Below are 46869 nucleotides of genomic sequence, written 5' to 3'. Positions count from 1 at the left end.
TAACCGTGGATATTGCGGTTGTTGGTTGACGCTGTGTGAAGTGGATATAATTTAGACCTGAAAAGAATTACTTCTTCCGTTTTTAGTGGTGAGTGATGAAGATCACTTGCTGCGTGACAAGTTACGCTTGGCAGCCATAGCGCGTTGGACCCACGCCTTCCCATTTCGAACAGGACCGTGAAACGACGTAGCGCCGATGATAGTGAGCATTGCGCTTGTGAAAGTAGGACACTGCCGGGCACCCCACAGGAAGCCCCTGATCTGACGATCAGGGGCTTTTTACGTTTGGGGAAGAGAAAACACCGAGCCAAAAATTCCGAGTGGAAGACCGCAAACCCTCCACAAACACTTCCTGCCATTCAGACTGCTGTCATTGCGCGCCTGATACACATCCCCCTGTCAACTGACTCATGCGAGTGCGACCAGGGCCTGACGCGCCCAGGCGGCGAAGGCCTCGGGGGCGAGGAGTGGGGATGGGGCTTCGCTATTCAGTAAGGGATCTCCTGCGGGAGTTGCCGGATCTCCATGGTGGCGGTGCCGGTGTCGTCCACGCTTTGCAGTAGCACCGGGAAGCCCCACAGGTTGGTGAAATGCTGTAGCGTCTGCTGGCTGCCGTTACCCAGCGGGCGACGCAGGTGTTGCTGGTGGCGAAGCATCAGGCTTCTGTCGCCTCTGATATCGACTGACCACACCTGAATATTTGGCTCATTTTCCGATAGATTATATTGGCTTGCCAGTGTCTTGCGGATGTAGCGGTAGCCGCTTTCATCATGAATGGCGCTGACCTCGATCTTGTCGGACTGATCATCATCCAGAATGCTGAACATGCGGAAGTCTCGCATCAGTTTGGGCGACAGGAACTGGCCGATAAAACTCTCGTCCTTGAAGTTGCGCATAGCAAAGTTGAGGGTTTTGACCCAGTCGCTGCCTGCGAAGTCAGGGAACCAGTATTTGTCTTCGTCAGTGGGGTGTTCGCATATTCTGCGGATGTCGGTGTACATGGCAAACCCGAGTGCATACGGGTTAATGCCGGAGTACCATTTGCTGGTGACTGGCGGTTGGTAGACCACGTTGGTGTGTGACTGCAGGAACTCCATCATGAAGGAGTCTTCAAGGCGTCCTTGATCATAGAGGGTATTGAGCAGGGTGTAATGCCAGAAGGTGGCCCAACCTTCGTTCATGACCTGTGTCTGGCGCTGGGGGTAGAAGTACTGTGCCAGCTTGCGGACGATGCGAATGATTTCACGCTGCCATGATTGTAGCAGCGGGGCATTCTTTTCCAGGAAGTAGAGCAGGTTCTCTTGCGGCTCGGAAGGGAAACGTGCGGCTTCTTGCGCTTGTGCTTGTGCCGCCTGCCGGGGCAGGGTTCGCCACAGGTCATTAACCTGGGTTTGCAGGTACATTTCACGGTCTGCCTGGCGCGAGGCTTCTTGCGCTAATGAGAGCTTCTGCGGCCGTTTATAGCGGTCTACTCCATAGTTCATCAGTGAGTGGCAGGCATCCAGCAGGTATTCGACAGCATCAATACCATGGCGCTGTTCGCACTCGGAAATATAGTTTTTGGCATACACCAGATAGTCGATGATGGATGAGGCATCGGTCCAGGTCTTGAACAGATAGTTGTTTTTAAAGAATGAGTTATGGCCATAGGCGGCATGGGCAATCACCAGGGCCTGCATGGTCATGGTGTTTTCTTCCATGAGGTAGGCGATGCAGGGATTGGAGTTGATCACGATTTCGTAAGCCAGCCCCATCTGACCGCGCTTGTAGGATTTTTCCGTACTCAGGAAATGTTTGCCGAATGACCAGTGGTGGTAGTTGACGGGCATGCCGACGGATGCGTAGGCATCCATCATCTGTTCGGATGTAATGATCTCAAGCTGGATGGGGTAGGTATCCAGTTTGAAGTCTTTGGCGACCTGCCGGATGGCAAGGTGGTAGTCTTCGATCAGCTCGAAAGTCCAGTCGGAAGGTGCCGGGAGTTTTTGGGTGTCCATACTCACCTCCATGATCAAGCATGCTTTTTCTGAAATAGTTTCCTGAACACCGGATAAATGTCGGCGGGCTCACGGATTTTTTGCATGGCAAAGAAGGCGTGCTTTTCTGTCAGTTTGACGTATTCGTGCCAGAGATTTTGTTCTGGTCCATCCGTGATTTCGATATAGGCAAAGTACTGTACGAGCGGCAGGATTTTTTCATCCAGCAGTTGCCGGCAGGCTGGGGAGTCATTGTCCCAGTTGTCGCCATCTGAGGCTTGGGCGGCATAGATATTCCATTCTGCCTGGGAATAGCGCTCTTCCATGATCTGCTGCATCAGTTTCAGGGCGCTGGATACGACTGTGCCGCCGGTTTCTCTGGAATGGAAGAAGTTTTCCTCGTCCACTTCGGTGGCCTGGGTGTGATGGCGGATAAACACCAGCTCGATCTTTTCGTACACCCGTTGCAGGAACAGGTAGAGCAGGATGAAGAACCGTTTGGCCATTTCCTTGCGGGATTCATCCATGGAACCAGACACGTCCATGATACAGAACATGACGGCTTTGCTGCTCGGTCTGGGTTGCATGGTGCGATTGCTGTAGCGCAGGTCGAGCGGGTCGAGAAATGGCAGGTGTGCCAGTTTCTTTTTGAGCAGGTGAATTTTCTGCTCGATACCTTTTTGTTCTGCTTCCATTAACGCGCATTCAGGGTTTTCCTGATCTTCCGCCAGTTGTGCTTCCAGCTCGTGGAGCTGGCTGCGCAATGGTCCGCCAAGCGTCAGGCGTCTGCCCATGGCTTGTTTGAGAGAGCGGATCACATGGATGTTGGTGGGGGTGCCGTCCGTGGCAAACCCGGCCCGTACCGGCTTCATCTCTTCCATGGAGGCCAGTTGGGTTTTCACCAGATTCGGAAGGGCCAGGTCATCAAACAGGAAGTTGAGGAACTCTTCCCGACTGAGCTGGAACTGGAATGCGTCTTCGCCTTCTCCTTCGTTGCTGGCTTTGTTGCCTGAGCCTTGACCGCTGCCACCTTGCGGGCGATTGAACTTGTCTCCTTTGATATATTCTTCGTTACCTGGGTGCACACGCTCCCAAACCCCTCCATGTCCATGCGTGAAGGTGGGTTCGGACAGGTCTTTGACCGGAATGGATACGTTTTCTCCGTTATCAATGTCAGTGATGCTGCGACCCTTGATGGCATCGTTGACGGCATCTTTAATCTGTTGGCGGTAACGTCGGAGAAAGCGCTCCCGGTTGACCGCACTGCGGTGTCTGCCATTCAGGCGTCTGTCTATCAGATAAGACATCCTGTTTCTCCTTGCCCATCAGTTGGAGGTTGGGCGGGTAGCCCAACCCCTGCTATTTCCTGGAACAGGCTGGTCGTTTGTTATCAGGATGATTTCCTTACACGAAGGTACCATTCGCACAGCAGGCGAACCTGTTTGGCGGTGTAGCCTTTGTCGACCATGCGGTTGACGAAGTTTTCGTGTTTGCGCTGATCTTCTGCACTGGCCTTGGCATTGAAGCTGATGACCGGCAGCAGGTCTTCGGTATTGGAGAACATTTTTTTCTCGATCACTACCCGGAGTTTTTCGTAACTGGTCCAGAGCGGATTTTTGCCGCCATTGCTGGCGCGTGCGCGCAGGACGAAATTGACGATCTCGTTACGGAAGTCTTTCGGATTGCTGATCCCTGCCGGTTTTTCAATTTTCTCCAGTTCGTTATTCAGGGCCGAGCGATCAAAACTTTCTCCGGTGTCCGGATCACGGTATTCCTGATCCTGAATCCAGAAGTCCGCAAAGGTGACGTAGCGGTCGAAAATGTTCTGGCCGTATTCGGAGTAGCTTTCCAGGTAAGCGGTCTGGATTTCTTTGCCGATGAACTCGACATACCTGGAGGCCAGATACTCTTTGATGAAGCTGATATAGCGTTGCTCGACTTCTGGCGGGAACTGTTCACGTTCGACGTTACGTTCCAGCACGTAGAGCAGGTGGACAGGGTTGGCCGCCACTTCGGTATGGTCATAGTTAAAGACTTTGGACAGCACCTTGAACGCCCAGCGGGTGGAGATGCCGGTCATGCCTTCATCGACACCGGCAAAGTCCCGATACTCTTGCAGGGATTTTGCACGTGGGTCGGTGTCCTTGAGGTTCTCACCATCGTACACCTGCATTTTGCTGTAGATGCTGGAGTTTTCTGGCTCTTTCAGCCGGGTCAGCACAGAAAACTGCGCCATCATTTGCAATGTGCCGGGGGCGCATGGTGCTTTGGCCAGGGATGAATTGCGGATGAGTTTTTCGTAGATCTTGGCTTCTTCCGAGACCCGCAGGCAATAAGGCACCTTGACGATATAGATCCGGTCGAGGAAGGCCTCGTTGTTTTTGTTGTTCTTGAACATTTTCCATTCTGACTCATTGGAGTGGGCCAGAATGATGCCGTCGAACGGAATGGCACCAAAGCCTTCCGTGCCTTTGAAGTTGCCTTCCTGTGTGGCGGTTAACAGTGGATGCAGCACCTTGATAGGGGCTTTGAACATCTCGACAAACTCCATCAGCCCTTGGTTGGACAGGCACAGCCCGCCAGAGTAACTGTAGGCGTCCGGATCGTCTTGCGAATAGTGTTCCAGCTTGCGGATGTCGACCTTGCCGACCAGAGAGGAAATGTCCTGGTTGTTTTCATCACCTGGTTCGGTTTTGGAAATACCGATCTGACGCAGTACGGACGGATAGCGTTTGACGACCCTGAACTGGCGGATATCGCCACCGAATTCTTGCAGCCGTTTGACCGCCCATGGCGAGAGGATCTTGTTCAGGTAGCGGCGTGGAATGCCATAGTCTTCTTCCAGAATGGCTGCATCTTCTTCTGCCTGGAAGAGCCCGAGGGGAGACTCATTGACCGGGCTGCCTTTGAGTGCATAGAAGGGGACTTGCTCCATCAGCTGTTTGAGCTTTTCCGCGATAGAGCTTTTACCCCCGCCGACTGGGCCTAGCAGGTAGAGGATTTGTTTGCGTTCTTCCAGGCCTTGTGCTGCATGCCGGAAGTAGGCAACCACTTGCTCGATGATGTCTTCAGCACCATAAAAGTCGGTGAAGGCAGGATAGAGTTTAACCAGACGGTTGGCAAACAGACGGGAGAGGCGATGGTCTTTGCGGGTATCGACCAGTTCAGGTTCGCCGATGGCTTTCAGCATGCGCTCGGCAGCCGTGGCGTACGCTAAAGGGTCTTGTTTGCACAGGGCGAGGTATTCCTCGAGGCTGTATTCTTCTTCCCGTGTCCGTTCAAACCGGCTGGAAAAACTGCTGAAGATGTCCATGGCGTTCTCCTCGTGTGAAACGTGAGTGCTTGTTACTTAGTCAAACATGTCTGGTTGAAATTCCCTTGTGGTCTGTTTTATTTCTTATTTGAGGTATAGCACAGGAATGCGCCTTTATCTTGCGTCTGTCAGATTAAATTTTGTGCCAATCCCGGCAGAATGCAAGGGGGTTGAATAATATACCCTATGGGGGTATATTGGAGTTGTCTTCAATTTGAAAGCAAACAGATGACTGAGCATGTTTCTCTACCGGTAGAAGGCATGACGTGTGCCGCCTGTGCGGGTCGCATAGAGCGTGTACTGAACAAAAAGTCAGGTGTTTCTGCCAATGTCAGCTATGCCAATGAGTCGGCTGAAGTGGATTTTGACCCCGGTGTCATCACCCTTGATCAGGTGGTGGAAGCGATACATAAATCTGGCTATGCAGTGCGTGCAGAGCATAAACAGTGGCAGGTGGATGGCCTGGACGAGCCGGCCGGTGAACAGCGGCTTCGCAACGGACTGGCATCGCTGACGTTATCGGATATCCAGATTAACCGTGCCGATTCGACCTTGTCGGTGGCGTATATTCCGGCGCTGGTGACAGAAGAACTGATCGAGCGCCAGTTAAAGAAAAACGGATTTGTGGCGACCCGGCTGCAAGCCCGGCAAACCGGGTTGCCTGCCCGCCAGTACCTTGAACTGGCTGGTGCCATTCTGGCGACCATTCCTTTCTTGCCCAGCATGGCGGGCATGCTGCTTGGCCGCATGGACTGGATGTTGCCGGTGTGGTTGCAGTGGGCGCTGGCAACCATTGTACAGGTCTGGATTGGAGCGCGGTTTTACCGGGGTGGCTGGCATGCCCTGAAAAACGGGGCTGCCAACATGGATGTGCTGATCGCGCTGGGGACCAGCATGGCGTACGGCTATTCAGTCTGGTTATGGCTGGGGGAGTCCAACCCGCACGGCTATTTTGAAGCAAGTACCATGATCCTGACGCTGGTGTTGCTGGGCAAGGTACTGGAGCAGCGCGCCAAGCGGCAAACGCGGGCAGCTTTGCAGGCGCTGTTGTCGCTGCAACCGGATAACGCGCTTTGCTGGGATGAAGCGCAACAGGATTGGCGCCCGGTACCGATTGCCGACATCCGCCAAGGAGCGCGTCTGTTGTTAAGGCATGGCGATGCGGTGGCGGTGGACGGTAAAGTGATTTCGGGCGAGGCAGCCATTAACGAGTCGATGCTCACTGGGGAGAGTCTGCCGGTTGCCAAGGCAGCGGGTAGCCCGGTCTTTGCCGGTACCGTGGTGACAGTGGGCAATCTGGAATATGAAGCTGAACGGGTTGGCCCGGCTACCCGACTGGCCAATATCATCCGTCTGGTGAGCGAGGCACAAGGGTCCAAGGCGCCAGTGCAACGGTTTGCCGATCAGGTCTCGGCCTGGTTTGTGCCGGTGATCGTGATGCTGGCGATTCTGACGTTTATGGTCTCTGGCTGGTGGTATGGTAACTGGCATGCGGCGGTGATACCGGCGGTATCGGTACTGGTGATAGCGTGTCCGTGTGCGCTTGGGTTGGCGACACCGACGGTCATGATGGTGGGCGTCGGGCATGCCGCGAGACATGGGGTACTGTTTCGGGAAGCGGCGGCGCTGGAAAAGACCGGGGGTATACAGGTGCTTGCCGTCGACAAGACCGGCACGCTGACGGAAGGCAAGCCGGTGGTGATGCATCTGGAAAGCTGGTCGAACGAGGTGAGTCTGGATCAGCTGCTGTTGTGGGTAGCGAGTGTTGAACGCGGGGCAAATCACCCGCTGGCAGCAGCCGTATTAGCTCACGCAGAGGCGCGCCAGCTGGCATTATTGCCGGCCGAGACGATTCACCAGATTGCCGGCAAGGGGGTAGAAGGTACATTGAAGGTGAACGGAAAACCGTTACGCTTGCTGGTGTCTGCGCCGGACGAGGCGCTGCTGAATGAGACGCAGCAGGCACAGATCCGGGCGTGGCAGGCCAGTGGTTGTTCCGTGATGGTGGCAATGGATATGGATCGTCAGGTGGCGCTGGGGGCGCTGGGGCTGGCTGACCCGATCCGGCCGGATGCCGCTGCGGCAGTGGCTGCATTGCAGTCTCGCCAAATCCAGGTGGTGATGCTGACCGGGGACAATCCGGTGACGGCCCAGGCGATTGCTGCCCTGGCTGGCATTACGCAGTTTGAGGCCGGCTTGTCCCCACAGGGAAAGGCGGATTATATCTTGCAGTTGAAGGCGCGCGGTTTGCGGGTTGGCATGCTGGGAGACGGTATTAATGATGCCCCGGCGCTGGCGACAGCGGATATCGGTTTTGCTGTGGCGAGCGGCAGTGATGTCGCCCGGGAAACCGGTGATGTGACCCTGATGTCTGCAGATCTGATGGCGGTGATACGGGCGGTGGATCTGTCTCGTGCCGTGATGCGCAAAATCTGGCAGAACCTGTTTTTTGCGCTTATCTATAATGTGCTGGGGATTCCGCTGGCCATGTTCGGGATGCTGAACCCGGTGTGGGCGGCGGCGGCAATGGCGCTCAGTTCGGTGTCTGTGGTCAGTAACTCGTTGTTGCTGCGCCGCTGGAAGCCGGTTAGTGAATGATGTAAGACCTTTGATGTGTTGATGAATGTGAACAAGGAGAAAATGACATGACTGATGTAACCCTGAAAATTGAAGGCATGACATGCGGTGGTTGTGTGGCCAGCGTGAAGCGCGTACTGGAAGCTGAAGCCGGTGTATCGGCCGTGGTGGTTAGCCTGGAGAAAAAGCAGGCAGACCTGCAACTGGATACGGCTGCCAATTCGGTAGAGCATCTGGTTTCTGCCATTGAAGACGCAGGCTACGATGTCGTCCGCTGAGTTGCCGGAGCAGGCAGTAGGGGAGGATGGCTGCTGTCATACCGAGCGCAGTACCATTCAGCCCGCCAAGGACGTGCTGCTCAAGCGCCTGAACCGTGTGGAGGGGCAGGTCCGCGGGATTGCCAGAATGATTGAAGAAGACCGTTACTGCATTGATATCCTGACCCAGGTCAGTGCGGTGCGGTCGGCGCTGGATGCCGTGGCTCAGCAGCTGCTGACGGACCATACGCGGGGTTGCGTGACCCGTGCGATTGAACACGGGGAAGGCCAGCAGGCCATTGATGAGCTGCTGGCCACCATCGGGCGCTGGATGAAATGAGACCGCCTGATTTAGCGCTTCATCTTATAAATACATGACCAAACTGTCTTTGTGGGTCTGGCCTGGCATGCTAGAGTCACCGGGTATGCTTATGTGCTAAGACCCACAAGGAGACAGTGAATGAAGTTTGATACGCTTGCAGTGCATGGCGGGTATAGCCCGGATCCGACCACCAAAGCCGTGGCGGTACCAATTTACCAGACGACCAGCTTTGCGTTTGACAGTACCCAGCATGGCGCGGACCTGTTCGACCTGAAGGTGCAGGGGAACATCTATACCCGCATCATGAACCCGACGACCTCTGTGCTGGAGCAGCGCATTGCGGACTTGGAAGGCGGTATTGGTGCGCTGGCATTGGCTTCTGGTCAGGCTGCCATTACCTATGCGATCCAGACCATTGCCGAAGCGGGCGATAACATCATTGCGACCAGTACCTTGTATGGGGGCACTTATAACCTGTTTGCCCATACCCTGCCGCAGTACGGTATTGACGTGCGGTTTGTAGATTATCGCGACCCGGCTGCCGTGGCCAAACTGATTGATGACCGTACCAAGGCGGTGTATGTGGAGTCCATTGGCAACCCGCTCGGTAACGTGGTGGATTTTGCCGCTTTTGCCGAGGTCGCCCATGCCCACGGGGTGCCGCTGATTGTGGATAACACCGTAGCCACACCTTACCTGACCCGGCCGTTTGAGCACGGTGCCGACATTGTCGTGCATTCGCTGACCAAGTATCTGGGCGGGCATGGCACCAGCATTGGCGGTGCCATTGTGGATAGCGGCAAGTTCCCTTGGGCAGAACACAAAGCCCGTTTCAAGCGGCTGAACGAACCCGATGTGTCTTACCACGGCGTGGTATATACGGAAGCTTTGGGCGCTGCTGCGTATATTGCGCGTGCCCGCGTGGTGCCTTTGCGTAACATGGGTGCGGCCATTTCTCCGTTTAACAGTTTCCTGATCTTGCAGGGGATCGAGACGCTGGCATTGCGGATGGACCGTCATGTGGAGAATGCCTCGCGTGTGGCCGAGTTCTTGAAGGGCCATCCCAAGGTGGCGTGGGTCAACTATGCCGGTTTGGCGGGGCATGAATCCAAGGGGCTGATTGACAAGTATTTCGGGGGCAAGGCTTCTGGCTTGCTGACGTTTGGTGTCAAGGGTGGCCGCGATGCTGGCGGGCGTTTCCAGGACGCGCTGAAACTGATTACCCGACTGGTGAATATCGGGGACGCCAAGTCTCTGGCGTGCCACCCAGCCTCTACCACTCACCGTCAGCTAAACCCGGCGGAGCTGCAGAAAGCTGGCGTGACGGAAGACATGGTCCGATTGTCGATTGGCATCGAGCACATTGATGACATTCTGGAAGATCTGGATCAGGCACTGGCCGTGAGCTGATATTGACTGGTCGCCCCAAAGAAAACCGCCCCATGTGTAACCACATGGGGCGGTTTTTTATGCATTTCTGCACATTGCGTCCAATCTGCTAGCAGTCGGTCAGTCTGGCTGACGCTTGACCGGGTTGGGCTTGATCGGGAACCTGGCTGGTTGAACGGCCAGCAACTGGTCTGACGGCACCGGGCAGGGCTCGTGCATCAGGTGTGCCGCCAGAATTTCTCCAGCAAGCGGTGCCGTAATCAGGCCGCGTGTACCGTGGGCCACACTGGTGAACAACCCGGGCAGCCAGGGCAGCTCGGATACCTGAAACTGTTCCAGCGGCTGGGTAATTTTTCTGGGGGTGATGATTTGGCCGATATCTGCCACCGGGCCGATAATCGGCGTGTAGTCTGGCGTGACCGCACGATATGCGGCTCGCCCGCCCAAACCTGCCGGGTCTTTGCCAGCGGTCAGCTCTGCAACCAGCTGGTCGCCCTGCAGTGCCTGATAGGCGTTGTCGCTCAGATCTTTCAGGGTAGCTAGGTTTTCCAGATGGCCCGCCTGCGTGACAGTCAGGTCGGTGGCTCTGGGTTCAAAAGTCGCCCCCATGGCATGCTGGTTGTCTCTGGCAGGGGCCAGATATCCCTCTGCACAAATTACAGTGTTGAGCTGACGGCTGGCTGCAGTGGCCGGCAAATAACTGACCTGGCCTTTCAGGGTTCTGACCGGCAAGTGGCTGGTCTGCATGATCTCAAGGCATTCATTGGCACTGGCCAGAATTACCACGGGTGCCGTTGCGACCAGTGTTTCTCCGGCAAATGCCTGCCATTCGTCCCCTTCGCGTTGCAAGCGGGTGATGCGGGTATGGGTTTGAATCCGGATATGCGGGTGAGTGGTGGCGTGCTGGCACAAGGCTGGCGGATGCACCCAGCCCGCCTTGGGGTAAAACAGCCCCTCACGCGACTGGGGAATGCCTGCAATCTGGCTGGCTTCGGCTGCACTCACCTGTCGCATCAGGCTGTCTGGCAAGCCGAGGGCGGTCAAGCCCTGAATACGTTCGGCTTCTTCCTCATTAAAAGCCAGTTGAATGACACCGCAGGGCCGCCAGTTGGGTGTGCCTTCTGCGGTGTCTTGCGGCAGCCATTGCTGAACCCAGCGCTGGCTGTATTGCAACCCGCCCAGAATCAGCTGGGCCAGCGTGCCCATTTTGGGTGCCAGCCGCGCATAGAGTACGCCGGCGGCATTGCCCGACGCTGCACGGGCCAGGCCATCTCTGGCCTCTATCAGGGTAATCTGCCAGCCACGTCTGGCAAGGCTATGGGCGATGCTACTGCCGGCCATGCCGCCACCAATCACCAGTGCTTCCTGACGTGCTGGCAAAGGCAGATGTTGCCGGAAACTACTGACCCAGCCGTGGTTGCCGGCCGGTTTTTCTTGCAGATAACCGGCACTCATCTCGCGCTTGGGGCCATGCCCCGGCACCTTTTTCACGTCAAACCCTTGTGCTTTTAATCCTCTGCGGACACTGCCGGCACTGGTAAAGGTGGCAAAGGTGCCCCCCGGTTTGGTCAGGCGCCCGACTTGCTCTAGGATGGTATCTGACCACATTTGCGGGTTTTTGGAAGGCGCAAAGCCATCCAGGAACCAAGCGTCTACCATGGCGTCCAAACGGGGCAGGGTTTCGTTGGCGTCGCCGATCAGCAAGGTCAGCGTCAGGTTGGTTTTGCCCGGATGCAGTCGGTGGAAGCCCGGAGCAAAGTCTTCCCAGACAGTGGTTAGTTCAGCCGCCAGGCTGGCCAGTTCTGGCCAGGCGGCCAGGGCTTGCTGTAGTTCTGTTTTGCTGAGCGGGTAGGCCTCGGTGCTGACAAAGTGCAAAAAGGCACCGGCCGGTGCTGTTTGCTGCCACAGTTGCCACGCTGCCAGAAAGTTCAGTCCCGTGCCGAACCCATTTTCTGCAATGGTGAAGTGCTCACCAGGGGCAAGGGCGGCAAACCGTTCTGCCAGTTGATTATGCCGCAAATAGACATGCCGGGTTTCATCCAGCCCGGATTCGCGCGAGAAGTAGACATCGCCAAACCTGGATGAAAAAGGTTGGCCATCTTGCCAGTCGAGAGTGGTCATGACATTACAGAAAAATGGAATTGGGCAGATTATAACGATGGAAACCCGTTTCGCTCTGGATGCACATCAAAATTGTGCGCGGTTTTTAAGTTTTCTTTAAGAATCTTCGGGCATCATGTCAACCTGACCCACCATGTAACCCGTTAGACAGTGACCCGTTAGTCTAATAACTTTGTACAACCGTTATTTGTTTGCGTACCATAGCGCTCAATTCAGTCAGATGACTTACTTCAGGATATACGCTTTACATGAAGCCAAATTCAGCTTGTAACCGTGTTTTTTCCCATCGGTTTGGCCCTGTGGCCATTCTGGTATTGCTGCTGGTGGCCGTATCGATGGTCACCCGGGTGGCATTGATGTTCTATGCCGGCAAGGAAATGGACTGGGGTGTCATGAACCTGGTCCGCATTTTTGGTATCGGTCTTTTTTATGATCTGGTGGCCAGCAGCTATTTCATGGTACCGCTGGTGATTTACCTCTGGTTACTGCCAGACAAGGTATACCGGCATCGCTGGCATAAGCCATGGTTACATTTCAGCTTTATGGTGATGAGCTATATCCTGGTGTTCAATGCCGCTTCCGAGTGGGTGTTCTGGGGTGAGTTTGGCTCCCGGTTCAACTTTATTGCGGTCGATTACCTACTGTACACGCAAGAAGTAATCCGTAACATCATGGAGTCTTACCCCGTTGGCAAGATTCTGTCCGGACTGACGTTGATTGCGCTGGGTCTGTGGTGGGTGGCCAGAAAGCCGATCAATCGTTCGCTGACCGAGCCCAGCCGCTTTGTGCCGAGAACTGTGGTGGCAATTGCACTGCTGGTGCTGCCAGCCTTGTCTTTTTACCTGGTCACCAACAAATACAAAGAGCAAAGCGAGAACACGGTCGTCAACCAGCTGGCGGGGAACGGGATTTATGAGTTTTTCTCGGCCAACCGCAATAACGAGCTGGATTACGCCACGTTCTATGCCAATCGTCCCAACGAGGTGGTGTTCAAGCACTTGAGACAGTTGCTGCAAACGCCGGACGCACATTTCATCAGCGATGATCCATTCAATCTGGCGCGTGAAATCCGCCATACCGGTCCGGAGCAAAAGCTGAATGTGGTGCTGATCTCGATCGAAAGCATGTCGGCTGACTTCATGGATACCTTCGGCAATAACCAGCACATTACGCCGGTGCTGGATGATCTGGCGAAGAAAAGCCTGCTGTTTACCAATCTGTATGCATCGGGCACCCGTACGGTGCGCGGTCTGGAAGCCTTGTCCCTGTCCTTGCCACCGACCCCCGGCCAAAGCATTGTGCGCCGTCCGGATAACGAGAACCTGTTCTCGCTGGGTTATGTGTTCAAGCAAAAAGGGTACGATAGCCAGTTCCTGTACGGCGGTTATGGTTACTTTGACAACATGAACCAGTTCTTTAGCAGTAACAGCTACCGTGTGGTGGATCGTACTGCTTTGTCCAAAGAGGATATCCACTTCGAGAACGTCTGGGGGGTTGCAGATGAAGACCTGTTTACCCTGTCGCTGCGGGAGATGGATCAGGCGGTTGCCAGTGGCAAGCCGTTCTTCTCTCACATCATGACGGTCAGCAATCATCGGCCGTATACCTATCCGGAAGGGCGGATCGATATTCCGCCTACGGCTAAATCCCGCGAAGGTGGCGTAAAATACACTGACTGGGCTATCGGTGATTTTCTGCGTCGTGCCAGCAAGAAGCCATGGTTCGACAATACGGTGTTTGTGATTACCGCTGACCATTGTGCTGCCAGTGCCGGTAAAACTGCCATTCCGGTTAACCGCTACCATATTCCAATGATGATCTATTCGCCCAAGCATATTCAGCCCGGGAAAATGGAGCGTCTGATGGGGCAGATCGATATTGCACCTACCTTGCTGGGTATGCTGAATTTCAGCTATACCAGTCATTTCTTCGGTTACGACATCAACCAGCTCGAGCCTGGCCGCGAACGCCTGTTGATGGGTACCTATCAGGATGTGGCGCTGATCCGTGATGGCAAGATGGCGATTCTGTCACCACGCCGTCAGGTAAAAGAAGACAAACCGAATTTTGCCGATGGTTCGGCAGACCCGCTACCGATCGAACCCGCGCTGGTGGATGAAACCATCGACTGGTATCAGGGGGCGAGTGAAGTGTTCCGTCGCAAGCTATCCCGTCATACCCCGTGATAAAATGCAGGGAGGCTCAACGTTGAGCCTCCCTTATTTTTAGCAGTAGACAAGGTTTTCTGATGCGTGATACCCCGCTTACGTTTTATCTGCGTCAATTTGCATGGCTGCTTCTGGCAGCCATTTTGCTGATTGGCGTATTTGAACTGACCCCGATTGATATCTGGGTCAGCGACCAGCTGTTTGACCCGGTATCCCGGCATTTCCCTTTGCAGGATGCCTGGTTTCTGGAAACCGTGATGCACCAGTGGGTGAAATACGCGCTGCTGTTATGGGGGGCATGGTTGCTGGTGCGGATTGTGTTGCCGGGAAAATCTGCGCCTGACTGGCAATATCAGCGGCGTACCCGGCAGTTCCTGCTGGCTGCGCTGATTCTCGCCCCCAGCGTGGTGGGCGTGATGAAACATTACAGCGACCGGCCTTGTCCGTGGGACTCTACCCGTTATGGGGGCAAGATCAGCCATATTCTGCTATGGGAGTCTTTGCCGGCTGGCGAGCAGCCCGGCCGCTGTTTTCCCGGTGGGCATTCTTCGGGTGGTTTTGCTACCCTGGCGCTGGTGCTGGTGGCCAGACGCCGGTCGATCAAGGCGGCGTGGCTAACGTTTGTGGCGTGTTTTAGCCTGGGGATGCTGATGGGGGCCGGGCAGGTACTGCGGGGTGCGCATTATGTATCGCACAACTTCTGGTCTGCCTGGGTGGCCTGGGGTGTGATCCTGTTACTGCATGCAGCATTTTTTGCCCGGCTGGATGCCTACGTCGACCAGAAAGCCTGAGCGCCTCAATTGGCCTGAATCAGGCCAGCCAGGATGTTGAACCAGACAGCCAGGCCAATCCATAAGACCAGCTTGTTGAGCGGACTGAAAGTACTATTCGGGTCGTGATCCGGCACATCGTGCTTGTTGACCTGATTCGCGGCGGCCTGCGTCACCAGTAACGGGACCAGCGACAAGAAATTCAACAGGCTCCAGTTGCCGGGCAGGAACATGGCAGCGTTAAACATAAACAGGCATAGCGCCCAGAAGGCGGCAGCCAGCGATGGCGCCAGTTGTCGTTCTTTCTGGCTGGTGGCTATTCTTCTGAAGAGCGCATAAGAAAACAGCACCGCAAACAGGCTGCGGGGGATGATCCAGATTGCGCTTCTCTCGCGTTCTTTTACGCGCTGCCAGTGTTTCAGAAACCAGAACAGCTCATAAAACCCCAGTGTGGCCAGGCTCATGACCATTAACTTGAAGGTCGAGACCGCAAAGTAAGGCGGTTGTGATGTGCTATATGGCCGGGCCGGGGCTGGCGGCGTTTGCTGGTACGGATTTTCCATGGCGAGTCAGTGCCTGCTTATCGTTGGTAAGTCACAAAGTCGAAGTGAATACCTTCAGAACTGACATGCGGTTCGCGCGAGACTTCCTGATAACCGTAGACGCTAAAATCCGGGAAGAAGGCATCACCTTCAGGGCTTAGCTTGACCTCGGTCAGCCGCAATTCGTTGGCAAGCGGCAAGGCTTGCTGATACAGCTCTGCACCGCCAATGACAAACGCTTTTTCCAGGCCGCGGCATGCCGAAATGGCTTTTTCCAGCCCATGGCAAACCGTTACGCCTTCATGCTGCCATGCCGGATTGCGGGTGACGACCAGGTTGGTGCGGTTGGGTAACGGACGAGACAGCGAATCAAACGTTTTTCTGCCCATGATGACCGGGTGGCCAGAGGTTTGCTTTTTGAAGTATTGCAGGTCTTCCGGCAGCTTCCAGGGCAGGGTGTTGTTAATGCCGATGACGCGGTTGGTGCCCATGGCGGCGATCAGGATAATGCGGGTAGAGGTCGTCGTATTCATGATGGCCAGCTTACCGGAAAAGGGGAAAACTGGCCATCGTTCAGCGGTGTGAAACCGATATTAATCGGTATAAATCGGCGCTTGGAGCGGCTTACAGCACATATTGCCGCAAAATATCGATCTGGCGTTTGGCCAGGTCATCCAGCGAGTGGGCGCTGGCTGCCGTTTGTGAGGCGGCAGCAGTGGCTTCTTCGGTCATCTGGGCAATGCGTTCGATCTGCACGGCAATATTGGTGCTGGCAGCGCTTTGCTCAGAAATGGCTTCCGAAATGTCATTCACCATATGGCTGGTACGGCTGGCAGCATCGCCAATTTCATGAATGGCACTGTCGGTACCGTCGGCCCGGCTGACACTGCTGCTGACCAGTTTGACCGCGGCTTCCATTTGCTGTGTCGCCTGTTGCGAGCGCTGACGCATGGCTTCAATGGTTCTGGCGATTTCCTGGGTAGAGGTGGCGGTTCTTTCCGCGAGCTTGCGGACTTCGTCGGCCACCACGGCAAAGCCGCGACCCTGTTCGCCTGCACGTGCCGCTTCGATGGCGGCATTCAAGGCCAGCAGGTTAGTCTGTTCGGCCACTTCCTTGATCACGGCGACAACCGAACCAATCTGCGCCCCCTGGGCTTCCAGGTCCTTGATGGTGTTAGCGGTCTGGCTGACGGTGCTGGCAATCTCGCGGATATCGGTAATGGTTTCGCTGATGGTTTTGGAACCCTCTTGCGCCAGCACACCGGAGGTACGGGCCAGATCCAGGGCTTCGCTGGTGCGCTCTGCTACATGGTTGATGCTGACGGTCATTTCTTCGACCGTGGCGGCTACATTGGCAGACGCTTCGCTTTGTGTCAGCGAGGTTGCCGACATCTGGTTGGCCGTATCGGCCATTTGCCGTGCGTTGTCTGCGACCTGTCCAGCACCAGACTGGATGGCTTTCAGGTTGCTTTGCAGGCGTTCCAGCAGCTGGTTAAAGGCGTTAATGGTATCGCCCACCTCATCCTTGCTGGTGGCGGTGGCGCGTTTGGTAAAGTCCAGATGCTGGCTGACGGTGTTCACGGTCTGTCGAATGTTGTTCAGTCCGCTGGCAATGATACGGAACAGGCGCCAGCCGAACAGCGAGGTAACCACAATGGCCGCCAGCATGATGGCCAGCGAGAGCACCAGCCCGGCGTGATACGTATTGCTGGCCGTATTCTTTTGCTGTTCTGCCAGCGACTGTACGTACTGGATGTGCTTCTGAAAGGCGGATGTCACGGCATTGGCTTTGACGATACCTTCCGAGGCCGCAATTTTCTTGGCATCGTCAAACAGCCCGCCTTGCGAGTTCTTGATGATGACGGCCACGACCTTTTTGTACTCTGCAAAGGCTTGCCGGTCTGCGTTCAGCAGTTGCTTGTCTTTATCATCCGAGATCAGATTCTTTTCATAGTTGCTGAGCGTGGTTTCCAAGGTCTTGAAGCTGGTGGCCATTTCGCCTTCCAGCTTGGTCTGGGCGGAGGTGTCCATTTCCATGATATGACGCAAGACCAAAGTTCTGGCCTCATAGAAGCTGGCGTAGGCTTGGTCTAGCGAGGAATAGCTGGGCAGGGTGTGGTCAAGCACGTAAGCGACATTATCATTGGTTTTCTTTAGCCCCAGAATACCGGAACCACCGACGATAATCAGCGAGAGTAAGGCTACCGCTAACGTGATGATAATGCGTCTTGCAATGCTCATGACTAACCGTCCCTTATGCAAATGGCCTGAATGAAAATCTCTTGTTATATGTCCGGCCGCCAGCATGCCGGCATGATGGCCGTGCTTGCGACTGGTGATGGAATAGGGGGATGGGCCGATGCCAGGAAGTGACATTTGCCGCCAGCGCTAACAGTAGGCGATGCAGCGCCTGCCACTTGCCTGATTGCGGCATGAACCTTTCAGAAACAGACCTGAAGGGAAAGAAATCAGCGATTATTGATGGGACGAACGCCACTCAATGACTGAAATCCGACTTCGCGGATGACATTGAGGAAATCCTGCACGTAGGCTTGTTCGCCAAATGTTTGCCAGGTGGCTGCGTAGAGATTGCGCCACAACCCTTGTTCGCCGATTCGTTTGGCCAGCACGTAACCCCTGTCGATATAGGGCTGGACACTCCAGTTGGGGAGTGCCGCCAGGCCACGGCGGCTGGCGACCAGCTGCAGAATGGCGACGGTGGATTCTGTGGTGCGCCGGTTGGCACTTAAGCCTGCCGGTTTAAGGACTTGCTGGATCAGGTCGATCAGCTCTTCCGGCACGGCGTAGGTAATCAGCGTGTCGTTGGCAAAGTCTTGCGCGGTCAGCGTGGTGGCATTGGCCAGTTCGTGACGGCGACCCACCAAACCCACGATCTCGAAGCTGAACAGCGGGTGATAGACAATACCGGTCTTCGTCGGGGTTTCTGTCACGATGGCAAAGTCGGCCCGTTCATCACTCAGCAGGTTGACCGGGTCGGTATGAAACCCGGACAGGATGTCCAGCTCGACTTCCGGCCAGTGCTCGCGCAGTTTGTCCATGGCGGGCATCAGCCAGTCGAAACAAGTGTGACACTCGACGGCAATCCGCAGATCCCCGGCATTTCCGCTTTTTAACCGGATCAGGTCGCGTTCGGTCATGGCGGTTTGTTCCAGTACCTGGTCCGCCAGTTGCAGTAGCCGTTTGCCGGCCACGGTTAGTTTGAGCGGCTGGCTTTTCCGTTCAAAGAGGCGCAGGCCGTAGTGTTCTTCCAGCGCCAGAATCTGGTGCGAGAGTGCTGACTGGGTCAGAAACAAACGTTTGGCGGCGGCAGACAGCGTACCGGTTTCAGACAGCGTCTGGATCAGGCGAAGGTGTTTGATTTCTAACATTGGTCTTTGCTGATTATTAAAATATTTGTTGATTGTAGCAATTTTTATTCGTTTTACTAATAAATGTCTGCGAACTAGTATGTGAACTGTCGCGTTTACCGCAAAACCTGTGCATCTGCTGGATGCACGAGTATGACGAACATTCATCACAAGGATCACATACATGAGCAAAGTTCACAACCTGGGTTTCCCGCGTATCGGCCGGGAACGCCAGTTAAAACAGGCGCTAGAAACATACTGGCGCAAAGACATGACCCTGGCCGCGCTGGAGGAAACTGCCAGCGGGCTGCGTCAGCAACACTGGCGCTGGCAGCAGGATGCCGGTCTGGATCTGATTCCGGTCGGTGATTTTGCCTTCTATGATCAGGTGCTGAATATCTCTGCCCTGGTGGGCAATATTCCGGCCCGCTTCCAGTGGCAAGGCGGCGAGGTGGATCTGGACACCTACTTTGCCATGGCCCGCGGCACGCATGCTGCACATGCCATGGAAATGACCAAGTGGTTTGATACCAATTACCACTATATCGTGCCGGAGTTCAGTGAAGACACCCGCTTTGCATTGTCTTCCGAACGACTCTTCCAGGAAGTCACCGAGGCGCTGGCGCTGGGGGTTGCGGTCAAGCCGGTGCTGCTCGGGCCTGTGTCCTATCTGTTTCTGGGGAAATCCAAGTCCGCCACGCTGGATCGCCTGAGCCTGTTGCCCGCCTTGCTGCAGGTGTATCAGCAGGTGTTGGGGCGCCTGGCAGAACAAGGCGTCACATGGGTACAAATCGACGAGCCGGTCCTGACGCTGGATTTGCCGGCAGCGTGGCTCGATGCCTTTGACGTCGCGTATCAGTCATTGGGGCAGGGTAGCCTAAAACTTTTGCTGGCGACTTACTTTGGGGATGTGTCGGCACACCTGCCGCTACTTGGCCGATTACCGGTGGCCGGGGTGCATATTGATGCCGTTCGTGCGCCGTCCCAACTGGCTGCATTTGATGCTGCTTGGCCGGCAGATCGTGTGCTGTCTGTCGGCATTGTGGATGGCCGCAATATCTGGCGCAGCGATCTGCGCCAGAAGCTGAATCAGATCAAGCCGCTCAGTCACCGGGGCGACCAGTTGTGGCTGGCGCCGAGTTGCTCTTTGCTGCATGTACCTGTCGATCTGGATGTAGAAGACAAACTGGATGCGGAGCTGAAATCCTGGCTGGCGTTTGCACGCCAGAAACTGGACGAGGTGGCCACCCTCGGGTTGGCCCTGAAGGCCGGGGAAGACGCGGTTACCGATGCGTTGCTGGCCAGCAGTGCCGCCGCAGCTTCCCGCCAGTGCTCTCCCCGTATCCATAACCCGGCCGTATCTGCGCGGCTGGCGGCAGTAACGGAGAAAGATGCCACCCGCAGCGTACCGTTTGCAGAGCGCATTGCCTTGCAACATGCAGTGCTGCATTTGCCGGCATTCCCAACCACCACCATCGGGTCCTTCCCGCAAACGCAAGATATCCGGGCGGCCCGTGCCAGCTTCAAGCGTGGGGAACTGACCGAAGCCGGTTATCTGGCCGCCATGAAAACCGCCATCAAGGTAGCGGTGCACAAGCAGGAAGAACTGGGGCTGGATGTGCTGGTACACGGGGAGGCCGAACGCAACGACATGGTGGAGTACTTTGGCGAGCAACTGGCAGGTTATGCCTTTACCCGTAATGGCTGGGTACAAAGTTATGGCAGCCGTTGTGTCAAACCGCCGGTCATTTATGGTGATGTTTCCCGCCCTACACCCATGACCGTCAGCTGGACGCAGTTTGCGCAGGGTCTGACCAAAAAACCGATGAAAGGCATGCTGACCGGCCCGATTACCATGCTGCAATGGTCGTTTGTCCGCGATGACCAGCCACGGTCCACCACCGCAGACCAGATTGCATTGGCGCTGCGTGACGAGGTTTGTGATCTGGAGGCGGCCGGCATCAAGGTTATCCAGATTGATGAGCCAGCCATACGTGAAGGGTTGCCACTGAAGCAGGCCGACTGGAAAGCCTATCTGGACTGGGCCGTCAGGTCGTTCCGCTTGTCGGCATCCGGTGTCCGGCCGGAGACACAGATCCATACCCATATGTGTTACTCGGAGTTTAACGATATTCTGGATAGCATTGCCGCGATGGACGCCGATGTGATTACCATCGAAACCTCGCGGTCCGATATGGAACTGCTGGAGGCATTTGCCGATTTCAAATATCCGAACGATATCGGCCCAGGGGTGTATGACATTCACTCACCGCGCGTGCCCTCAACGGACGACATGGTGCGGCTGCTGCAAAAGGCGTGTGCGGTGATTCCAAAGGAACGGCTGTGGGTCAACCCGGATTGCGGGCTGAAGACCCGAGGCTGGGCAGAAACCGAGGCCGCCTTGAAGCATATGGTGGCTGCGGCACGACAACTGCGCCAGGCAACCGGCGTGAATGCGGCCTGATACGGGAAAAGTATCTCAGCCGCAAGTCAGGATTAGGTAGCTTTGCATGTATCCGCCATTTGGCTGGCCGGATAGGTGCGGGTTACCCAGTCTTGCAGCAGTTGCGCCAGTAATAGCCAGTTATGCTCCAGCATCATCGCGTGCCCCATGTCTGGCAGCATCACCGGGTTAACGCCAAAGCGCTTGGCGGTCTCGGCAATTTCTTCTTCGGTAAACAGGGCGTCTTTTTCGGCGCCCGCTACCAGCGCCGGTACATGGGTAAGCGGCGGTGCCGGCAGCCAGCCTTGCAAGGTCAGATCCCACAACGCCCGCATGGATTCCGCCTGGAACAGGGGCATATAGTCCATCAGGGTTTGCTGACTGAGATGTGGCGTAAACAGGGCATCCCGTACCTTGTAGAGATCTGCTTCGCTGATGTGCCCCCATACCACCTGTGATAATTGCCACAAGATTTCCGGCTGAGAACTGGCCAGCCGTACGCTGGAAGCCATCAAACCACTGGGGGGGACAGACGCCAGCAGAATGGCACCTGCGGCATCATGATGCTCCAGATATTGCTGTACCAGCGCGCCGCCTAACGAATGCCCGATCAGGATCGGTGAGGCTGGGAGTGTATCCACGTACTCTGTCAGCGCTGCCAGGTAGTCCGACATCGACAACATCGGCAATGGGTTAGTCGCAGTACTCGCCCCGTGCCCTGGCAGACTGATGGCGTAACAGTCGAAACCCTTGCTGGCCAGCCATGGCATCAGGTGTACCTGCCAGCAACTGGCAGCACAATACGCGCCGTGGACGAACAACAGTGGAGGGTAATGGCTTGCCTGTGACGGCAGTGTATGAATTACTTCCAGTTGGGAGGATGCTTGTCGGGATGAAGCCACTATGGATGAATACCCCATTCGTTTTTGATGATTTCCAGCAAGCTCCGCATGACCAGCTCGTCCCGGTGATCCACATGGGTAATGAACGAGAGAATGGATGTCATGGCGTTTGGCTGCCAGATCATGATGCGGCCTTCCTTGGCCGCCAGCTCGGCGCATTCTTGCCGTAGCAATGAAATACCCGCCCCAGCTTCTACGGTCGCAATGATGCTGGATTCGTGATCGACCTCGATGGTTTTGCGCGGCGACAGATTATGTAGCCGGAAAAACTCCTGCTGCAGCTTCTCATAGCCGGTAAACGGACCGCCCGCAACCCAGGGTTCTTTGTCGGCGCTGTCGAGCGTCATGTTGCTAAGCCGGTCTGCCCAGTCTGTCGGTGCTATGACGGCAAAGCTCAATTCGCGTAGCGGCAGGGCATATACGTTGCTATACGGGTTACTGCCCAGATAAAACCCGCAATCCAGCTCTTTCTTGCGCACATTGTTCAGCACATGGCCGGATGCCTGATGGCAGGTTTGCAGTTCCAGTAGCGGAAAGCGCTTTTTCACCCCTTTGTAGAGGGCGCCAATCCGCATCAAGACCGGGTCCAGAATAGTGCCGATGGTCAGCTTGCCCAGGATCTCCATTTTCAGTTGCTGGGCACGACCGCGCATGTCGCGCGCCATGCCCAGTACCCGTTCGGCATCCTGGACCAGTTGTTCACCCGCCGGGGTAAGAACCACGCCGTTCGGCGTTCTGGAAAACAGCGGGATCGCCAGTTCTTCTTCCAGCGCCTTGATCTGTGCTGTCACGGCTGGTTGTGACAGATGCAATGCTTCTGATGCTTTCGTCAGGTGCCCGTGATGGGCAACGGCAACAAATGTGCGTAACTGGTACAGTTCCACGCAAACAGCTCCTTTTTCTCCAACAAATTGCTCTGGAAAATGTGCTAGACCCCATCTGTTTCAACAAAGGGATGACAATCAGACATATTAGACTATGCTGGTAACCAGCAGCCTTTGTTTTAACGCAATGTCAGTATGGATAAGGGCAGACAATCAGCGCTGCTTCTCAATCGGCCAACGCGATATCAGGGCCGGCGTCCTGATCGTCAAGCGCATCTACTAGCATGTTTTATAGTGATAGCTGCCAAGGATAGCAAGTTTGTCGCATGAAGGTGACCCATTCTCGCGGATATTTACCCGGATATTTAAAACAAATTCACGTGTTTTGCGCAGAATGGCTTTCACCGGTATCACATTAAGGCATATTCTTGATGCGGTACGCTTGCCATATCATGAAAAAAGAAAAAGCGGGGCCGGATGGATTCAGGGCATTGACCTCCAAAGGGATGCCCCGGGCTGGACGGTACCTCACATGGCAGGCTGCAAATCGCCAGCTCAGGAGAAGAAGACATGGCTTCCCCCAGTTTAATGAGTGAACTTAAACGGGATTTACAACAACATGCGCCATTCGATGCAATGGCCAGTGAAGATATCAATTGGCTGATCGAGCGCCTGGGGGTGAAGTATTTTCCACAGGGCGCAGTGATCATGAGTGCGGGCGAGTTGCCAGACTGTCTCTATATTGTCCGCCGTGGCGAAGTGAAGTCCGAAGATTCTGCCCGGAAAGCCGCCTTGCACGCACTGTCCCCCGGGGAGCTGTTTCCGCTGGGAGCGTTGTTAGGGCAGCGTCCTACCCTGAGTACGTTCCGGGCCGAAACCGACGGTTTCTGTTACCACTTGCCGGTAGCAGACTTTAACGAACTACGCGCCCGCTCTGCTGCCTTCCAGGATTTTTGTACCCGGCGTATTGCCCATTTGCTGGATCTGTCACGCCAGCGCCTGCAAACCACCTATGCCAGTCACGTGGCCCAGCAAACGCTGGACATCCCGCTCAGGGACGTCGCCCATGCACCGATCACCTGCCTGCCGACGGCCAGTGTCCGAGATGTACTGACCCTGATGCGCCAGAAGCGTATTGGCTCGATGGTGATCGTGGATCAGGATGGCAAGGCCAAGGGGATTTTTACCCTGCACGACTTGCTGCGCCTGACACTGGAAAACATCGCACTGACCGACCCCATCAGTACCCACATGTCGATACATCTGGTGCATTTACCACCCACCCACCGGGCGTTTGATGCGGCTGTGGTCATGGCCAGACACGGTATTCACCACCTGCTGGTGATGGATGGGGATGAGCTGCAGGGGATTGTGTCCGAGCGCGATTTGTTTGGCTTGCAGCGGGTTAGCCTGAACCAGCTGGCACAAACCATCCTGCATGCAGAATCCAACAGTGATTTCAAACTGATCCATCGGGATCTGCTGACCTTGCAGCGAAACATGCTGGCGCAGGGGATTGGTGCCGAGCAGCTGGCCAGAGGACTGGCGACACTGGTCGATCAGGTGCTGACCCGGGTCATTCAGCTGGAAAAACCGGCTGAGGTGACGGACGAAGATGCTTATACCTGGCTGGTGCTGGGGGCTCACGGCAGGCTGGAGGCCTCGGTGGATTCGGTACCGGAACTGATGCTGGCGAACCGGGACGGGCAACTGGCCGAATGGCATGCACAGTGGCGTGATCGCGTCTTAAACCGGCTGACGCATTGCGGCTGGAAAGATGCCACCGTCTGGGTGGTGCATGGCACCCTTGGCACGCGCAGTATGGCGGATGCCATGGACGCCCGCTGGATTTGCGGTTCTGCTGCGCTGGCACAATCGTTAAAAGCACAAGCGGAAAGGGACTGGAAGTACCGGCTCTCTACCGATAACCAGCTGCCCGCCATGCTGCTTGCCAATTTGTCGCCCGATACCCAGCCCAATGCACCGATTCAGGAGTTCCTGCCACTGGGGTTGTCGGCATTTATCGACGGTGCCCGGTTACTGGCCGTCCTGGAAGACGTCAGCATTACCAATACCGCGGAGCGTCTGCGACTGGTGGCTGCCCGCTTGCGCCTCTCGGATGACACAACCACGGCCTGGATCGAAGCGTTTCATTTCATGTGGATGCTGCCCCTGGCCAACCCGGTCAAGGAAGCTGCCAACGAGAAAGTCGTGATCCTGAATGATCTGGACCGACGCATTCTGAAAGAAGCCTTGCGGCAGGCCAGAAAGCTGCAAGAACAGATCCAGCGCCGTTTTTCGATGATAGGTGAGGTATGAGCCTGTTTGGCTGGTTCAAATCCAGAGGGGCGGCTGTCTCGCTGACTGATGCCCAGTTACAGGCACTGGCCGCCTGGCGGGAGCAGGATCACGCGCTGAATCTTCAAAAGGACTGGCGGCAAGTCCGCTGGGTAGCGACTGATCTGGAAACCTCCGGGCTGAATATCAAGACAGACAAGGTGCTGGCCATCGGCTCTGTGCAAGGGAATGGAACCGATATCCAGCCGGCAGACAGTTTTGAATGCATTCTGCAGCAGACGGATACCAGTAGTGCAGAGAATATTCTGCTGCACGGGATTACGGCCACGGATCAGCTCAATGGCATGAACGCTGCCGATGGCTTGCTGTCGTATCTGCAGTACAGCAGCGGTGCGTTTCATATCGGGTTCCATGCAGAGTTCGATCGGATGATGCTGATGAATGCCTGCAAGCGCATCGTGGGTATTCATCTGCAGCAGCGCTGGCTGGACCTGGCCTGGCTCGCCCCTGCGTTATGCCCGGAGCTGGCAGGTAAATGCAAATCTCTGGACGACTGGTTGCATGCCTTCGGAATTGAGGGGTTTTCGCGCCACCATGCAGTGTCAGATGCCTGGGCGACCGGATTGCTGTGGCTCACCTTGCAAATGAAACTGCCCAGCCAGTGTGTGCGGGTACAAGATGTACTCGACCTGGCGGCCAAACAGAGAGCCGTAACCCGTTTTTATACCTCATGATCTGACAACGAACGACTTGCCTGAAGATGTTTTTGGGCAACTTCTGGCCAGGGGCGGCCTGAAAACCGGCTGAAAAACCCTATTCCAAGTCAGGGTAAAAAAAATTTTTCAGGCAGAAAATGATTGCCGGACTGCCACGGGTGACGATTTTTCAGTCTTTGAAAATTTTCAATTCATTGTTTTAAAACAATATTTTTCGCCAGAATTTCTGCTGCAACGCAATATCAGTCAAACCTATATCGCACATCAAGATTTGCAATTAGCAATTCTTACCCGCTTCCCCTCACAATAAATTCACAAACCGCACCATTGACGCCGTACTAGGTTAGTGTCATCCGGCGGTGTGTGGTCAGACACATGAAAACCAATATTTGACTCAAGGAGGTTGCAGCAGGAAAAAACAAGTGCATTCAAAAAACGGAACCTGAATGATGTACTGGTAAGACTTAACCCTATACGAACCGGAACAACCGGCTACCAGCATCAGACAGATCATTCGCCAGCTGCATTGATTAGGAGGAGACACCTAACATGACTACTGCATACAACTGGACTGCCATTCAGGCAGACCCGCGCTTTCAGGCGCTACATGCCAAGAAGACCCGCTTTTTGTGGACCTTGCTGGCATTCTCTGTGGTTTACTACGTAATGTTGCCCATTGGCGCAGCCTATTTTCAGAACATTTTCAAGATCCAGGTATGGGGTCCGCTCAACGTGGGTCTGGTATTTGCCTTGTCTGAATTTATCGTTGCCTGGGGCGTTGCCATCATCTATTCACGCCGTGCAAACAACGAGTTTGATGTACTGGCACGCGAGATTGTTGAGCAAGCTCATACCATGGGGAGCCGTTAATGAAATCAATCGTTAAATGGACAGGTTTGGCCGCGCTGTTAAGCTCATCGCTGGCATTTGCGGATGGTGGTGCGGTGCACCCGCAGTTCCGCTGGTTAACCTTCGCCGTGTTTGGCGCCATCATCGCGCTGACCATGTTTGTGACTTACATCGCCTCCAAAAAAGTGAAGTCCGCTTCTGACTTCTACACGGCTGGTGGTGGCATCTCTGGCTTGCAAAACGGCTGGGCGATTGCAGGTGACTATCTGTCCGCTGCATCGTTCCTCGGGATTGCCGGTCTGATTTCTCTTTACGGTTACGATGGCTTCATGTACTCCGTCGGTTTCCTGGTTGCCTACATTGTGGTGCTGCTGGTGATCGCCGAGCCTTGCCGTAACATCGGCAAGTACACGCTGGCCGACATTCTGGCCTACCGTAACGATCCGAAGAAAACCCGTATTGTGGGTGCCTTGTCGGTAATTACCGTGTCTACCTTCTACCTGACTGCGCAAATGGTCGGTGGCGGCTTGCTGGTAAAAACCCTGATCGGTATCGAGTACGAAGTGTCTGTTGTGGCCGTGGGTATTCTGATGCTGGCTTACGTGCTGTTCGGCGGCATGGTGGCAACCACTTATGTTCAGATCATCAAGGCGATCCTGCTGGTAACGGCTTCCATCGTACTGGTGATGCTGGTATGGGCACCTTACGGTTTCTCCATTCCTGACTTCCTGACCTCTGTGGTAGGTGATCCAAAAGTACAAGGCCAGGTTGCCAAAGTACTGGGTGACAGCGCAGACAACATGACGGCTGCCCAGTTGGGCCAACGCTTCCTGGAGCCAGGCCTGTACCTGAAAGATCCGCTGGACCAGATTTCTCTGGGCCTGGCACTGGTGTTCGGTACTGCCGGTCTGCCACACATCCTGATGCGCTTCTTTACCGTACCAACGGCACAGGCAGCACGTAAATCCGTGATCTGGGCCATGGGTATCATCGGTGGTTTCTATGTACTGACCATCTTCCTGGGCATGGGGGCTGCAACACACGTTGGCGCTGGTGAAATTACCTTCGTCGACAAGGGCGGCAACATGGCTGCACCAATGCTGGCCCAATACCTGGGTGGCGGTGCTGACTCCATGCTGGGTAACTTCATGCTGGCTGTCGTGGCTGCGGTTGCGTTCGCAACCATCGTAGCGGTGGTGGCTGGTCTGGTACTGGCTTCTGCTTCTGCCATGGCGCATGACCTGTATGTGGGGGTGATCCGTCGCCATACCACCGTGACACCAGACGAGCAAATGAAAGCTGCGCGTGTGGCCACCGTGATTGTAGGTGCACTGGCCATCGTGATCGGTATTGCAGCCAAAGGCCAGAACGTGGCTCACCTGGTTGGTCTGGCCTTCTGCGTGGCCGCCTCTGCCAACCTGCCTTGCATCTTGCTGACCCTGTACTGGAAGAAAGCCAATACCGGTGGCGTGATGGCTGGCATGGTGATCGGTACCCTGGCAGCCATTACGCTGGTGCTGGTATCTCCTAACATGACCTATCCAAAACTGAAACTGGCCGACGCACACAAAGTGCTGGATGGCGACCAGAAGAAAGTGAAGGAACTGCAAGAGAAACTGGCAGCTGCCACGACACCTGAAGAACAAGCAAAACTGCAGAAGAAAATTGCAGATGCAGGTGAAGGTGCGCCAAGCAAGCTGGAAAAAGCCAAGGCCAAGCTGGAAACCCTGACTGACCCTGCGCAGAAAGCTGCTCAGGAGAAGAAAGTGATTGGTCTGGAGAAGAGCATCAAGGCTGCGCAGGACGACCTGAAGAAATTCGAAGGTCAGAAAACCAGCATGATGGGTCTGGAAGAGCCGCTGATCAAGCTGAAAAACCCAGGCATCATCTCTATCCCGCTGGGCTTCCTGGCCGTTATCCTGGGCTCACTGTTCTATCGTGACGAGAAAGCAGCAGCCATGTGGGATGAAGTGTATGTGCGTCAGAACACCGGTATCGGTGCTGCCAAGGCACAAGCCCACTAAGTTGTCTCTGTAACACGGTGCCCCTCCCGCCAGGGAGGGTGCACATGCAAACGAGGTTGAGCAGGTTTGCATGTGCGCGGTCATCAGCAGGTCATGTTTGCTCGACGGCTTGCCAGAAAAGCTTGCCATGCTGACTCCGCACCAGAACAAGAAGGATGAAAAACATCACCCTTTGTTTGATGTCTCCCGGACACAACGGTTATCACTGTGCGTGACCCGGGCGCTTTAACCAGATGACTGATAAGCATAAACCGGTAATCAAAAATACTGGACACCCAGAAGGAGATACTTAATATGAGCGGCATCGATTCGATTCTTACCGAAACACGCGTTTTCCCTCCGTCAGACGAGTTCCGCATGAATGCCACGATTTCCGGCATGGATGCGTATAACACGATGTGCGAGCAGGCCAACGCGGATTACGAAGGTTTCTGGGGTAAACAAGCCAAAGAAAACATCACCTGGTTCAAACCTTTCACCAAAGTGCTGAACGAAAGCAACGCCCCGTTCTACAAATGGTTCGAAGACGGCGAGCTGAATGTCTCCTACAACTGTCTGGACCGCCATCTGCCATTGCTGTCTAACAAGCTGGCTATCATTTTTGAATCTGACAACGGGACGGTCACCCGTCTGACGTATGCAGAACTGTATCGCCGTGTCTGTCAGTTCGCCAACGGTCTGAAATCCATGGGCATTACCCGTGGCGACCGTGTCGTGATCTACATGCCAATGAGTATCGAAGCCGTGGTGGCCATGCAGGCGTGTGCCCGTATCGGCGCCATCCACTCTGTGGTATTTGGCGGTTTCTCCAGCAAGAGCTTGCAAGAGCGGATCATCGATGCCAAAGCACGTGTCGTGATTACCGCCAACGAAGGCGTACGTGGCGGCAAACTGGTGCCATTGAAAGCCGTGGTAGATGAAGCCCTGAATGCAGGTGGCTGCGAATGCATCGAACGTGTGATCGTGTTCAAGCGTGCCGTTCACGAAGATGCACCATGGACCATCGGCCGCGATGTCTGGTGGCATGACTTTATCAAAGGCAAACCAGAACACTGCGAGCCAACACCGGTCAATGCAGAAGACCCGCTGTTCATTCTGTATACCTCCGGCTCTACCGGCAAACCGAAAGGCGTGCAGCATAGCAGCGCCGGCTACCTGCTGGGTGCCATCAACACCATGCGCTGGACTTTTGACTACAAACCATCCGACATCTTCTGGTGTACCGCCGATGTGGGCTGGATTACCGGCCACACCTATGTTGCCTACGGTCCGCTGGCCGTGGGTGCTACCCAGGTGATTTTTGAAGGCGTGCCAACGTATCCGGACGCCGGCCGTTTCTGGAAGATGATCGAAGAACACCGTGTCACCACGTTCTATACCGCACCAACTGCGATCCGTTCACTGATCAAGCTGGGTGGCGATATTCCGGAACAATACGACTTGTCCAGCCTGCGTCTGCTGGGTACGGTAGGCGAGCCGATCAACCCGGATGCCTGGATGTGGTATTACGAGAAAATCGGTGGCGGCCGCTGCCCGATTGTCGATACCTGGTGGCAGACAGAAACCGGTAGCCACATGCTGGCCCCAATGCCAGGTGCGGTACCGATCAAACCAGGTTCATGCACATTGCCACTGCCAGGTATTCAGGCAGATATCGTGGATGAGGCTGGCTTCCCGGTTGAAGCAGGCAAGGGCGGCTTCCTGGTGATCAAGCGTCCGTTCCCGTCACAGGTACGTACCTTGTGGAATGATCCGGAGCGCTTCAAGAAGTCTTACTTCCCGGAAGAGTACAACGGCAAGTATTACCTGGCAGGCGATTCTGCCCACCGTGACGAGCAAGGTTACTTCTGGATCATGGGCCGTATCGATGATGTCCTGAACGTGTCTGGTCACCGTCTGGGCACCATGGAAATCGAATCTGCACTGGCAGCCAACCCGCTGGTGGCAGAAGCTGCTGTGGTCGGCAAACCGCACGAAATCAAAGGCGAATCCGTCATTGCCTTCGTGGTGCTGAAAGGGCCGCGTCCAAATGGCGAAGAAGCCAAGAAAATCACTGCCAACCTGCGTGAGTGGGTCGGTAGCGAGATTGGTGCCCTGGCCAAACCGGATGAAATCCGCTACGGCGATAACTTGCCCAAGACCCGTTCCGGCAAGATCATGCGTCGTCTGCTGCGTGCCATTGCCAAAGGCGAAGAGATCACCCAGGATACCTCTACACTGGAAAACCCGGCTATCCTGCTGCAATTGCAAGAAACCCTGTAAGCAACTCACCGCTTGCAGTGCAACCGAGGGGCGGGCAGCGGTTTTCGGACCGTTGCCCGTATATAGAACCAAAACGCCAGATCAACCGATCTGGCGTTTTGGTTTTTGGTCGCAGGCAAAGCCAGATGCAGGCGTTGGGCTTGCCGGTTGGCTTCTGTGTTTAGCCCGTGCCTCGCAAGATATATGCGTCTTTTCAAGCATCCGCCAGGTCGGCAGTAACAGCCGCGGGTCAGCAGAGCCAGCGGATCGTCCGGTATGCATCAAGGCGGCATTGTTTCCGAGAGTCGCCAATCTGCTGGCAGGGTATCTGTCCAGCCAAACCGGTTCACAACCCCCAGAAAGCTGTCCCCGACAGGGGCTGTCAGCACAATCTCAGCGTCACGATGCGGGTGTTTCAGGCGCATCTCCACGCACGCCAACAACAAGCGCGGACAGTCGAAATGCTCCTTGAAATAACGGTTATGAATGCCTTTGCCATGGGTAGCATCCCCGATAATCGGATGCGCGATATGCTTCATGTGCCGGCGCAGCTGATGGCGACGTCCGGTATGCGGGGTCAGCTTGACCAGCGCGTAACGGCTGGTCGGATATTTATCGATACACACGGGCAGGGTAGTGGTGGCCAGGGTTTCATAGTCGCTTACCGCGGGTTGTGCGATCAACTGCGCGCGTGGGTCCAGAAACTCGATTTCATCCGGCTGGCGACTCAGCGCATAGTCGATATGGCCACTGGCTGCTGGGTACCCGCGTACCACCGCCAGATACGTCTTGCCGACCTCCTGCTGCTCAAATGCCTTGTTGAGCAGTCTGGCTGTGTCGCTATCCAGTGCAAACAGCAACACGCCGGAGGTGCCACGGTCAAGCCGGTGCACCGGGAATACCTGCTGTCCGATCTGGTCACGCAGCATTTGCACCGCAAACCGGGTTTCATGACGATCAATCATGCTGCGGTGAACCAGCAAACCGGCCGGTTTATCAATCGCGATCAGATGCGGGTCCTGATAAATAATCTTGAGCATAAGCACTTTGCAAAGGGTTCAGAAAACAGGATGCGCCAATAGCACAAAGGGCATGCTGAAATGGTGATTTCATCATGCCCTTTGGTCCAGAATGCTGGAAGGTTGTTACGAGTAACGATGCTTATTCAAAGAACTCGCGCACTTTGTCCATCCAGGACTTGGCACGCGGGTTATGCGTGGCTGCATCCCCTTCGGCAATCGATTCAAACTCGCGCAGCAGTTCTTTCTGACGATCCGTCAGGCTCACCGGTGTCTCTACCACCACATGGCACAACAAGTCGCCATAGGTATTGCTCCGGACACCCTTGATACCCTTGCCGCGCAGGCGGTAAATCTTGCCAGACTGGGTTTCTGCGGCAATCTTGATCTTGGCCTTGCCATCCAGGGTCGGGATATCAATTTCGCCACCCAGCGCTGCGGTAGCAAAGCTGATCGGCATTTCGCAATGCAGGTCGTTGCCTTCACGCTGGAACACGCTGTGCGCCTTCATGTGGATGACCACATACAAGTCGCCCGGCGGGCCGCCATTCTGGCCGTGCTCACCTTCGCCAGACAGACGAATGCGATCGCCTTCATCCACACCGGCCGGAATCTTGACTGACAGGGTTTTGTGAGTCTTGATGCGGCCTACACCGCTACAGTCGCGGCATGGGTCAGAAACCACCTTGCCAGAGCCATGACAAGCCGGGCAGGTCTGCTGGATCGAGAAGAAACCCTGCTGCATGCGCACCTGGCCATGACCGCCGCAGGTGGTACATGTTTTCGGCTGGGTACCAGGCTTGGCACCAGAACCGTGACAGGTATTACACTCGTCCATGCTCGGGATGCGAATCTGTTTTTCACAGCCGCGGGCAGACTCTTCCAGCGAAATTTCCAGGTTGTAACGCAAGTCACCACCGCGATACACGCCATTACGGGCACGCCCGCCGCCGAAGATGTCGCCGAAGATGTCGCCAAAGGCATCGGCAAAACCGCCAAAACCGGCGCCACCGCCCCCCATGCCTGCTTGCGGGTCGACCCCAGCGTGACCGTACTGGTCATAAGCCTGGCGTTTTTCAGGCGTCGACAGAATCTCGTAGGCTTCTTTCGCCTCTTTGAATTTGTCTTCCGCTTCCTTGCTGTCAGGGTTACGGTCCGGATGATATTTCATGGCCAGCTTGCGGTAGGCCTTTTTGATTTCATCATCACTGGCATCCCGGTTGACACCGAGGATGTCGTAAAAGTCTTTTTTAGACATGTTTCCTATCACCTGAAATGACTATCAGTCGTCGTATTTCCGCACCAGACGGTGTTGGTCTTCATCCCCTTCAAACACAAACAACAAGGTAGTCCCTTGTTGTCTGTGCATCAGGATGCAAGCCTGAAGAATGCTGCCCGGCAACCGGTATGGCTGGCCAGACAGCAGAACGTCATGGCAGATTACTTCTTGTCTTTCACTTCTTCAAACTCGGCATCCACCACATCGCCTTCTACGGTTTTTTCACCCGCAGCTTGCGCGCCAGGTTGTGCACCGCCTTCAGCCTGAGCCTGTGCGTACATCATTTCGCCCAGTTTCTGGCTGACTTGAGCCAGGGTTTCGGCTTTGGCATCGATCTCGGCCTTGTCTTCGCTCTTCAGCACGTCTTCAACGTCTTTGATGGCCGCTTCGATCTTGGTTTTTTCTTCACCATCGAGCTTGTCGCCGTACTCGGTCAGGGATTTCTTGATCGAGTGCACCAGACCTTCAGCCTGGTTGCGGGCTTGAACCAGCTCTTGCAGTTTCTTGTCTTCTTCAGCGTTAGCCTCCGCATCACGCACCATGGCTTCGATCTCGGCATCGGTCAGACCAGAGTTTGCCTTGATGGTGATCTTGTTCTCTTTGCCGGTGGCCTTGTCTTTGGCAGACACGTGCAGGATACCGTTGGCGTCGATGTCAAAAATCACTTCAATCTGTGGCGTGCCACGCTGTGCAGGAGGAATCCCTTCCAGGTTGAACTGGCCCAGGCTCTTGTTGGCGCTGGCCTTGTCGCGTTCACCTTGCAGCACGTGAATGGTCACGGCATTCTGGTTGTCTTCTGCTGTCGAGAACACCTGGCTTGCCTTGGTAGGAATGGTGGTGTTCTTCTGAATCAGCTTGGTCATGATGCCACCCAGGGTTTCAATACCCAGAGACAGCGGGGTCACGTCCAGCAACAGCACGTCTTTCACGTCACCCTTCATCACGCCACCCTGAATTGCCGCACCAACTGCTACGGCTTCGTCCGGGTTCACGTCACGACGTGGCTCTTTGCCGAAGAATTCTTTTACTTTCTCCTGCACTTTAGGCATACGGGTCTGACCACCCACCATGATCACGTCTTCAATGTCGCTGATTTTCACGCCAGCGTCTTTGATCGCAATACGGCAAGGTTCGATGGTGCGTTCGATCAGGTCATCCACCAGAGATTCGAACTTGGAACGGGTGATCTTCAGTGCCATGTGCTTAGGACCGGTTGCATCCATGGTGATGTATGGCAGGTTGATCTCGGTCTGCTGGGCAGAAGACAATTCGATCTTGGCTTTTTCTGCGGCTTCTTTCAGGCGTTGCAGGGCCATCACGTCTTGTTTCAGGTCAATGCCTTGTTCTTTCTTGAACTCGGTAACCAGATAGTCGATCAGACGCTGGTCAAAGTCTTCACCACCCAGGAACGTGTCACCGTTGGTAGACAATACTTCAAACTGGTGCTCGCCATCGATCTCGGCAATCTCGATGATAGAGATATCGAAAGTACCGCCACCCAGGTCAAATACGGCAACTTTACGGTCGCCTTCTTTTTTGTCCATGCCAAAGGCCAGCGCAGCAGCAGTTGGCTCGTTGATGATACGTTTTACTTCCAGACCAGCAATGCGGCCTGCATCTTTGGTGGCCTGACGCTGGCTGTCGTTAAAGTAGGCAGGCACGGTAATCACGGCCTCGGTCACTTCTTCGCCCAGGTAGTCTTCGGCAGTTTTCTTCATCTTGCGCAGCACTTCGGCAGAAATCTGCGGCGGTGCCATTTTTTTGCCTTTGGCTTCAACCCATGCATCGCCGTTCTCGGCTTTGACAATGGCGTATGGCATCAGGTCGATGTCTTTTTGTACTTCTTTTTCTTCAAAACGACGGCCGATCAGACGCTTCACCGCAAACAGGGTGTTTTTCGGGTTAGTGACGGCTTGGCGTTTGGCTGGTGCACCCACCAGAATTTCGTCGTCGGTGTAACCGATGATAGAAGGGGTGGTCCGTGCACCTTCGGCGTTTTCAATCACTTTTGGCTGGCCGTTTTCCATCACTGCAACGCAGGAGTTGGTGGTACCCAAGTCAATACCGATGATTTTTCCCATTTTGGAATCCTTTTAGTAAACTATTCTAATGCTTTGATTTGTTTGTGCTTTTGCACAGAAATTTAACCTTGTACTTAAGATAGGGCTATTTGTATTCTTTTCAAGCCCCTGTCTGTCACATGGTTTTCATATTTATTCGGGTGCTTTGGAAACTACAACCAGTGCAGGACGGATGACGCGGTCTGCCAGGGTGTAGCCTTTTTGCATCACGTCGACGACTGTGTTCGGCTCTTTGTCCGCCACCGGGATGACGGTCATGGCCTGGTGTTTGTGCGGATCGAGTTTTTCACCGTGCGGGTTGATTTCCTTTACCGCAAACTTCTCGAAGGCACCGGACAACTGTTTGAGTGTCAGTTCTACACCCGCTTTGATGTTTTCGATGCTGCTATTGTCTTTCAGCGCCATTTCGAGCGAGTCTTTCACCGCCAGCAGTTCTACCGCGAATTTTTCGACAGCAAACTTGCGGGCCTTGTCGGTTTCTTCGATGGCACGGCGGCGGGCGTTTTCGCCTTCCGCTTTGGCATAAAGGACATCCTGGCGGGCTTTGTCCAGATCGGACAATGCGTTGGCAAGTTGTTGATCCAGCGTCAGTTCAGTCTGCGCCTGGGTGGATTCTTGTGACTGCTCCGGATTGGCAGTGTTTTGAACGTCTTGTTGTGCGTCGTTAGACATACAGCCTCCTTAAAAACCTTAACCACTAAATGGTGATTCGGCGATGGTTTTCAAGAGGTAATATGTAAAAAACTTCTGTTCGTTCGCTTCCCGTTTTTTAGCGAGGGGCATTTATCCGCTGGCAGGATACGACAGGCAGGCGGATTACCTTGGGCTGACGGGGGAAATCTCTGTCACGACGACCTGTTCGCCGGCCACGGTCCAGCGGACATTGACATCGTAAAGGTGTACGCCATAGTCAGCGTCAGTCGTGTTCTTGTAGGCAGGGCGGGGGTCATAACCCAGTGCGGTTTGAATGACCTGAGACAATTGGGGCCAGCGCTGCTGGTGCTGTGCCAGTTGCTGCTGAGCTGCCGGCGTATAGGACACTGGCTGGACCGCCGGTGGCGCATCGACATAGCCGCTCCGAGCGGTAGGAATAGCATCGGCAAACGCGATATACGGTTTGATGTCGAAAACCGGGGTGCCATCCATCAGGTCGGCGCCGCGCAAGTGCAGCACCACACCGGATCGGGTATCTATGCCAGTCAGTTCCACGACTGACAGTCCAAGCGGATTGGGGCGATGCGTGCTTCTGCTGGCAAAGACGCCTACCCGGCGGTTGCCGCCCAGACGGGGCGGGCGGACGGTCGGGCGCCAGCCGCGTTCTGCTGTGGCATGAAAACCAAAAATCAGCCAGAGATGCGAAAAACCATCCAGACCGGTTACTGCCTCGGGCACATTATATGGGGGGAGGAGCTCCAGCGTGGAAGAAACGTCTTTTGCCAGGCCGGATTGGCGGGGAATGCCAAATTTTTCTTTGAAGGGTGCGTGAACTACCCCCACGGGCGTGAGGCCTGGCAGGGGTAGTGCGGACATCAGGCGTACCAAGCGTCTGACAGCGGGTCGACAATCACTTCGGCCAGTTCGCTGCGGGCTTTTAGCCAAGCTTCAACAGATGCGCGCTGCTCATCAGAGACAGAGCCCTGGCTGGCGTCCAGCATCACATAGCCTTCCAGACGGATTTCACCCGGGAAGGCCTCATAACCGCCACCAAACACCAGAGATTGTGCTTCGATGCTGTCGGTCAGGAAATCATCCAGCAGTTTGACCAGCGATTCGTCACTAATGCCATCGACACAGCGGGCAGACAGCCCAAAACCAAATTCCTGATATTCGCCAACGTGCAGTTTCTTGCGTTGACGGGCATTGTATTTAGACAAACGTGACATAGTGTGTTTCCAGTGTTGTAAATAAGGTCGTTACCGACCCGGATTGTAAAGCAAAACGAACCGCAGGGTCTGGCTTATCAGGCCCCGCAGCATTTTTTGTATTTTTTACCACTACCACACGGGCACGGATCGTTGCGGCCCGGGGTGCTTTCTACGCGTACCGGTGCATTGGATAACTGTGCGCCAAGCGTGTTGGCCAGCTGCAGCTTGCCATCCGCATCGGTCCGCCAGTAGCGGTACAGTGACAAAAGCAGCGCGGGTAGCTGTGCAATGCGGCGGGTACGGGCTTTAGGGGACAGATCGTCCAGTTCGTCATTGCCCGCCAGTTCCACAATCGGGATCAGCAGCGGCTCGAGCATTTCTTCGTGCTCTTTGTCGGCAAACCAGACTTTTTCACAGAATTCCAGCCCGACCAGAAAACCGGATGCCCACCATTCACCATCTTTAGGCGCATCTTCCTCGTCGGTTTCTTCCCACTCGTCCACGATAGGCAGGTAGGCTTCCTTGTCCTCCACGACAGCGGCTTCAATGCGTTTTGCGACATCATTGAAATGGCGGCGCAGCAGCGTGGTTATCTGCGCTTCTTCATCTGCATCCTTGAAGGTCGGCTGGGTGTCATCCCCCCAGATGATGGGCAGATAGGCTTCTTGCGGCACCACTTGCGGGCCGATGATCAGTGCACAAAAGAAGCCGTCTACGGCTTCGATCGGCAGGCAATGCTCTGGTGTTGCATCAGACTGCAAGAAGGCGTCCAGTGTCGCCAGTTCTTCTTCTGTCAGTGCGGCAGAAGTCTCGGTGTGTTGGGTCATGCTTTATCCTGTGTTGAGGGTGTTTCCGCGTTTTTGAACATTTCGCAAAAACGCAATTCGATAGGGTACGGAAAGAAGTCATCCAGCTTCCCGTCCAGAATCCGTTGTTTTTTGCCCTGCCAGAAGGTGGCCGTGAGCAGGTCACGGTGATGTTTCAGGAATACCTGACGGACTTCTGCATTGCCCAGCAGGAATCGCCCGAACTCTTCCGGGAACACGTCGTTTCTGGCAACCGGGTACCAGGGTTCGATGGCCATTTCCATTTCCGGATTGGGCGCTTCCGGGATTTCGCGGAAGTTACAGTCCGTCATGTATTCGATCTCATCATAATCGTAGAAGATCACGCGGCTGTAGCGGGTAACGCCAAAGTTCTTGTACAGCATGTCGCCCGGGAAAATATTGGCCGTGGCCAGATCCTTGATGGCGTTGCCGTAATCAATCACTGCCTGTTCACGCTGCTCCGGCGTGGCCTGCTGCAGGTAGATGTTGAGCGGGGTCATGCGCCGCTCGATATACACGTGCTTGATGATCAGGGTATCGCCTTCCTCATCAATCACTGAAGGTGCGTGCTCGCGCAATTCGGCCAGCAGTTCCGGGTCGATGCGGTCGGCCGGGAAGGCCACGTCAGAGAACTCCAGCGTATCCGCCATGCGGCCAACCCGATCGTGCTGACGCACCAGCTGATATTTGTATTTTACCGTGGCGCGGTCGATCTCTTTGGGGGGCGCAAACTTGTCCTTGATGATCTTGAACACAAACGGGTAAGAGGGCAGGGTGAATACCAGCATCACCATCCCTTTGATACCGGGGGCAATGATGAAATCATCGTCCGAGTGACGCAGATGCGTCATCAGGTCACGATAGAAGTTGGTCTTGCCCTGCTTGGCCAGCCCCAGCATGGTATACAGTTCGGAGCGCGGCTTGTTTGGCATCATGTTGCGCAAGAACTGCACGTAGCCTGAGGGGACTTCCATGTCGACCATGAAATAGGCCCGGGACAGCGAGAACAGGACCGAAATCCGCCAGCTGTCCAGAATGATGCTGTCCAGATACAGCTTGCCGTTGGTGTCATGCAATACCGGGATGGCAAACGGGTATTCATGTACCCCGTTGACCGCCTTGCCGATAATGTAGGCCGCCTTGTTGCGGTAAAACGCCGAGTACAGCACCTGAATCTGCAGGTTGACCTCAGGTGCCGGCCAGCCGCCCAGCTGGGCTTCCACCGCGCGCATGACATAATCCACATCGCGGTCCAGGTCTGCAAAGGGTCTGGCCCAGCCAAAGTCTTCCACTATCTTGCGGATGGTTCCTCTCAAGCCGCGTTCTTTCGGATAGTAGCTGGAGTAGGTGGGCGGAATGGACTGGATGTATTCCGTACTGATGGTCGGCCGCACAAAGATGAAATCGTTGTGGAAATAATTCCGGTGCAGGATTTTACAGAAGACGGAATTAAAGAAGGTCTCAGCCAGTTCCGGTTGTTTGTGATCCACCAGCATGCCGATGAAGAACAGCTTGGCCTGTGACCAGGTTTCATCATCCAGCGTCTGGGCATGAAACTCGTTATGCAGCCGCTCGACCGTTTCGTAGACCCGCTCGGTGTACGAGGTGATCCGGTCACGGTTAGCTTTCTGGGAACCATGCCAGTCGCCTGCCTCAAAGCAGGCTTTGGCGCTGCGGCTAACATCTCTGAAAATACTGTAGTGGCGGTTAAAGCCGTCTATCAAGGCTTGCGCAATGGCATGCGCAATCGAACTGCGGTCAAGATCTAGGGGGTTCATGGTGTCTGTTCACGTGCCTGTATAGGTCATCCGGATTTTATTGTTATTTATATAGCTATGTTTTTAGGGTGAATTTACCGCGTTTGCCATCTGGATGACAACTTACAGGATGATACCACCGCCAATGCACTCATCACCCCGGTACATCACGATGGATTGACCAGGTGTCACCGCCCATTGCGCTTGCTCAAACTTGACCTTCATTGTCCCGTTTTCCATAGACACGATTTTGCAGGCAGCATCTTGCTGGCGATAGCGGGTTTTGGCTGTCAGCGGTTCGCCCACTGCGGGCGGCGCAACCGTCCAGCTCAAGTCGCCTGCCGTCAATTCGTGACTTAACAATAAAGGATGGTCGTGACCCTGCACCACAATCAGGGTGTTTTCCTCCAAGTCTTTGGCGGCCACAAACCAGGGTGTACCATCTCCCGTCTTGTCTCCGCCAATGCCCAAGCCTTTGCGTTGGCCTAGCGTGTAATACATCAGCCCCATGTGCTCACCCACCTTGCGGCCTTCGGGCGTTTTCATCGGGCCAGGGGTTTTGGGCAGGTAGCGGTTCAGGAAGTCCCTGAATGGCCGCTCGCCAATAAAACAGATGCCGGTACTGTCTTTTTTGGTGGCATTAGGCAGGCCGATCTCTGCTGCAATCTTGCGTACTTCGGTCTTGTGCATGCCGCCCAGCGGCATCAGCGCACGTCTTAGCTGGTGCTGTTGCAAGCGGTACAGGAAGTAACTCTGGTCCTTGCTGGGATCTACACCTTTCAGCAAGCGGGATACATCTGCCTCATGCACGATTTGCGCATAGTGGCCAGTGGCAATGTAGTCAGCCCCTTGTTCGATGGCATGGTCAAGAAATGCCTTGAACTTGATTTCCGCATTGCACAGTACATCCGGGTTGGGAGTGCGCCCGGCTTCGTATTCTTTCAGAAAGTAGGCAAACACCCGGTCTTTGTATTCTTTGGCAAAATTGACCAGGTCAATGTCGATACCGACAACATCCGCAACCGCAATCGCATCCCGCGAGTCTTCCTTGATCGAGCAATACTCGTCATCATTGTCGTCCTCCCAGTTTTGCATGAAGATGCCGTGCACTTCATGTCCTTGCTGTTTGAGAACCCAGGCCGTCACAGAGGAATCTACGCCGCCCGACATGCCTACGATGATTTTTTGCTGTTTCATGATTTACGACTTTAATGTTGCTAGAGCCCCCCGGTATCTTCGGAGTATCGGCTTTCTATGGGTTATTCTGGTTGTATTCGCCGTCATGGCTGGCGATCAGTTGCTCTTGGGCATCACGGCGGTCTCGCTGGACATACACGCCATCGCTTTTGATATCTTCTGGCCATGCGCCTTTTAGCCATTGTGCCAAAGGGATGACAACGGCGGGTTCGCCATTGTCAAAGAACCAGTTATCTACTGCAAATTCGGCGGCGGATGCATTTTCTATAATATGGGCGGCCCGGTGGTAATTAAAGATCAGCGGCGCACGCTCAACAAACTGGCTGACCGAATGAAAGTGCAGCCAGCCAAGCCGGTTCATCAACTGCAGGTAACTGGTGGTTGTGGCAGCATGGTCAAAACAGTCCATTTTACCATCCAGCGAGGTTTCATCACCGCCGTTGCCACCTTTGTCGTTATGCACCGGGGTCTGCTGGCCCGCAATGCTGGCCAGATCGCCCACGGTCAGGGCAATGGCAATACGCTCGGTCGCCGCATTGTCGATATGCACGAACCGCCGGTTCATGCGCTGCAAGGCTTCGTCCGAAATCTTGACCACCGCATGAGACTTGCAGCCATAGTTGTAACAGACATCCACCGACTCTTCCGCCTGTGCGGTGAGGGACAGCAGGGAGGCTAGCAGCACGCAGGCGACCAGCAAGGTTTGCCCAAGGATGTGATGTCGGCGCATAGGGCTACTCGTTCAAAATGGAGAGCGGATACCGGCGGCCGGCCAGGTAATCTGCCACGCATTGCCATACCAGCGGGCTGCGCCATTTTTCCGGTGTGGCCTGCAATTCTTCCGGCGTTAACCACACGGTCCGGATGATGCCATGGTCGAGTGCCTGGTTTTCTATTTCGCTTCCGGCTTCACCCGCAAATGCAAACCGCAGATACGTGAGGTCTTTTTCCGGGACCGGCATGCGGTAAATGCCCACCAGATGTCCGGGGACAAAAGGGTGGGCAGTTTCTTCGCGTGTCTCGCGTATGACCGCCTCAATCAGGCTTTCGCCGTCTTCCAGATGCCCCGCCGGCTGGTTGAGACGCACGCCCTCGGTCGTCTCTTCTTCCACCAGCAGGAAGCGGCCGTTTTTCTCGATGATGGCTGCGACGGTGACGTTCGGCTTCCAGACCATGCGGTCTCCCTTTATCCTTTGCCGGTGATTGTATCATCGCCGGCATGTTCAAACTGATACGACGCTGCTCACCCGGTTTTAGTTCATCCAGTCGCCATTCCCCGATCTGTACACGAATCAACCTGAGGGTTGGTAGTCCGACTTTGGCTGTCATCCGCCGTACCTGGCGGTTTTTGCCTTCCGCAATCGTAAGCGAAATCCAGCTGTCAGGGATATTTTTTCTTTCCCGTATGGGCGGGTTTCTTGGCCAGACATCCGGCGTTTCCAGCCGGATGGCGGTGGCAGGGCGGGTGACGAAATCACCCAGGTCAATCCCGTTTTCCAGCTGTTTTAGCTGCTCGTCCGTCGGAATGCCTTCCACTTGTACCCAATAAGTCTTGGGCAATTTATGGGCCGGATCGGTGATCAGATGATTTAACGGGCCACTGTCAGTTAAAAGCAACAGTCCTTCGCTGTCCGTATCCAGACGACCCGCTGCATAGAAGCCAGGCGCGTGAATATAGTTAGCAAGCGTAGGATGTTGGGGGTGCTCTGAAAACTGGCAGATCACGCCATACGGTTTATTCAGTAAAATCAGGTCAGGCATGTGCACCAATCGGACATTAAAAACTGGCAGGTAATGCCATTTTACCGGATAATAATCCTGTTCAGCTGTTATAGAAGCGGTTAAAGATATCCATTTGCCGTATTTGCAGACAGAACCTCCCGCAATAACGATAAATAACACTAAAAGCATCAACCTAATTGCAGTTACAAGATGTTTGTACTGAACTACCTGAACCGGATCAGGTCAGTACAGGGATCCTGTTAGGTCGTTATTTGCAGGGAGCCCTTGACTAACCACACGATGGAGTAGGCATGAGTACACAATCCCATATCCAGGTCCCTGCTGGCGGCCAGAAAATCATCCCGGGCCAACCAGTGCCAAACAATCCTATTATCCCGTTCATCGAAGGGGATGGTATTGGCGTTGACATTACACCGGTCATGAAAAAAGTAGTCGATGCAGCGGTAGAGAAAGCCTACGGCGGCGCTAAGAAAATTCACTGGATGGAAGTTTTCGCCGGTGAGAAATCCACCCAGATTTATGGCCCGGACGTTTGGCTGCCTGCAGAAACCTTCCAGGCGCTGAAAGACTACTCCGTATCCATCAAAGGCCCGATGACGACACCGGTAGGTGGCGGCATCCGTTCATTGAACGTGGCCTTGCGCCAGGAGCTGGATCTTTACCAGTGCGTGCGTCCGGTACGTTATTTCAAAGGTGTTCCATCACCACTGAAAAACCCGGAACTGACCGATATGGTCATCTTCCGTGAAAACACAGAAGACATCTACGCCGGTATCGAATGGCAAGCAGAGTCTGACGCCGCCAAGAAAGTCATCGCGTTTTTGCAGAACGAGATGGGCGTCAAGAAAATCCGTTTCCCTGAAACCTCCGGTATCGGTATCAAGCCGGTTTCCAAGCAAGGTACCGAGCGTCTGGTCCGTGCAGCCATCCAGTATGCCATTGATAACGATCGCAAGAGCGTGACCATTGTGCACAAAGGCAACATCATGAAGTTCACCGAAGGTGGCTTCCGTGACTGGGCTTACGCACTGGCCAAGAACGAATTCGGTGCAGAACTGATTGATGGCGGTCCATGGGCCAAATTCAAGAACCCGAAAACCGGTCGCGAGATCATTGTGAAAGATGCGATTGCAGATGCATTCTTGCAACAGATCCTGCTGCGTCCAGCCGAGTACGACGTTGTTGCTACCCTGAACCTGAACGGCGATTACATCTCTGATGCATTGGCTGCTCAAGTGGGTGGTATCGGTATTGCACCAGGCGCCAACATTTCTGATAACTACGCATGTTTTGAAGCAACCCACGGGACTGCGCCAAAATACGCTGGTCAGGACAAAGTGAACCCAGGTTCCCTGATTCTGTCTGCAGAAATGATGCTGCGTCATCTGGGCTGGAAAGAAGCTGCAGACCTGGTGATCAAGAGCATGGAAGCCGCCATTAACGACAAGCAAGTGACGTATGACTTTGCGCGTCTGATGGAAGGCGCAACCGAAGTGAGCTGTTCTGCGTTTGGCGATGCAATGATCGCACGCATGTAATAACGACTCAGCCCCGCCTCAAGCGATTGTGGCGGGGCTGACGGTGTCTGGCAGGGCCGGTTTGCAGTCGGCAATGCCAGAAACAACAAAACCCGCCGAGGCGGGTTTTGTTTTGTTCAACGCGCTTAAGAATTAAGCAGCTTGAATGTTTGCAGCTTGCTTACCTTTAGGGCCGGTAGTTACATCGAAAGAAACCTTTTGGCCTTCTTTCAATGTTTTGAAACCTGGCATGTTGATAGCAGAGAAATGCGCGAACAGATCTTCGCCGCCATCATCAGGGGTAATAAAGCCGAAACCTTTAGAATCGTTGAACCATTTAACGGTACCAGTTGCCATCTTTTTGATGCTCCATCTTACAAACTTAATGTTACTGTGTTACAGACTATATACATATTGCCTGCGCTTACGGGTTTGTGTTTCAAGGGCGCGACTGGCAAACCGGTACAACATCTCTTGAAAGCGCAAACTAGTTTTGCATTAAGTCGTATTTCGGGAATGAAGTCAAGAGGGTTTGCGCGAGTATTTCATTAAAAACGCATAAACTTGCAAAAATTAGGGGGCGCCCCCAACTAATACCCATGGCCGGCACACTCCTTTATGGTAAAAAGTTTGTTCGGCACGGTGACCGCTCATGGTGGTGAAATACACGGGCGTCGCCCTGATGGAACTTACTGCAATTTATGCCTGCCTGACTATAGGCAGCAGTCGGCAAACGCGATAGAGTGTTCCTTATGCACGGCAAGTTCGTGCAATTTGGTTAAAGCTTTCTATACTTAAAACAAGACAGACATAAAGCCCGTACGTTATGAGCAGTAAATCCAAGGAGTTGTTGCAGACCAAAGACGATGTGACAAAGGTAACACCGCCGCCTTTCTGGAAAGTGGTGTTGCTGAATGATGATTTCACACCGATGGACTTTGTCGTGCACGTGTTACAACAGTTTTTTCATTTAGACGTCGATCAGGCCACACGAATCATGCTGATGGTGCATCAACAAGGGCGTGGGATTTGCGGAGTCTATAGTAAGGACGTTGCTGAAACCAAAGTTCAGCAAGTCAGGCAGTTTGCCAAAGAGCATCAGCATCCCCTGCAATGCGTGATGGAGGAGAATTAAGATGATCGCGCAAGATTTGGAAGTAACCTTGCACATGGCCTTTGTCGAAGCACGGCAGAAACGTCATGAATACATCGGTGTCGAGCACCTGTTGCTGGCACTGCTGGATAACCCTGCCTCGCAAGAGGTGTTAAAGGCGTGTGCAGTCAACATGGATGCGTTAAGGCAACAGCTGACAGATTTCATCCAGGAAAACTCACCGGTCGTACCGGGGACGGATGACATTGATACCCAGCCGACGCTCGGGTTCCAGCGCGTGATCCAGCGCGCCATTCTCCATGTACAGTCTTCCGGCAAAAAAGAAGTGACCGGCGCCAATGTGCTGGTCGCAATTTTTGGCGAGAAAGACTCGCACGCTGTCTACTACCTGCATCAGCAAGGGGTTACCCGTCTGGATGTCGTGAACTTCATCTCTCATGGCATCAAGAAAACGGCTGACCAGTCTGCCCCCAAAGAGCAGCAGGAAAACGACGCCGAGCAGGAGACCGGTAGCGGCTCTGCACTGGAAAACTATACCCAGAATCTGAACGAACGTGCCCTGACGGGTAAAATCGACCCGCTGATTGGCCGTGACCATGAGCTGGAGCGCGTGGTACAGATTCTGTGCCGTCGCCGCAAGAATAACCCGCTGCTGGTGGGTGAGGCGGGCGTGGGCAAGACCGCCATTGCCGAAGGTCTGGCACGCCGGATTGTAGAAGGCAATGTGCCAGATATCTTGGCCAATGCCACAATCTACTCTCTGGATATGGGTGCCCTGCTGGCCGGTACCAAATACCGTGGCGATTTTGAACAGCGCTTGAAAGCGGTGCTCAAGCAGTTGATGGACAAACCGGACAACATCCTGTTCATTGACGAGATTCATACCCTGATTGGGGCGGGTGCAGCCTCTGGGGGCACGCTGGATGCGAGCAACCTGTTGAAACCCGCGCTGGGTAACGGATCGCTGAAATGTATCGGTGCGACCACGTATACAGAATACCGTGGCGTGTTCGAGAAAGACAACGCCTTGTCACGCCGCTTCCAGAAAGTGGATGTGAACGAGCCGACCATCGAGCAGACCGTGCAGATTCTGCGCGGGCTGAAGAGCCGTTTTGAAGAGCACCATGGCGTGAAGTACGCGCCTTCTGCCCTGACCACAGCGGCGGAACTGTCTGCCAAATACATCAATGACCGCCACTTGCCGGACAAGGCGATTGACGTGATTGACGAGGCGGGGGCCGCCCAGAAAATTCTGCCGAAGTCTCGCCAGAAAAAAACCATTACCAAACACGAGATTGAAGAAATCATTGCCAAGATTGCAAGGATTCCGCCAAAAACCGTGTCTGCGGATGACCGCAATGCCTTGAAAA

At 54.7% G+C, this 46869-nt stretch carries 37 protein-coding genes, 1 rRNA gene and 1 pseudogene (1 of these 39 running past the window's edge); 16 read left to right on the top strand and 23 right to left on the bottom strand.

All coding sequences use genetic code 11. The annotated features are described in order from the left end of the window. Positions 1 to 126 precede the first annotated feature (126 nt). Positions 127 to 240, top strand: a 5S ribosomal RNA gene (gene rrf, locus F552_RS0104185). Between the two features lie 248 nt (positions 241 to 488). Here the strand turns inward: rrf and F552_RS0104180 are convergent. From F552_RS0104180 to F552_RS0104170, 3 genes are all read right to left on the bottom strand, one after another. Beyond that, positions 489 to 1997, bottom strand: coding sequence for a SpoVR family protein (locus F552_RS0104180; protein ID WP_033374716.1), 1509 nt, complete (start codon positions 1995 to 1997; stop codon positions 489 to 491). 14 nt (positions 1998 to 2011) lie between these two features. After that, on the bottom strand, positions 2012 to 3283 hold the full coding sequence (locus F552_RS0104175; RefSeq protein ID WP_018150469.1) for a YeaH/YhbH family protein: 1272 nt from the start codon (positions 3281 to 3283) through the stop codon (positions 2012 to 2014). 83 nt (positions 3284 to 3366) lie between these two features. Beyond that, complete coding sequence (locus F552_RS0104170; protein ID WP_018150468.1) at positions 3367 to 5289, bottom strand: PrkA family serine protein kinase; 1923 nt, start codon at positions 5287 to 5289, stop codon at positions 3367 to 3369. Positions 5290 to 5517: 228 nt separating this feature from the next. Between F552_RS0104170 and F552_RS0104165 the strand changes: the two genes are divergently transcribed. The 4 genes from F552_RS0104165 (at position 5518) to F552_RS0104150 (ending at position 9855) form a co-directional block, all read left to right on the top strand. Then, positions 5518 to 7887: a heavy metal translocating P-type ATPase gene (locus F552_RS0104165; RefSeq protein WP_018150467.1), complete on the top strand. Its 2370-nt coding sequence runs from the start codon at positions 5518 to 5520 to the stop codon at positions 7885 to 7887. A gap of 47 nt (positions 7888 to 7934) precedes the next feature. Beyond that, positions 7935 to 8144, top strand: a complete 210-nt coding sequence (locus tag F552_RS0104160; protein ID WP_018150466.1) for a heavy-metal-associated domain-containing protein — start codon at positions 7935 to 7937, stop codon at positions 8142 to 8144. Beyond that, positions 8131 to 8463, top strand: coding sequence for a metal-sensitive transcriptional regulator (locus tag F552_RS18485; protein ID WP_018150465.1), 333 nt, complete (start codon positions 8131 to 8133; stop codon positions 8461 to 8463). Before F552_RS0104160 ends, F552_RS18485 begins: the two co-directional genes overlap by 14 nt. 120 nt (positions 8464 to 8583) lie before the next feature. Continuing rightward, the gene (locus F552_RS0104150; protein WP_018150464.1) at positions 8584 to 9855 is read left to right on the top strand and encodes an O-acetylhomoserine aminocarboxypropyltransferase/cysteine synthase family protein; all 1272 of its coding nucleotides are present in this window, start codon (positions 8584 to 8586) and stop codon (positions 9853 to 9855) included. Between the two features lie 99 nt (positions 9856 to 9954). On the opposite strand, the gene mnmC is transcribed toward F552_RS0104150, so the two are convergent. Next, on the bottom strand, positions 9955 to 11955 hold the full coding sequence (mnmC, locus tag F552_RS0104145; RefSeq protein ID WP_018150463.1) for a bifunctional tRNA (5-methylaminomethyl-2-thiouridine)(34)-methyltransferase MnmC2/FAD-dependent 5-carboxymethylaminomethyl-2-thiouridine(34) oxidoreductase MnmC1: 2001 nt from the start codon (positions 11953 to 11955) through the stop codon (positions 9955 to 9957). A 248-nt stretch (positions 11956 to 12203) separates the two neighbouring features. On the opposite strand from mnmC, the gene F552_RS0104140 reads away from it, so the two are divergent. Together F552_RS0104140 and F552_RS0104135 are read left to right on the top strand one after the other, a co-directional pair. Continuing rightward, positions 12204 to 14141 (top strand): LTA synthase family protein, encoded by a 1938-nt coding sequence (locus tag F552_RS0104140; protein ID WP_018150462.1) that lies wholly within the window; start codon positions 12204 to 12206, stop codon positions 14139 to 14141. 62 nt (positions 14142 to 14203) lie between these two features. Beyond that, complete coding sequence (locus F552_RS0104135) at positions 14204 to 14914, top strand: phosphatase PAP2 family protein (protein ID WP_018150461.1); 711 nt, start codon at positions 14204 to 14206, stop codon at positions 14912 to 14914. A gap of 5 nt (positions 14915 to 14919) precedes the next feature. Here the strand turns inward: F552_RS0104135 and F552_RS0104130 are convergent, their stop codons facing one another. The 4 genes from F552_RS0104130 to F552_RS0104115 all read right to left on the bottom strand — a co-directional run bounded on the left by F552_RS0104130 (position 14920) and on the right by F552_RS0104115 (position 18824). Then, positions 14920 to 15456 carry a hypothetical protein gene (locus tag F552_RS0104130; protein WP_018150460.1) on the bottom strand — a complete coding sequence of 179 codons (537 nt, stop codon included), beginning with the start codon at positions 15454 to 15456 and terminating at the stop codon, positions 14920 to 14922. A gap of 17 nt (positions 15457 to 15473) precedes the next feature. Next, a complete protein-coding gene (locus tag F552_RS0104125; RefSeq protein WP_018150459.1) occupies positions 15474 to 15968 on the bottom strand; it encodes a dihydrofolate reductase in 495 nt (164 codons plus the stop codon). A 91-nt stretch (positions 15969 to 16059) separates the two neighbouring features. After that, on the bottom strand, positions 16060 to 17676 hold the full coding sequence (locus F552_RS0104120; RefSeq protein WP_018150458.1) for a methyl-accepting chemotaxis protein: 1617 nt from the start codon (positions 17674 to 17676) through the stop codon (positions 16060 to 16062). Positions 17677 to 17903: 227 nt separating this feature from the next. Further along, the gene (locus F552_RS0104115; protein WP_018150457.1) at positions 17904 to 18824 is read right to left on the bottom strand and encodes a LysR family transcriptional regulator; all 921 of its coding nucleotides are present in this window, start codon (positions 18822 to 18824) and stop codon (positions 17904 to 17906) included. A 163-nt stretch (positions 18825 to 18987) separates the two neighbouring features. Here F552_RS0104115 and metE point away from each other — a divergent pair, with 163 nt between their 5' ends. Beyond that, entirely contained in the window at positions 18988 to 21267 is a 2280-nt protein-coding gene (gene metE, locus F552_RS0104110; protein ID WP_018150456.1) for a 5-methyltetrahydropteroyltriglutamate--homocysteine S-methyltransferase, read from the top strand. Positions 21268 to 21299: 32 nt separating this feature from the next. Here metE and F552_RS18480 read toward each other — a convergent pair whose 3' ends face one another. Both F552_RS18480 and F552_RS0104100 read right to left on the bottom strand, forming a co-directional pair. Then, positions 21300 to 22166 (bottom strand): alpha/beta hydrolase, encoded by an 867-nt coding sequence (locus F552_RS18480; RefSeq protein WP_083917424.1) that lies wholly within the window; start codon positions 22164 to 22166, stop codon positions 21300 to 21302. Continuing rightward, complete coding sequence (locus F552_RS0104100; protein WP_018150454.1) at positions 22148 to 23032, bottom strand: LysR family transcriptional regulator; 885 nt, start codon at positions 23030 to 23032, stop codon at positions 22148 to 22150. Before F552_RS0104100 ends, F552_RS18480 begins: the two co-directional genes overlap by 19 nt. A 510-nt stretch (positions 23033 to 23542) precedes the next feature. Here F552_RS0104100 and F552_RS0104095 point away from each other — a divergent pair. The 5 genes from F552_RS0104095 (at position 23543) to acs (ending at position 31121) form a co-directional block, all read left to right on the top strand. Next, positions 23543 to 25291 (top strand): CBS domain-containing protein, encoded by a 1749-nt coding sequence (locus tag F552_RS0104095; protein ID WP_083917423.1) that lies wholly within the window; start codon positions 23543 to 23545, stop codon positions 25289 to 25291. Next, positions 25288 to 26004: a 3'-5' exonuclease gene (locus F552_RS18475; protein ID WP_018150452.1), complete on the top strand. Its 717-nt coding sequence runs from the start codon at positions 25288 to 25290 to the stop codon at positions 26002 to 26004. The genes F552_RS0104095 and F552_RS18475 overlap by 4 nt, the downstream gene beginning before the upstream one ends. 531 nt (positions 26005 to 26535) lie before the next feature. After that, complete coding sequence (locus F552_RS0104085) at positions 26536 to 26856, top strand: DUF485 domain-containing protein (protein ID WP_018150451.1); 321 nt, start codon at positions 26536 to 26538, stop codon at positions 26854 to 26856. Further along, entirely contained in the window at positions 26856 to 28859 is a 2004-nt protein-coding gene (locus tag F552_RS0104080) for a sodium:solute symporter family transporter (RefSeq protein ID WP_018150450.1), read from the top strand. The genes F552_RS0104085 and F552_RS0104080 overlap by 1 nt, the downstream gene beginning before the upstream one ends. Before the next feature lie 294 nt (positions 28860 to 29153). Next, the gene (gene acs / locus F552_RS0104075) at positions 29154 to 31121 is read left to right on the top strand and encodes an acetate--CoA ligase (RefSeq protein ID WP_018150449.1); all 1968 of its coding nucleotides are present in this window, start codon (positions 29154 to 29156) and stop codon (positions 31119 to 31121) included. Positions 31122 to 31381: 260 nt separating this feature from the next. Here acs and F552_RS0104070 read toward each other — a convergent pair whose 3' ends face one another. From F552_RS0104070 to F552_RS20320, 12 genes and pseudogenes are all read right to left on the bottom strand, one after another. Then, complete coding sequence (locus tag F552_RS0104070) at positions 31382 to 32140, bottom strand: tRNA pseudouridine(65) synthase TruC (protein ID WP_018150448.1); 759 nt, start codon at positions 32138 to 32140, stop codon at positions 31382 to 31384. A 121-nt stretch (positions 32141 to 32261) separates the two neighbouring features. Next, positions 32262 to 33377, bottom strand: coding sequence for a molecular chaperone DnaJ (gene dnaJ / locus F552_RS0104065; protein ID WP_018150447.1), 1116 nt, complete (start codon positions 33375 to 33377; stop codon positions 32262 to 32264). Between the two features lie 182 nt (positions 33378 to 33559). Continuing rightward, positions 33560 to 35479, bottom strand: a complete 1920-nt coding sequence (dnaK, locus tag F552_RS0104060; RefSeq protein ID WP_018150446.1) for a molecular chaperone DnaK — start codon at positions 35477 to 35479, stop codon at positions 33560 to 33562. A 132-nt stretch (positions 35480 to 35611) separates the two neighbouring features. Further along, positions 35612 to 36151 carry a nucleotide exchange factor GrpE gene (gene grpE / locus F552_RS0104055; protein ID WP_018150445.1) on the bottom strand — a complete coding sequence of 180 codons (540 nt, stop codon included), beginning with the start codon at positions 36149 to 36151 and terminating at the stop codon, positions 35612 to 35614. 144 nt (positions 36152 to 36295) lie between these two features. Then, positions 36296 to 37009 carry a tRNA (N6-threonylcarbamoyladenosine(37)-N6)-methyltransferase TrmO gene (gene tsaA, locus F552_RS0104050; RefSeq protein ID WP_018150444.1) on the bottom strand — a complete coding sequence of 238 codons (714 nt, stop codon included), beginning with the start codon at positions 37007 to 37009 and terminating at the stop codon, positions 36296 to 36298. Continuing rightward, positions 37009 to 37362 carry a YggL 50S ribosome-binding family protein gene (locus tag F552_RS0104045; RefSeq protein ID WP_018150443.1) on the bottom strand — a complete coding sequence of 118 codons (354 nt, stop codon included), beginning with the start codon at positions 37360 to 37362 and terminating at the stop codon, positions 37009 to 37011. The genes tsaA and F552_RS0104045 overlap by 1 nt, the downstream gene beginning before the upstream one ends. A gap of 77 nt (positions 37363 to 37439) precedes the next feature. Continuing rightward, positions 37440 to 38171 carry a UPF0149 family protein gene (locus F552_RS19940; protein WP_018150442.1) on the bottom strand — a complete coding sequence of 244 codons (732 nt, stop codon included), beginning with the start codon at positions 38169 to 38171 and terminating at the stop codon, positions 37440 to 37442. Beyond that, positions 38168 to 39949 (bottom strand): bifunctional isocitrate dehydrogenase kinase/phosphatase, encoded by a 1782-nt coding sequence (gene aceK, locus F552_RS0104035; RefSeq protein ID WP_018150441.1) that lies wholly within the window; start codon positions 39947 to 39949, stop codon positions 38168 to 38170. The genes F552_RS19940 and aceK overlap by 4 nt, the downstream gene beginning before the upstream one ends. 102 nt (positions 39950 to 40051) lie before the next feature. Beyond that, positions 40052 to 41125, bottom strand: a complete 1074-nt coding sequence (gene mnmA / locus F552_RS0104030) for a tRNA 2-thiouridine(34) synthase MnmA (RefSeq protein ID WP_018150440.1) — start codon at positions 41123 to 41125, stop codon at positions 40052 to 40054. Positions 41126 to 41180: 55 nt separating this feature from the next. Further along, a complete protein-coding gene (locus tag F552_RS19935) occupies positions 41181 to 41855 on the bottom strand; it encodes a hypothetical protein (RefSeq protein ID WP_018150439.1) in 675 nt (224 codons plus the stop codon). A gap of 4 nt (positions 41856 to 41859) precedes the next feature. Continuing rightward, positions 41860 to 42300 (bottom strand): NUDIX hydrolase, encoded by a 441-nt coding sequence (locus F552_RS0104020; RefSeq protein WP_018150438.1) that lies wholly within the window; start codon positions 42298 to 42300, stop codon positions 41860 to 41862. Positions 42301 to 42367: 67 nt separating this feature from the next. Next, positions 42368 to 42886: pseudogene (locus tag F552_RS20320) on the bottom strand (pseudouridine synthase); the annotation flags it as partial. Between the two features lie 272 nt (positions 42887 to 43158). On the opposite strand from F552_RS20320, the gene icd reads away from it, so the two are divergent. Further along, positions 43159 to 44406, top strand: coding sequence for an NADP-dependent isocitrate dehydrogenase (gene icd, locus F552_RS0104015; RefSeq protein ID WP_018150437.1), 1248 nt, complete (start codon positions 43159 to 43161; stop codon positions 44404 to 44406). A gap of 132 nt (positions 44407 to 44538) precedes the next feature. Here icd and F552_RS0104010 read toward each other — a convergent pair whose 3' ends face one another. Continuing rightward, positions 44539 to 44742 (bottom strand): cold-shock protein, encoded by a 204-nt coding sequence (locus F552_RS0104010; RefSeq protein WP_018150436.1) that lies wholly within the window; start codon positions 44740 to 44742, stop codon positions 44539 to 44541. A 469-nt stretch (positions 44743 to 45211) separates the two neighbouring features. On the opposite strand from F552_RS0104010, the gene clpS reads away from it, so the two are divergent. After that, positions 45212 to 45520: an ATP-dependent Clp protease adapter ClpS gene (gene clpS / locus F552_RS0104005; protein WP_018150435.1), complete on the top strand. Its 309-nt coding sequence runs from the start codon at positions 45212 to 45214 to the stop codon at positions 45518 to 45520. A gap of 1 nt (position 45521) precedes the next feature. Continuing rightward, positions 45522 to 46869, top strand: partial view of an ATP-dependent Clp protease ATP-binding subunit ClpA gene (gene clpA / locus F552_RS0104000; protein WP_018150434.1) — the 5' portion only. It continues 911 nt past the right edge of the window; only the first 1348 of its 2259 coding nucleotides appear in the window; its start codon is at positions 45522 to 45524; the stop codon falls past the right edge of the window.

Origin of the sequence: Leeia oryzae DSM 17879 (assembly GCF_000376945.1) — a bacterium.
GTDB classification, from domain to species: domain Bacteria; phylum Pseudomonadota; class Gammaproteobacteria; order Burkholderiales; family Leeiaceae; genus Leeia; species Leeia oryzae.
Note: the sequence above shows the minus strand (reverse complement) of the source record. Positions and strands in the feature narration are given on the sequence as shown.

Coding starts and splice junctions, on each gene's coding strand:
- F552_RS0104180 (WP_033374716.1), bottom strand. CDS start 1,997: ATGGACACCCAAAAACTCCCGGCACCTTCCGACTGGACTTTCGAGCTG.
- F552_RS0104175 (WP_018150469.1), bottom strand. CDS start 3,283: ATGTCTTATCTGATAGACAGACGCCTGAATGGCAGACACCGCAGTGCG.
- F552_RS0104170 (WP_018150468.1), bottom strand. CDS start 5,289: ATGGACATCTTCAGCAGTTTTTCCAGCCGGTTTGAACGGACACGGGAA.
- F552_RS0104165 (WP_018150467.1), top strand. CDS start 5,518: ATGACTGAGCATGTTTCTCTACCGGTAGAAGGCATGACGTGTGCCGCC.
- F552_RS0104160 (WP_018150466.1), top strand. CDS start 7,935: ATGACTGATGTAACCCTGAAAATTGAAGGCATGACATGCGGTGGTTGT.
- F552_RS18485 (WP_018150465.1), top strand. CDS start 8,131: ATGTCGTCCGCTGAGTTGCCGGAGCAGGCAGTAGGGGAGGATGGCTGC.
- F552_RS0104150 (WP_018150464.1), top strand. CDS start 8,584: ATGAAGTTTGATACGCTTGCAGTGCATGGCGGGTATAGCCCGGATCCG.
- mnmC (WP_018150463.1), bottom strand. CDS start 11,955: ATGACCACTCTCGACTGGCAAGATGGCCAACCTTTTTCATCCAGGTTT.
- F552_RS0104140 (WP_018150462.1), top strand. CDS start 12,204: ATGAAGCCAAATTCAGCTTGTAACCGTGTTTTTTCCCATCGGTTTGGC.
- F552_RS0104135 (WP_018150461.1), top strand. CDS start 14,204: ATGCGTGATACCCCGCTTACGTTTTATCTGCGTCAATTTGCATGGCTG.
- F552_RS0104130 (WP_018150460.1), bottom strand. CDS start 15,456: ATGGAAAATCCGTACCAGCAAACGCCGCCAGCCCCGGCCCGGCCATAT.
- F552_RS0104125 (WP_018150459.1), bottom strand. CDS start 15,968: ATGAATACGACGACCTCTACCCGCATTATCCTGATCGCCGCCATGGGC.
- F552_RS0104120 (WP_018150458.1), bottom strand. CDS start 17,676: ATGAGCATTGCAAGACGCATTATCATCACGTTAGCGGTAGCCTTACTC.
- F552_RS0104115 (WP_018150457.1), bottom strand. CDS start 18,824: ATGTTAGAAATCAAACACCTTCGCCTGATCCAGACGCTGTCTGAAACC.
- metE (WP_018150456.1), top strand. CDS start 18,988: ATGAGCAAAGTTCACAACCTGGGTTTCCCGCGTATCGGCCGGGAACGC.
- F552_RS18480 (WP_083917424.1), bottom strand. CDS start 22,166: ATGGGGTATTCATCCATAGTGGCTTCATCCCGACAAGCATCCTCCCAA.
- F552_RS0104095 (WP_083917423.1), top strand. CDS start 23,543: ATGGCTTCCCCCAGTTTAATGAGTGAACTTAAACGGGATTTACAACAA.
- F552_RS18475 (WP_018150452.1), top strand. CDS start 25,288: ATGAGCCTGTTTGGCTGGTTCAAATCCAGAGGGGCGGCTGTCTCGCTG.
- F552_RS0104085 (WP_018150451.1), top strand. CDS start 26,536: ATGACTACTGCATACAACTGGACTGCCATTCAGGCAGACCCGCGCTTT.
- F552_RS0104080 (WP_018150450.1), top strand. CDS start 26,856: ATGAAATCAATCGTTAAATGGACAGGTTTGGCCGCGCTGTTAAGCTCA.
- acs (WP_018150449.1), top strand. CDS start 29,154: ATGAGCGGCATCGATTCGATTCTTACCGAAACACGCGTTTTCCCTCCG.
- F552_RS0104070 (WP_018150448.1), bottom strand. CDS start 32,140: ATGCTCAAGATTATTTATCAGGACCCGCATCTGATCGCGATTGATAAA.
- dnaJ (WP_018150447.1), bottom strand. CDS start 33,377: ATGTCTAAAAAAGACTTTTACGACATCCTCGGTGTCAACCGGGATGCC.
- dnaK (WP_018150446.1), bottom strand. CDS start 35,479: ATGGGAAAAATCATCGGTATTGACTTGGGTACCACCAACTCCTGCGTT.
- grpE (WP_018150445.1), bottom strand. CDS start 36,151: ATGTCTAACGACGCACAACAAGACGTTCAAAACACTGCCAATCCGGAG.
- tsaA (WP_018150444.1), bottom strand. CDS start 37,009: ATGTCCGCACTACCCCTGCCAGGCCTCACGCCCGTGGGGGTAGTTCAC.
- F552_RS0104045 (WP_018150443.1), bottom strand. CDS start 37,362: ATGTCACGTTTGTCTAAATACAATGCCCGTCAACGCAAGAAACTGCAC.
- F552_RS19940 (WP_018150442.1), bottom strand. CDS start 38,171: ATGACCCAACACACCGAGACTTCTGCCGCACTGACAGAAGAAGAACTG.
- aceK (WP_018150441.1), bottom strand. CDS start 39,949: ATGAACCCCCTAGATCTTGACCGCAGTTCGATTGCGCATGCCATTGCG.
- mnmA (WP_018150440.1), bottom strand. CDS start 41,125: ATGAAACAGCAAAAAATCATCGTAGGCATGTCGGGCGGCGTAGATTCC.
- F552_RS19935 (WP_018150439.1), bottom strand. CDS start 41,855: ATGCGCCGACATCACATCCTTGGGCAAACCTTGCTGGTCGCCTGCGTG.
- F552_RS0104020 (WP_018150438.1), bottom strand. CDS start 42,300: ATGGTCTGGAAGCCGAACGTCACCGTCGCAGCCATCATCGAGAAAAAC.
- icd (WP_018150437.1), top strand. CDS start 43,159: ATGAGTACACAATCCCATATCCAGGTCCCTGCTGGCGGCCAGAAAATC.
- F552_RS0104010 (WP_018150436.1), bottom strand. CDS start 44,742: ATGGCAACTGGTACCGTTAAATGGTTCAACGATTCTAAAGGTTTCGGC.
- clpS (WP_018150435.1), top strand. CDS start 45,212: ATGAGCAGTAAATCCAAGGAGTTGTTGCAGACCAAAGACGATGTGACA.